Annotated in this window: 51 protein-coding genes, 1 tRNA gene and 4 pseudogenes; 32 read left to right on the top strand and 24 right to left on the bottom strand. The window is 70.4% G+C overall.

Features of this window, described 5'->3' with window-relative positions; all coding sequences use genetic code 11:
* Positions 1–230: 230 nt before the first annotated feature.
* Positions 231–1703 (top strand): AAA family ATPase, encoded by a 1473-nt coding sequence (locus ACLZN2_RS10415; RefSeq protein ID WP_416978072.1) that lies wholly within the window; start codon positions 231–233, stop codon positions 1701–1703.
* A 511-nt stretch (positions 1704–2214) separates the two neighbouring features.
* On the opposite strand, the gene ACLZN2_RS10410 is transcribed toward ACLZN2_RS10415, so the two are convergent.
* On the bottom strand, positions 2215–2826 hold the full coding sequence (locus tag ACLZN2_RS10410) for a hypothetical protein (RefSeq protein ID WP_416978071.1): 612 nt from the start codon (positions 2824–2826) through the stop codon (positions 2215–2217).
* A 343-nt stretch (positions 2827–3169) separates the two neighbouring features.
* Here ACLZN2_RS10410 and ACLZN2_RS10405 point away from each other — a divergent pair, with 343 nt between their 5' ends.
* Together ACLZN2_RS10405 and ACLZN2_RS10400 are read left to right on the top strand one after the other, a co-directional pair.
* Positions 3170–3448, top strand: coding sequence for a CopG family transcriptional regulator (locus tag ACLZN2_RS10405; protein ID WP_416978070.1), 279 nt, complete (start codon positions 3170–3172; stop codon positions 3446–3448).
* Positions 3445–3870 (top strand): PIN domain-containing protein, encoded by a 426-nt coding sequence (locus ACLZN2_RS10400; protein WP_416978069.1) that lies wholly within the window; start codon positions 3445–3447, stop codon positions 3868–3870. The genes ACLZN2_RS10405 and ACLZN2_RS10400 overlap by 4 nt, the downstream gene beginning before the upstream one ends.
* A 243-nt stretch (positions 3871–4113) precedes the next feature.
* On the opposite strand, the pseudogene ACLZN2_RS10395 reads toward ACLZN2_RS10400, so the two are convergent.
* Positions 4114–4477 (bottom strand): annotated as a pseudogene (locus ACLZN2_RS10395) (site-specific integrase); the annotation flags it as partial.
* On the opposite strand from ACLZN2_RS10395, the pseudogene ACLZN2_RS10390 reads away from it, so the two are divergent.
* A pseudogene (locus ACLZN2_RS10390) lies at positions 4458–4627 on the top strand (ATP-binding protein); the annotation flags it as partial. The pseudogenes ACLZN2_RS10395 and ACLZN2_RS10390 sit on opposite strands and share 20 nt — an antisense overlap.
* A 303-nt stretch (positions 4628–4930) precedes the next feature.
* Here ACLZN2_RS10390 and ACLZN2_RS10385 read toward each other — a convergent pair.
* From ACLZN2_RS10385 to ACLZN2_RS10355, 7 genes are all read right to left on the bottom strand, one after another.
* Positions 4931–5188, bottom strand: a complete 258-nt coding sequence (locus ACLZN2_RS10385; protein WP_416978095.1) for a WhiB family transcriptional regulator — start codon at positions 5186–5188, stop codon at positions 4931–4933.
* A gap of 66 nt (positions 5189–5254) precedes the next feature.
* Positions 5255–5662 carry an SsgA family sporulation/cell division regulator gene (locus ACLZN2_RS10380; RefSeq protein WP_416978068.1) on the bottom strand — a complete coding sequence of 136 codons (408 nt, stop codon included), beginning with the start codon at positions 5660–5662 and terminating at the stop codon, positions 5255–5257.
* A 224-nt stretch (positions 5663–5886) separates the two neighbouring features.
* Positions 5887–6111 carry a hypothetical protein gene (locus ACLZN2_RS10375; RefSeq protein ID WP_416978067.1) on the bottom strand — a complete coding sequence of 75 codons (225 nt, stop codon included), beginning with the start codon at positions 6109–6111 and terminating at the stop codon, positions 5887–5889.
* A 450-nt stretch (positions 6112–6561) separates the two neighbouring features.
* Complete coding sequence (locus ACLZN2_RS10370; RefSeq protein ID WP_416978066.1) at positions 6562–7392, bottom strand: helix-turn-helix transcriptional regulator; 831 nt, start codon at positions 7390–7392, stop codon at positions 6562–6564.
* Positions 7389–7673: a hypothetical protein gene (locus ACLZN2_RS10365; RefSeq protein ID WP_416978065.1), complete on the bottom strand. Its 285-nt coding sequence runs from the start codon at positions 7671–7673 to the stop codon at positions 7389–7391. Before ACLZN2_RS10365 ends, ACLZN2_RS10370 begins: the two co-directional genes overlap by 4 nt.
* Before the next feature lie 39 nt (positions 7674–7712).
* Complete coding sequence (locus ACLZN2_RS10360; protein WP_416978064.1) at positions 7713–9215, bottom strand: sodium:solute symporter family protein; 1503 nt, start codon at positions 9213–9215, stop codon at positions 7713–7715.
* Positions 9212–9457, bottom strand: a complete 246-nt coding sequence (locus ACLZN2_RS10355) for a hypothetical protein (RefSeq protein WP_416978063.1) — start codon at positions 9455–9457, stop codon at positions 9212–9214. The genes ACLZN2_RS10360 and ACLZN2_RS10355 overlap by 4 nt, the downstream gene beginning before the upstream one ends.
* 159 nt (positions 9458–9616) lie before the next feature.
* On the opposite strand from ACLZN2_RS10355, the gene ACLZN2_RS10350 reads away from it, so the two are divergent.
* A complete protein-coding gene (locus tag ACLZN2_RS10350) occupies positions 9617–10693 on the top strand; it encodes a LacI family DNA-binding transcriptional regulator (protein ID WP_416978062.1) in 1077 nt (358 codons plus the stop codon).
* Between the two features lie 660 nt (positions 10694–11353).
* Positions 11354–11659, top strand: coding sequence for an IS1096 element passenger TnpR family protein (locus ACLZN2_RS10345; RefSeq protein ID WP_416978061.1), 306 nt, complete (start codon positions 11354–11356; stop codon positions 11657–11659).
* Here ACLZN2_RS10345 and ACLZN2_RS10340 read toward each other — a convergent pair.
* Positions 11595–12008, bottom strand: coding sequence for a DNA-binding protein (locus ACLZN2_RS10340; protein ID WP_416978060.1), 414 nt, complete (start codon positions 12006–12008; stop codon positions 11595–11597). The genes ACLZN2_RS10345 and ACLZN2_RS10340 overlap by 65 nt on opposite strands.
* Positions 11990–12274: a hypothetical protein gene (locus ACLZN2_RS10335; protein ID WP_149827015.1), complete on the bottom strand. Its 285-nt coding sequence runs from the start codon at positions 12272–12274 to the stop codon at positions 11990–11992. The genes ACLZN2_RS10340 and ACLZN2_RS10335 overlap by 19 nt, the downstream gene beginning before the upstream one ends.
* A 531-nt stretch (positions 12275–12805) precedes the next feature.
* Between ACLZN2_RS10335 and ACLZN2_RS10330 the strand changes: the two are divergent.
* Positions 12806–14229: pseudogene (locus tag ACLZN2_RS10330) on the top strand (ATP-binding protein).
* 198 nt (positions 14230–14427) lie between these two features.
* Complete coding sequence (locus tag ACLZN2_RS10325; RefSeq protein WP_416978059.1) at positions 14428–15726, top strand: HEAT repeat domain-containing protein; 1299 nt, start codon at positions 14428–14430, stop codon at positions 15724–15726.
* A gap of 148 nt (positions 15727–15874) precedes the next feature.
* Here ACLZN2_RS10325 and ACLZN2_RS10320 read toward each other — a convergent pair whose 3' ends face one another.
* Positions 15875–16519, bottom strand: a complete 645-nt coding sequence (locus ACLZN2_RS10320; protein WP_416978094.1) for a DNA-binding response regulator — start codon at positions 16517–16519, stop codon at positions 15875–15877.
* Positions 16520–16602: 83 nt separating this feature from the next.
* On the opposite strand from ACLZN2_RS10320, the gene ACLZN2_RS10315 reads away from it, so the two are divergent.
* Positions 16603–17505 (top strand): oxidoreductase, encoded by a 903-nt coding sequence (locus tag ACLZN2_RS10315; protein ID WP_416978058.1) that lies wholly within the window; start codon positions 16603–16605, stop codon positions 17503–17505.
* 276 nt (positions 17506–17781) lie between these two features.
* Positions 17782–18501 carry a DUF6544 family protein gene (locus tag ACLZN2_RS10310; protein WP_416978057.1) on the top strand — a complete coding sequence of 240 codons (720 nt, stop codon included), beginning with the start codon at positions 17782–17784 and terminating at the stop codon, positions 18499–18501.
* A 19-nt stretch (positions 18502–18520) separates the two neighbouring features.
* Here the strand turns inward: ACLZN2_RS10310 and ACLZN2_RS10305 are convergent, their stop codons facing one another.
* A complete protein-coding gene (locus ACLZN2_RS10305; RefSeq protein WP_416978056.1) occupies positions 18521–18853 on the bottom strand; it encodes a hypothetical protein in 333 nt (110 codons plus the stop codon).
* A 426-nt stretch (positions 18854–19279) separates the two neighbouring features.
* Between ACLZN2_RS10305 and ACLZN2_RS10300 the strand changes: the two genes are divergently transcribed.
* Positions 19280–19693, top strand: a complete 414-nt coding sequence (locus tag ACLZN2_RS10300; RefSeq protein ID WP_416978093.1) for a cytidine deaminase — start codon at positions 19280–19282, stop codon at positions 19691–19693.
* Between the two features lie 93 nt (positions 19694–19786).
* Here ACLZN2_RS10300 and ACLZN2_RS10295 read toward each other — a convergent pair whose 3' ends face one another.
* A complete protein-coding gene (locus tag ACLZN2_RS10295; protein WP_416978055.1) occupies positions 19787–20743 on the bottom strand; it encodes a DMT family transporter in 957 nt (318 codons plus the stop codon).
* Positions 20744–20977: 234 nt separating this feature from the next.
* Positions 20978–22009, bottom strand: coding sequence for a LacI family DNA-binding transcriptional regulator (locus ACLZN2_RS10290; RefSeq protein WP_416978054.1), 1032 nt, complete (start codon positions 22007–22009; stop codon positions 20978–20980).
* A gap of 277 nt (positions 22010–22286) precedes the next feature.
* On the opposite strand from ACLZN2_RS10290, the gene ACLZN2_RS10285 reads away from it, so the two are divergent.
* From ACLZN2_RS10285 to ACLZN2_RS10270, 4 genes are all read left to right on the top strand, one after another.
* Entirely contained in the window at positions 22287–23069 is a 783-nt protein-coding gene (locus ACLZN2_RS10285; protein WP_416978053.1) for a TIM barrel protein, read from the top strand.
* A gap of 47 nt (positions 23070–23116) precedes the next feature.
* Positions 23117–24142 carry a Gfo/Idh/MocA family oxidoreductase gene (locus ACLZN2_RS10280; protein WP_416978052.1) on the top strand — a complete coding sequence of 342 codons (1026 nt, stop codon included), beginning with the start codon at positions 23117–23119 and terminating at the stop codon, positions 24140–24142.
* Positions 24143–24268: 126 nt separating this feature from the next.
* Positions 24269–24529: a hypothetical protein gene (locus ACLZN2_RS10275; RefSeq protein WP_416978051.1), complete on the top strand. Its 261-nt coding sequence runs from the start codon at positions 24269–24271 to the stop codon at positions 24527–24529.
* Positions 24530–24858: 329 nt separating this feature from the next.
* Positions 24859–29079 (top strand): pectinesterase family protein, encoded by a 4221-nt coding sequence (locus ACLZN2_RS10270; RefSeq protein WP_416978050.1) that lies wholly within the window; start codon positions 24859–24861, stop codon positions 29077–29079.
* 99 nt (positions 29080–29178) lie between these two features.
* Here ACLZN2_RS10270 and ACLZN2_RS10265 read toward each other — a convergent pair whose 3' ends face one another.
* From ACLZN2_RS10265 to ACLZN2_RS10245, 5 genes are all read right to left on the bottom strand, one after another.
* On the bottom strand, positions 29179–31098 hold the full coding sequence (locus ACLZN2_RS10265) for a copper resistance CopC/CopD family protein (RefSeq protein ID WP_416978092.1): 1920 nt from the start codon (positions 31096–31098) through the stop codon (positions 29179–29181).
* A 173-nt stretch (positions 31099–31271) separates the two neighbouring features.
* The gene (locus tag ACLZN2_RS10260; RefSeq protein WP_416978049.1) at positions 31272–32051 is read right to left on the bottom strand and encodes an SDR family NAD(P)-dependent oxidoreductase; all 780 of its coding nucleotides are present in this window, start codon (positions 32049–32051) and stop codon (positions 31272–31274) included.
* The gene (locus tag ACLZN2_RS10255) at positions 32048–32515 is read right to left on the bottom strand and encodes a cupin domain-containing protein (protein WP_416978091.1); all 468 of its coding nucleotides are present in this window, start codon (positions 32513–32515) and stop codon (positions 32048–32050) included. Before ACLZN2_RS10255 ends, ACLZN2_RS10260 begins: the two co-directional genes overlap by 4 nt.
* A 31-nt stretch (positions 32516–32546) precedes the next feature.
* Positions 32547–33140: a GNAT family N-acetyltransferase gene (locus ACLZN2_RS10250; protein ID WP_416978048.1), complete on the bottom strand. Its 594-nt coding sequence runs from the start codon at positions 33138–33140 to the stop codon at positions 32547–32549.
* Entirely contained in the window at positions 33133–35292 is a 2160-nt protein-coding gene (locus ACLZN2_RS10245; protein ID WP_416978047.1) for a penicillin acylase family protein, read from the bottom strand. The genes ACLZN2_RS10250 and ACLZN2_RS10245 overlap by 8 nt, the downstream gene beginning before the upstream one ends.
* Positions 35293–35381: 89 nt before the next feature.
* On the opposite strand from ACLZN2_RS10245, the gene ACLZN2_RS10240 reads away from it, so the two are divergent.
* The 6 genes from ACLZN2_RS10240 (at position 35382) to ACLZN2_RS10215 (ending at position 38755) form a co-directional block, all read left to right on the top strand.
* Positions 35382–36092 (top strand): siderophore-interacting protein, encoded by a 711-nt coding sequence (locus tag ACLZN2_RS10240; RefSeq protein WP_416978046.1) that lies wholly within the window; start codon positions 35382–35384, stop codon positions 36090–36092.
* Positions 36093–36116: 24 nt separating this feature from the next.
* The gene (locus ACLZN2_RS10235; RefSeq protein WP_416978045.1) at positions 36117–36731 is read left to right on the top strand and encodes an HhH-GPD-type base excision DNA repair protein; all 615 of its coding nucleotides are present in this window, start codon (positions 36117–36119) and stop codon (positions 36729–36731) included.
* Positions 36732–36848: 117 nt separating this feature from the next.
* Positions 36849–37160 carry a hypothetical protein gene (locus tag ACLZN2_RS10230; RefSeq protein WP_416978044.1) on the top strand — a complete coding sequence of 104 codons (312 nt, stop codon included), beginning with the start codon at positions 36849–36851 and terminating at the stop codon, positions 37158–37160.
* Positions 37161–37206: 46 nt separating this feature from the next.
* Positions 37207–37332: a hypothetical protein gene (locus ACLZN2_RS10225; RefSeq protein WP_416978043.1), complete on the top strand. Its 126-nt coding sequence runs from the start codon at positions 37207–37209 to the stop codon at positions 37330–37332.
* A gap of 351 nt (positions 37333–37683) precedes the next feature.
* Positions 37684–37980 (top strand): type II toxin-antitoxin system VapB family antitoxin, encoded by a 297-nt coding sequence (locus ACLZN2_RS10220; protein WP_004943146.1) that lies wholly within the window; start codon positions 37684–37686, stop codon positions 37978–37980.
* Between the two features lie 124 nt (positions 37981–38104).
* Positions 38105–38755: a LytR C-terminal domain-containing protein gene (locus tag ACLZN2_RS10215; protein WP_416978042.1), complete on the top strand. Its 651-nt coding sequence runs from the start codon at positions 38105–38107 to the stop codon at positions 38753–38755.
* A gap of 110 nt (positions 38756–38865) precedes the next feature.
* Here the strand turns inward: ACLZN2_RS10215 and upp are convergent, their stop codons facing one another.
* On the bottom strand, positions 38866–39501 hold the full coding sequence (gene upp / locus ACLZN2_RS10210; protein WP_416978041.1) for a uracil phosphoribosyltransferase: 636 nt from the start codon (positions 39499–39501) through the stop codon (positions 38866–38868).
* Between the two features lie 146 nt (positions 39502–39647).
* Here upp and ACLZN2_RS10205 point away from each other — a divergent pair, with 146 nt between their 5' ends.
* The 4 genes from ACLZN2_RS10205 (at position 39648) to ACLZN2_RS10190 (ending at position 41399) form a co-directional block, all read left to right on the top strand.
* On the top strand, positions 39648–39860 hold the full coding sequence (locus ACLZN2_RS10205) for a hypothetical protein (RefSeq protein ID WP_416978040.1): 213 nt from the start codon (positions 39648–39650) through the stop codon (positions 39858–39860).
* Between the two features lie 335 nt (positions 39861–40195).
* A complete protein-coding gene (locus ACLZN2_RS10200; RefSeq protein ID WP_416978090.1) occupies positions 40196–40720 on the top strand; it encodes a hypothetical protein in 525 nt (174 codons plus the stop codon).
* A gap of 50 nt (positions 40721–40770) precedes the next feature.
* Complete coding sequence (tadA, locus tag ACLZN2_RS10195; RefSeq protein WP_416978039.1) at positions 40771–41202, top strand: tRNA adenosine(34) deaminase TadA; 432 nt, start codon at positions 40771–40773, stop codon at positions 41200–41202.
* Between the two features lie 112 nt (positions 41203–41314).
* Positions 41315–41399 (top strand) — tRNA-Ser (locus ACLZN2_RS10190).
* 38 nt (positions 41400–41437) lie between these two features.
* On the opposite strand, the gene ACLZN2_RS10185 is transcribed toward ACLZN2_RS10190, so the two are convergent.
* Positions 41438–41647, bottom strand: coding sequence for a hypothetical protein (locus ACLZN2_RS10185; RefSeq protein ID WP_416978038.1), 210 nt, complete (start codon positions 41645–41647; stop codon positions 41438–41440).
* A 237-nt stretch (positions 41648–41884) separates the two neighbouring features.
* On the opposite strand from ACLZN2_RS10185, the gene ACLZN2_RS10180 reads away from it, so the two are divergent.
* The 5 genes from ACLZN2_RS10180 to ACLZN2_RS10160 all read left to right on the top strand — a co-directional run bounded on the left by ACLZN2_RS10180 (position 41885) and on the right by ACLZN2_RS10160 (position 45489).
* Positions 41885–42061 (top strand): hypothetical protein, encoded by a 177-nt coding sequence (locus tag ACLZN2_RS10180; RefSeq protein ID WP_166663733.1) that lies wholly within the window; start codon positions 41885–41887, stop codon positions 42059–42061.
* A 58-nt stretch (positions 42062–42119) separates the two neighbouring features.
* On the top strand, positions 42120–42413 hold the full coding sequence (locus ACLZN2_RS10175; protein WP_416978037.1) for a Dabb family protein: 294 nt from the start codon (positions 42120–42122) through the stop codon (positions 42411–42413).
* A gap of 179 nt (positions 42414–42592) precedes the next feature.
* The gene (locus ACLZN2_RS10170; RefSeq protein WP_416978036.1) at positions 42593–43426 is read left to right on the top strand and encodes an RNA polymerase sigma factor SigF; all 834 of its coding nucleotides are present in this window, start codon (positions 42593–42595) and stop codon (positions 43424–43426) included.
* Positions 43427–43795: 369 nt separating this feature from the next.
* Positions 43796–44698, top strand: a complete 903-nt coding sequence (locus tag ACLZN2_RS10165) for an RNA polymerase sigma factor SigF (RefSeq protein WP_416978035.1) — start codon at positions 43796–43798, stop codon at positions 44696–44698.
* Positions 44699–44751: 53 nt separating this feature from the next.
* Positions 44752–45489, top strand: coding sequence for a hypothetical protein (locus tag ACLZN2_RS10160; RefSeq protein WP_416978034.1), 738 nt, complete (start codon positions 44752–44754; stop codon positions 45487–45489).
* Positions 45490–45535: 46 nt separating this feature from the next.
* Here the strand turns inward: ACLZN2_RS10160 and ACLZN2_RS10155 are convergent, their stop codons facing one another.
* Entirely contained in the window at positions 45536–45736 is a 201-nt protein-coding gene (locus ACLZN2_RS10155; RefSeq protein WP_416978033.1) for a hypothetical protein, read from the bottom strand.
* Entirely contained in the window at positions 45729–46202 is a 474-nt protein-coding gene (locus ACLZN2_RS10150) for a DUF7003 family protein (protein WP_416978032.1), read from the bottom strand. Before ACLZN2_RS10150 ends, ACLZN2_RS10155 begins: the two co-directional genes overlap by 8 nt.
* Before the next feature lie 113 nt (positions 46203–46315).
* Here ACLZN2_RS10150 and ACLZN2_RS10145 point away from each other — a divergent pair, with 113 nt between their 5' ends.
* Positions 46316–46828 carry a MarR family winged helix-turn-helix transcriptional regulator gene (locus ACLZN2_RS10145; protein ID WP_416978031.1) on the top strand — a complete coding sequence of 171 codons (513 nt, stop codon included), beginning with the start codon at positions 46316–46318 and terminating at the stop codon, positions 46826–46828.
* Positions 46829–46913: 85 nt separating this feature from the next.
* A pseudogene (locus ACLZN2_RS10140) lies at positions 46914–48572 on the top strand (MDR family MFS transporter); the annotation flags it as partial.
* Positions 48573–48716: the final 144 nt, after the last annotated feature.

Below are 48716 nucleotides of genomic sequence, written 5' to 3'. Positions count from 1 at the left end.
GGCCCCACTCCTCGTTGTGCGTTGGTTTCAGTCTTGGTCTCATTTACATCCGACATTTCAGGCATTCCGCTCACATGTGCAGCTCGCCGCTCCCGCGAGCTTTGGCCCCATTCAGGGGGCACCCACGGATGCGGTGAGGCGATCACCAGGCGTCATCCGCGCATGTCCGCACCCTTCGCAGATATAGGGGTATGTTTTATGGAGGCGTACTTCTATATCTAGGACGTGGCATGGACAAGCCTGCCGAGATGTTCGACCGGGACTACGAGTGGTCGGCGCTGAGGCGATTCATCACCGACCCACAGCCGGGCGCGACTCTCGGCGTGGTCTCTGGACGTCGCCGCCAAGGCAAGACCTTCCTGCTGGATGCCGCGTGTCGCGCCGCCGGAGGTTTCTATTTCGGTGCGACCGAAGCTACGGACGCCGAGTCGCTGCGGAGGATCAGCACCGCGCTGACCGATCATGTCCGGCCCGCCAGCCCGTTCCACTTCGCCAGCTGGTCCGAGGCGGTCGACGCGCTTCTTGCTCTCGGCTCCGAACGCCCTGTCCCCGTGGTGATCGACGAGTTTCCGTACCTGGCCAAGGCCAACCCGGAACTGCCCTCGATCATCCAGGAGGCTCTGCGGCCCCTGCGTGATCAGCGCACTGGCTCACGCACCCGACTGCTGCTGTGCGGCTCGGCGCTGTCCTTCATGGGCCGACTGTTGTCGGGCAATGCCCCGCTGCGTGGACGGGCCGGGCTGGAGTTGGTCGTCCGCCCGCTCGACCACCGCCTCGCGGCCGAGTTCTGGGACATCACCGACCCCCACCTGGCCATGAAGGTGAACGCGATCGTCGGCGGTACGCCCGCCTACCGGCGGGAGTTCGCGCGCGGAGACACCCCGGCAGGACCGGACGACTTCGACGACTGGGTCGTCCGTACCGTCCTCAATCCCGAGACCCCCCTCTTCCGCGAGGCTCGCTACCTGCTCGCCGAAGAACCCGATCTCCGCGACACCGCCCTGTACTTGTCCGTCCTGGCCGCCGTCGCCGACGGCAACGCCACCCGCGGCGGCATGGCCGGCTATCTGGAACGCAAGGCCACCGATATCGCGCATCCCATCAACGTCCTCGAAGATGCGGGACTACTGCACCGTGACGCCGACGCGTTCCGCGACAACCGGCCCACGTACCGAATCGCCGAGCCACTGATCGGCTTCTACCACGCGATCATGCGCCCGGTCTGGGACCAGCTCGAACGCCCCGGCAGCGCGCCACGGGTTTGGCAGGCCAGCCGCCGACGCTTCGTCAGCAACGTCCTCGGACCTCATTTCGAACAGGTCTGCCGCGAATGGGCCCTCCATCACGCCGATCCCGAACTGCTGGGCGGTCTGCCCGCCCGCGTCGGGCACGGTGTGGTCCACGACCCCAAGGCCCGAATCGGCCATGAGATCGACGTGGCGGTCGTAGGTATCGCCGACGGCGCCAAACCGCCTCTCCTGGCCATCGGTGAGGCCAAGTGGAACGACACCATGGGCATGGCCCACATCGACCGCCTCCGGCACATCCGCGACCTCATCGCCCAGGCCGGACGCTACGACACGAGCCGCACCCGGCTCATCTGCTACAGCGGAGCAGACTTCAACGACAAAGCACGCGCCATTGCCGAGGCGGACCCTGGCGTCCAGCTGATCGACCTGGCAACTCTCTACGGCCAGGTCTGATTTATAGCCATCAACCATCCCTGGCTGGCATCTGCGCGCTCTCTCCCCAGCGAGCCGCACCTGGACCAGGGGATGGGTGCCGCAGTCGCCTGGAGCTGCGACACCCATCAACCGCCTACCTTGACTTCGCATCGCCTCCTGGGGTTCGCCCAAGAAGCGAATTCATCACGTTCAGGGCCGCCCTCTGACGCCCAGCCTTCCTCGACCACACCGCCGGGCGGACCACCCCGAAGAAGAACAACGACCCCAGGACAAGGCCCGGCGCCGCCGAGATGACGGCGATGGTCTCGTTTCCTTGAAAGGCAGCCGCCAAGGGGCCTGCACTGGTTGCCGCCACGCCCGCCGACGCAAGCCGGCGCAAGGCGCGCCCAGGAGGCGCGGCACCCACCGCCTGAGCGGTTCGCCCTCACCAGCCCGGATGCCTTCGATGGGTCGACCTCGAGGAGATCTGCCACCTTGCGCAGGGGCATTGGCTCGGCCAGCCACTGCGACAGTCGCCTTGCGCTTGGGCTCACTCGGCTTCCTTCTGCGGTCCGTCGAGTTCGTCGGACTCGCCCTCGGGCATCTGCTCCGAACCCAAGGCGAGGAACTCGCCCAAGAGCCCGAGGCGGTGCAAGGCAGCGCCCATGCGTTCGCCGCTGATGCGCCCCCACAACAAAGGGTCCATCTCGTCGACCACCTGGATGTCCGACTCGTTGCGGATGGGCGAGTATCCGTCATCACATCGGCTCGCGCGGTCGACAAGGCTGTGCGGATCCGTCGTGCGCTCGGCCGGATCAGCCCGTTCCACCGCCCAGCCGGCCGCGTTGGCGGACCGGACAACCTCGTCACGGACATCGTCGCCTTCGGTGGCCAGCGCCAGACCATACAACGCGCCGAACACCATGGCCGACCTCACCTCGGCGACGTCGACGCAGAGCCTCCTCGACACTCGCCCGGCCGGCTTCCGGAGGTAGGGGATGACGAAATACAGCGCGAGCAACTGGCTACGCTGAGCCAAGTTCGGCAGGTCACTACGGGCATCGCGGCCTACGCATCGCCACAGCGCGTCCCGAAGAGCAACGTCGGTGGCATCTCGCGCCGCCGCATCCTTCGCCTCCGAGAGCGTGAGGTGTTCACCCATCGAACACCTCTCCCCGGGCGCATGTGGACACACCAACTGCCCACCGAGCAACTGCGAAACCTTTGGCTCGATCGATCTAAAGACGTCTGCCGAAGGCAGCAGGGACACGGCCCCTCCTCTTGTGGTTCCGCCAACGGCAGGAGGCTCACCGCGTCGAAGGGCGACTATCCGCACCAGCCGATGCATGCGCTGGCGGGAGTGAACGACACGGGGTGACCGAGTGAAACGGTGTGTCCCAGCGATCAACATCGGGGAAGACTCCGGGATCATCCATCCGCATCCTGAGCCTGACTGGTTCAGCGAGCCTGGTAAGGGCGCTTACACCAGGAGTATGGTCTCTAGTATGGCGACGAAAAAAGTCACGGTGACGATCCCCGAAGATCTCCTCGACGAGATCCGCGCCGACGCGGCTGAGCGGGGACTTTCGGCGTATGTAGCCGAAGCACTGCGATTCAAGCGCGATCGGGACCGGCTGCTGGAGCTGGTCGACTGGCTGCAGGAGGAGCACGGGCCGGTCACGGCAGACGAGCGCGCGGCAGCCCTCGCGGAACTGGACGATCTCGACGCCGAGCACGAGCGCCGTCGCACCGCCGGAGGACACGATGCCGGAGAGGCCGCGTGAAAAAGCGCGCCGGTGAGCACAGGCAGCGGCCACTGCGCGTCTTCGTACTCGACTGCGAAGCCCTGTCCCTGGCCGTGCGCGGCGACCGCAGGATGATCGCCTGGCTCGCCCTCGCGGCCGGGGGTGAGGCCGAAGTGGTGACGTCTCCCATGACGCTGGTCGAGGCGTACGACGGCAGGACCACCGAGCAGCGCTGGGACTGGGTGCTCTCCCGCCTCAAGGTCGCCGATATCGGAAAGGACGAGGCCCGCCAGGCCCGGCGTCTCTTGGCCGACGCCGAGCTGCACGGTCACAAGTACGCGATCGATGCCGTGCTCGCTGTCATCGCACGCCAGCAGAAAGGGCAGGTCACAGTCTTCACCTCGGACGTAGACGACCTGGAGAAGCTCCTCCCGGACACCATCGTCGTCAAGAAGGTATGACCCGGCGCTCTGGTCTCAGTTCTGGTCTCATTCATCCCCGTCCAGCACCGTCCGCCGCCCTCCCGATGCCCTCTCCGCCGCAGGTCAGGACGCCCCCGTACGTCCCCGAACCCCCAGACGAACATTTGGAAAGCGTGTTGGGGGCAACCCCTCCCGAGTTCGAATCTCGTATCCTCCGCACTTGCCTGATCAGGCAAAACGAAGGGCCCCGCTGGAGACCAGCGGGACCCTTCGTCGTTGTCCTCAGTCGCCGTTGTCCTGGTTTTTGTCCACAGTGGGCGTTTCCAGGGCTCCCCAGATGGCATCGGCGATCTGCCGGGCGACGTCCTTGAGCATGGCGTCCGACACATGCAGGTACCGGGTCCGCATGCTGCAGCCGGGCGTTCCGAACCCCCGCGTCTTCCAGCAGTCTCTTCCAGTCGTGGTAGTCCGTGTTTGGGCTAAGTGGGCCGCCCAGCGGCTTGGTGAACACGTAGTCGGACTTAGCCCACAGGTCGCCGGCCGCCCTGCGCTCGCGTTCTTGCGTCTCGGCGTGGGCCCGGAGCATGGCGACCAGCAGGCCAGGCAGCGGCACGGCACGCCGGCCCGCGCGCAAGCCGGTACTTCTCCTCCTGGCCGGGTCCGATCTGTCGATGATGGAGGCGCTGAACAGCTACGACCGTCCCTTTCACGGGGCCGGGAAATGATCGTGGGACCGCTGAACCTGGCCGACATCGGCGAGATGCTCGGCCTGTCACCGGCAGCCGCGTTCGACGCCACTGACCAGTCGTAAGGTCCGGAGGCCCGGAGACGCCGGGTATGGCTTGTTGATCTGCGTCCGCAGATCCCACTCGTAGCTGATGGTCACGGTGGCAACCCTGAGGCAAGTCTCGACGCGGGCCCTGGGTGACCCCCTCGGCGGGGTGGGTCGGCCGCCACGCCGAGGGGGTCTGCTTGTTCTCCGCCGCTTCGCTGTTTCCGGTCGCCTGGCCAGCGCGAACAGGACAGGGCTCAGGCGGGGATGCTGGTCGGGCCGGTGGGTCGTCTGCGCGCAGCCAGGGCCATGAAGGGTGTTGCGGAGTCAGGCGTGGGCCTGTCGGGGTCGGTTGCGCCTGGCGCGGCGCTTCATCGCACGGCGCTCGTCCTCGCTCAAGCCGCCCCACACGCCGGCGTCCTGGTCGGAGTCGAGCGCCCACTGCCGGCACTGCTCCATCACAGGGCAGTGATGGCAGAGGGCCTTGGCTTCCTCCAGCTGCAGCAGCGCCGGACCGGAGTTGCCGATGGGAAAGAACAGCTCAGGGTCCTCCTCACGGCATGCCGCCTTGAAACGCCAGTCCATGGCGATCCTCTCTGTCATGAGTCACGGAACGGGATGAGGAATGGGATGAGGCGGCGAAGCCGGCCGTCAGTCGATGTCCTGGACGAGCTGACGGGTGAGATGGTCGAGGTCGAGGTGACGGTGCTCCGTACCGAGGGGCACGGCTTGGCACGTCCGTTTGAGGAAGGCGGCGATCATCCGGGCCGGGGCCTCCAGCACGGCGTACGCGTGGCGAGCCTTCAACGTGATCTGCACGGTGTTCACGCCATCGCGGCGGGAGGGGCTGATCTCGACATCGCCGGCGCCGACCGGCTCGAGCAGGCCGCCGATGAGCAGAGTGCGGGCGAAGACCCAGTCCATCGTGTCGTCGTCCACGCGGAGGCTGATGCGCACGGCGTAGGGGTCGGTGCTCTTGTAGCAGAGGTCTCCCGGGAACAGCACCGCCCTCTCGTCCGGGACGACGAGTCTCCACAGCACCGGTTCGGAGCTGACCATTATCGGACCGGGCGGTCGGCCTTCCCCTTGTGGCGAATCCGGAAGCAGCTTGCTCCGATCCGCTGCCTCATGGCCCACCGACTGATCGCGCGGTCCGGTTCCGGTTGAATTCTGGCTCATCGAGTGTCCTCCCCTGCTTCCGAGACGGCTCCCGGCTGTGCGGATCTTGCTTTACTTGTGAGGGATGCGAGGTATCTGCGAAGGGACGCGGCCGAATCTCGATCTCATACGCTGCTGAGAAGCTCCTCGAGCATTCGCCCGAAACTCTCCTCACACGTTTCCGAACCTGCGGGAAACCGCGAGGGTTCGCTGGAGTAGGTCTCTTGGTGCATCGACAAGGCGCACAGCGAAGGATCTGCCACGTCGTGGCGGAGGCTCACGGTCACCGCACTGTCCTGCATGTTCGTGGTCAGGAGTTCGGCACTCACATCATGCTCGATGATGTTCATTCTGAATTCCCGTGAATCCGATGACAATTGATTGCTGCTCGGATCAGGCCGAGTTCTGCTGCGCCCTGCTGGAATCAATGGTCACAGGCCGTGGGGGCCGGGGTGAAGAGTGCTTATTACCCTGGGGTCGGCGACCCCAGGATCACCCGTGCACAGGGTCGGGCACTCCCGTTTCCCGCAGGGCAGGAACAGCGAGCTCGCTCATCTCCGGACGCGTCACCAGCAAATTGATGCATCGCCGGCAAAGGGCCTGCCGAGAAACAGCCCGTGGCTTCCCGCTGGGTGGCTCACCGTACGGCACGGCGCAATTGAGCGTCCAGCATCACGACGGACGAAGGCAACGGCGTCTGTTGACAGGAAGGCAGGCGCGATCGATCGGCCATGGCGGTACCACGCCGGTCGCCCGTGCCGTCGGCGTCCGCGAAGCCACCGTGTCCGCCGAGCCGGCGGTCATGCTGACGCGGCCAGCGGAGCCGAATCGTCGCAGTGGAGCAGCTGCTGGAATGCCTGCTGGTCGGCTGGGGTCATCCAGACGAGTCGCTGGTCGGCCTCGGCGACGAGGAAGCTGTGGCAGTCGACGCCGACGGAGCCGACCTGCGGATGGATGATCCGCTGCGGGCGCGGGGGCACGGAGACCTCGTGGTCGTCCCACAGTGCGGCGAAACGCGGGCTGCGGGCTCGCAGGGTCTCGATGAGCTGGGCGCTCGCGGCGTCCCGGCCGCGGCGGGCGACGGCGGCGCGCAGCTCGGAGACGTAGACGCGGGCGCGGTGGTCGTGGTCCTCCTGGGGGTAGAAGGCACGTGCTTCCGGGTCCGTGAACCACCGGTAGGACAGGCTGGCGTCCGGTCCCGTGCCGACGGGCAGCTGCGGGAGGAGCCGGGCACAGGCGATGTTGCGGGCCAGGACCTCATGGAGGTCGCTGAGGATCATGGCGGGGGTGTCCTGGAGCCGGTCCAGCAGGTCGAGCAGCGCCGGGCTGAGGTGCGGTGCGTCGACGGACGGCGGGACCTGGTGGCCGGCGAGGTGGTAGAGGTAGGCGCGCTCGCGGGCGTCGAGGACCAGGGCGCGGGAAAGGGCGGCCAGGATGGACTCCGACGGGGTACGGCCGCGCCCCTGCTCTATCTCGATGTAGTAGTCGACCGACATGCCCGCCAGCCGCGCGACCTCGTCGCGACGCAGGCCGGGCACCCGGCGGCGTGGGCCGGCGGGCAGGCCGATCTGGCCCGGCTGCAGCCGGGCGCGGCGTGCCTTGAGGAACATCCCCAGCTCCGTGCTGTTCATGGATGGGCTCCGGTAGTCGTCGGGCGCCGGAGCACGGCGCGTTGTTCGACCGCCCGCAGGACGTCGTCCTTCCAGGACTTCACAGGGTGGTGTGGGGGGTGGGTCCGGGACGGCGCCGCTGGGGCGACGAGCCGGGTGTCGTGGCCGGTGGTACGGAACCTCACATCGGTGATGTCGTAACGGGTGAGGGGGCGGAGTGAGCCGCCGGCCGACAGAGGACCTGTGAGGACGCCGATGTCGTGCTGGGCGCGCTGTTCGTGCCGGACGTACGCGGTGCTCATGCGTCTCCTGAGGTCGCTGATGGGGCGAAGGACGTGAGGTCAGGCGTTGGTGGGCTCGGGTGCCTGGGAGCCCAGGGAACGGGGGCGGGCGAACAGGTTGCCGACACGCGCCTGTTCCTCGGCGGACCGGGGCAGAAGAAGCGCCGCGAGCACATACACGGCGGTATTGACGGCCAGGCCCGCGACACCCGAGGTGAGGCCGGCGAGCCAGGGCACGGAGACGGGATGGGCGAGTTGCAACAGGGCGGCGGTCACCGAGCCGGCGACCATGCCGGCCACGGCTCCGGTGGCGTTGCCGCGCCGCCACGCCATCCCCAGGTAGAGGGCCGGCGCGAGCTGGCAGATGGCCTGGTACGAGAGGATCGCCAGGCTGACCAGACCCGCGCCGGTGTGGAGGGTGGCGGCGGCGGTGAGCGCGGCCAGCACGGTCAGTACGCCGACAGAGCGCTTGGCCGCCCGGGTCTGGGCATCGGAATCGCCGTCGCGCACGGGCAACAGGTTCTGGCTGACCTGGACGCCCAGGGCCTGGAAGTTGGCGTCCACATTGCCCATCGTCGCGGCCAGCACGACCACACCCGCCAGCGCCAGGACGAAGGGGCCACCCCGCTCGGCCAGGAGGAAGAACACCTCGCTCGGCGCCTCGGCGACACCGGGCACGGAGCCCGCCAGCAGGGCGAGCAGCGTCAGCGCGACGGAGAACAGGAACAGCCAGGGCGCGGCCTGCACCGCCGACCGCCTGACGGTCTCGGCGTCGCGGGCGGTGAAGAAGCGGACGAACATGTCGGGCCAGCACCAACTGCCCAGCGCGCCGGTCAGGATGAGGGACATCAGATAGAGCGCGCCCTCGGGGCTGCCGGGCCCCGGCAGAGTGAAGTACGCGGCGGGGAGCGCGGCCAGGTCATGGCCGCCGACGAGCAGGTCGGCGATGAGGCCGAGGATCAGCAGTCCGCCCAAGCCGTAGGCGACCAGCCCCTGGAAGACGTCACTGACTACGATGCCGCGCATGCCCAGGCGTACGGTCCATATCTGGCGCAGCAGCAGGAAGCCGATGCCGATGACGATCGCCGCCTGAGGGCTGACCCTGCCGAAGGACAGGTAGGAGAACACCAGGCCCAGCGACTGCATGCCCAGGACGATCCACGGGAAGGACGCCACGACGCCGATGAGGGCCGCGACCACGCGGACCGGGCGCGACCCGTAGCGCATGCCGAGCAGGTCCGCCTGCGTGCGCAGGTTCCAGCGCCGACCCCAGTCGTGGACGGTGCGGGCCATGAGGTGCATCAGCACCAGCGTGAGGAGGCTGTACGGAACCCAGTAGAAACCGATGATGCCCGCAGAGGCGGCCAGCCCGGCGAAGGTGATGAAGACGGTGCCGGGCAACCAGGTGTTGAGGAACGACATGGTCTGGTACCAGCTGCCGAAGGACCGTCCGGCGACCGCGTACTCGGTGATGTCCTGCCCGGCGCGGCGGCTGCGCTCCAGGAACGCGATCAGAGCGACGAAGAAGGCCGCGACGGCTCCGTAACCGATGACGAGGTTCACGCCCGGCCCTCCCCACCACGACGTCTCGCCCCGATGCCCTGCAGGACGGGGAGGGCGGCCATGACGACGGCGCTGCCACCGATGACGTAGGTGAGCGCGAGGGCGGCACTGCCCCTGCCGAAGGCCCGGTGGAGCGGCGGGAAGAACGTCGCCGGACAGTCGAGCGCGAGCAGTCCGAGGAGCAGCGACCGGTGCGGACAGTGGGCCGTGTGTTGTCGGTGGTGAGAGGTGGTGTGGGTCACGAGCAAGCCTCCTCATGGGAGAAGGACGGCGGGATGGGCCCCTGGCCGGAAGGTTCCGGCAGACGGTATGGTGCATATGCCGGAACGTTCCGGCCGGGCAAATGTACCGGCTGCCGGAACGTTCCGGCAAGACCCGGATTCAAGGGGGAGACAGACAACGTGAGCGACCCGATCCCCGGCTCGGACGGCGGGCGTCCGGCCGGCCGCCCAGTCACGATCATCGACGTCGCCCGGGTTGCGGGCGTCTCCAAGACCACCGCGTCCGACGCCCTCTCCGGCTCAGGACGCGTCTCGGAGTCGACTCGATCACGGGTCGCGACAGCGGCTGCCGAACTGGGCTACTCGCCCAATACCGCCGCGCGTCATCTGCGGCAGAGCAGAGTCGGCACCATCGGGCTGCACATCCCGCAGCGCGTCATGGGCCTGCCGTTCTACATGGAGTTCGCCTTCGCAGCCGCCCGCCGGGCTCAGGACCACGGGCTCGATCTCACCCTGCTGGCCCCCGGGCAGCGAACCTCGGGCGTGCCACGGGTCCGCGCCGACGGCCTGATTGTCATCGACCCCATGCCGAGTGACCCGGTGGCGACCACCCTGATGAAGGCGGAGGTCCCCGTGGTGTGTGTCGGGCAGTTCGAGGAGATCACACCGGCACCGGCGGGCCTGCTGCACGCCGACCACGGCAGGGCGATGACCCAACTGATGGAGCATCTCGCCGCGGCCGGGGCGCGCAACCCCGCCTTCATCGGTACGGATGCCGACTTCCAGTCCGACTGGGCCGTCCTCATCCGCACCTCCTACCAGCGGTGGTGCCAGGAACACGGAGTCCCCCCGCACATCGGTGAGATCGCCACCGACGCACCCCCGCAGGCCGTGGATGCCCTGATCCGGCAGATGCTTGCCGACCGTCCCGAGGTCGATGCCCTGGTGTGCGGCCCCGACGGCACCGCTCAGGTGGCCGTGCGCACGCTGCGGTCCCTGGGCCGGAAGGTGGGCGACGACCTGCTGCTGGCCGCTTGCGTGGACGGGGCCGGACTGCCGCTGAGCGCTCCCCCCGTGACCGCGATCAATCTCCGCCCCCAGCCCTACGGGCAAGCCGCCACGGATCTCCTCGTCGGCATCCTCTCCGGCGCCGTCCGGACACCCGCCGAGCGCCACCACGAGGTCGAACTCGCGGTACGGGCCTCCAGCGGTGACATCGGGGCTGAGTATGCGTTCTTACAGCGGCCGGCACCATGAGGTGGCTCGGTGCAGATGGCCGTATACCGGTGGCGAGTCGGGTGTTTGAGATCGTAGAGCTCGCGTCCTCCGCAGCCGCCTGAACAGGCGAAACGAAGACCCCGGACCGCTCAGCGGCCGGGGTCTTCGGTGTGCCATGGTCCCAGTTTTGGTCTCATCTGTTTCTGACATTCAAGGCACTCTTCTCATGCGATGCAGCCCGCCGCCCTGGGGAACCGCGGACGCAATGCTGCTCGAGGATCACGCCCGCGGATGCAGGAGACGCGGTACAGCGATCTCGAGCGTCGGCTTACACATGCGCGGTCCAACGTGGATGGTGTCCCGCCGCGTGACACCTGGCGGTGCGCGCCGCCAGGGCCCCTGCTCCGCGGCCGCACGTCAACTGCGAGCGGCTTCACCCGGTCTGCATCGCGCGCCGCCGTTCTGCACTCATGACGTTCCTGCTGGACGAACTGCCGTGCCGCCGGAGGGTTCTCATTCGGTGCGACCGAGGCCGCCGACACTGAGTCGCCAAGGGGTCCCAGGGATGCGGTCACCGGGTGTGGATGCCGCTGTCGCCAGGAGGTCGGCCGGGGTTCCCAGCCGACCGCTCCTCTGCGGGCGGTCCTTCTCGGCGGCCCGGCGCCCCGGCCTGCGGCGGAGCGTGATCCGGCCCGAGCCGTGCTCCTCGGACGAGGTGCACCCGCCACTCGGGCGACCGCCCGGCCGGTCCGCGACGAGCGCACCGCCACACTGACGTCCCTGCCCAAACCGGGTGCCCACTTGGTGTACACGTACGACTTCGGGGACTCCTGGGAGCACCTCATCACCGTGGAGCAGTTCCAGACAGCCTCAGCCGGGCGCCGGGTCGGCGAGGACCACGCCGACCTCACATCCCCGACGTTCGGGGCTTGGGCGTCGGCTACACGGCGACGAGGCGCACTCTGTCGCCGCAGAGCTTCGTCATGTCGTCGATGTCCGAGGTGAGCATGGCGACCGGGCGGCGCTGACGCAGCGCCATCTCGGCCACGGCGGCGTCGATGGCGTATTTGTGACCATGCAGCCCGGCGTTGATCAGCATGGCTGAGGCGGCCTTGGCCTCCTCGTCGCCGATGTGCACGATCCGCACGCCGGACAGGACCCACGCGAGCCGCGCCTTGTCGGTCCGGCGATGCACCGCTTCGATGATGGTGAGTGCGCTGATGACCACCTCCATGCCCCGCTTGCGGGCTTCGGCGATGAGGGCGACGACCGGCTCGTGATCACTGACGAACTTCGACAGACCCTCGCAGTCGAGAACGAGGGTGCCTTCGTGGCTCAGCTTGCGGCGGGCCACTGCCCCTCCTCGGCGAACACCTCGTCGAAGACCCGGCGTGCCCGCTCCTGCTCGTGCTCGGAGATCGGCCCCTGGCGGCGTTCGTAGTCGGCCAGGTACTCATCCAAGATCTGACCCCGCAGCTCGCGCTCCACCGCTTCGGTGATGAACGCGGAGAACTCACGCTTGCCGACCCGTCGGCGGATCGCCTCCGCTGTCCCCTCGGGGAGGGAGAGGCTGACCCTGGTGGCCGGCCCTTCGCCGACGTTGTAAGGAATCTCGCTCATGGGGCCGACATTATCAAACAAGTAGGAATTTGACCGGGATGCAGCACCCGTCGAACGACGCGGGCCGCCCACCCGTCACCTCGTGGTCTCAGTTGTGGTCTCATTCACCTACGTTCAGCTGCGTCCGAACGCCGCTGGACAGTCCGCTCCACGGCCGGTCAGGACACCCACGACCACCTCCGAACCCTCAGGCGAACAGTTGGAAAGCGTGTTGGGGGCACCCCCTCACGAGTTCGAATCTCGTATCCTGTGCCGAGGCTGACCCCGGCGTCCGGCTGATCGACCTGGCAACCCTCTACGGCCAAGTCCGACGCGTACCATCAGCCATCCCGCTGGCATCTGCACGATCTCTCCCCAGCCAGCCACTGAAATCCGACGAATGCTTTCGCCGATCTTCTGACTCGGCGCCGAAGCCACTTCGGTTTGCCGGCGCGCTCCGTTGGAACCTCTGCCGCCCGGCACACGGTTGGTGCGCCGTCATCAACCCGCACTCCCGGCCGAACCGGCCGCCCGCCCTGTCGGGAGGTTTGTGTGCGTCGTTTCATCGGGCGGGATCGCGAACTGAGCGTGCTCGGCAACGCCTTGCAGGCGGTTCGCTCTGCCATCGGGTCGGCGCAACCGGGGCAGTGCGTCCTCATGCGGGGAAGGCGGCGGGTCGGCAAGTCCAGCCTCGTCGAGGAGTTCCTCCGGCGTACCGAGACGCCGTACCTCTTCTTCACCGCGGCAGGCGGCACCGCGCAGGACGAGCTGTCGGAGCTGCTCGACGCCGTCGCCAGATCCACCCTTCCGGAGCGGGAACTGTTCTCGGAGGAGACCCCCGGGCAGTGGACCTCGGCATTCAGGCTGCTCGCCGAGATCCTTCCCGACGACAGCCCGAGCGTGGTCGTCATCGACGAGGTCCCGTATCTCATGGACCGCATCGACGCCTTCGAGGGCATGCTCCAGCGGGCATGGGACCGGCTGCTCAGTCGTAAGCCGGTACTCCTCCTCCTGGTCGGATCCGATCTGTCGATGATGGAGGCGCTGAACAGCTACGACCGCCCTTTTCACCAACGAGGCCGGGAAATGATGGCGGGGCCCCTGAACCCGGCCGACATCGGTGAGATGCTCGGCCTGTCACCGGCAGCCGCGTTCGACGCCACTCTGATCACGGGAGGCTCCCCCTGATCTGCGCCGAGTGGCCGGCCGGAGCAGACGTCTGGGAGTTCCTCCGCGACTCGCTGGACAACCCGATCTCGGCCCTGCTGGTCTCCGCCGAGCGCTCACTGGCCGCGGAGTTTCCACCCCAGGCGATCAGCAGGGAGGTACTGCGGGCCATCGGATCCGGGGAGCGAACCTTCACCAACATCGCTCGCGCGGCCGGCGGCATCGCCCACACCACTCTCACCCGAGCCACCGACGTCCTCACCGAGAAGAGAGTCGTGGCCGCCGAGCTGCCGCTCTCACCGAGGCCGTCGAAAGAACGCCGCTACCGAGTGGCCGACCCTTACCTCCGGTTCTGGCTCGCGTTTCTGGACCCTCACATGGCGGAGATCGAACGAATGCGGGGAGACCTCACCCTGAGCCGCATCAAGGAGCGGTGGACGAGCTGGCGGGGCCGCGCGATCGAACCCCTCGTCCGGGAATCCCTCGCCCGTCTCCTGCCGGACGGGCTCCTGCCCGCCCCCCCCCCGGCGATCGGCGGGTACTGGACCCGCAGCAACGGCGTGGAAATCGACCTGGTGGGCGCCGACCGGCAGCCGGTGGCCAAGGAACTGCTCTTCCTCGGTTCGGTCAAATGGCTGGAGAACTCCGCGTTCGACAGCCACGACCTGGCCGCACTGCAGAAGCACCGCGCGGCAGTCACCGACGAGCCCGTACCGCTCGTGGCGGTCTCCCGTAACGGGACCAGCTGTTCCGGGCTCCAGGCGGCGTACGAACCCGAGCAACTGCTCAGCGCTTGGCGCAGGGTGTGAGCAGCGGGCCGGATCTCCCAGCGGTTGCAGAGGCGAACACGTCCCCCTTGCCCTCCCAGTCGGCGCCGGCAGCGGTCCGCTCTTGCTCTTGGGCGTCGTGGTGCTGGGAGTGCGCGTACTCCGGAGAGAGGCGCAGGCAGTGTCAGACCCGTGCAGGATCATGACGCCGGGACCGGTCGACCTTCCTGGAGGAACGTGGTGGACACCGACTTGGTCCGGGACCTCGGGGTGCCGGACAGACGCAAGGCTGCGGCAGACGAATTGGTCGCGCTGGGGGCCGGGGCCGTGGAACGACTGGTGCGTGAGCTGACGGACGAGGAATCATCCGTACCCTGGCGATCGATCACCGACGTACTCCAGCGAATCGGTGACTCGGGCTTCGACGGAATGCTCCAGGGTCTCGTCTCCGCACCCAACGCGAGTGCACGCAAGCACACAGGCTTTGCCTTCTCCCGTCTCGGCCCTGCCGCATTGGACCGCTACACCGCGACCCTCTCCCATCTCGTGCCGTTTGTACGCCTGGAAGCGGTCCGTGGAATCCAGCACTGCGGCGATGCCGGCAGGACAGTCGTTACAGCCCTGCTGCCGCTACTCGGAGACCCGGACCAGCGAGTCGCCCGCCAGGCACAGGACGCTCTGATCTCGCAGGGATCGCATGTGGTTCCCCTGGTCCAGCGCATCCGAGAACTGGGTCCCGGCCGACAGCGGGCGCGGGCCTTGACCGTGCTCGCCGAGCTGGGCGGCGAGCCGGCGCTGTCCCGCGCCGACGTCGGTGCGATCGAGCGACTCATCCGCGTCAAGCTCCCGGACGACCGACCCGAAGGAATATGGGGGTGCTGGAATCACTGGATCGCCGTCCCCAGCGGTGACCAGGCCGGAATCATGCGGATCCTCGGCGTGGTCGATCCAAGACCTGTGACGTTCGCTCTGGGCAATGACATCGTCGATGCTGACAGCCATGGGCCGGACGCCCCCTACACCGGCTACGAACGGGTTTTCGTGACGCCCGAGTTGGATGGCTGGACCCTCGTCCTCGGCCCCTGGTGCGACCCGTGCGGCGAGGAACGGCGTGAGGAGGTCCTGCGTCTGTGCAACGACCTCAGTGCGCGCTACGGGCGGGCCCAGGCGTACTACTACGGCGGCCAGGGCGACGGCTCCGCCTGGCTCGTCGCCGAGCAAGGCACCGTGATCCGGCGGTACTGCGAAACGGGCGAGGAAGGGGACGAGTTGCTGACTCTCGGCGAGCCGTTGCCGTACGAGCGCGCACGCCGTAGGGAACTGGGCCTGCAACCCGACTGGGACGCAGCACAGGAAAGCCAGGAGGACGAGGACGAGTGGCGATGGGCTACGCACGACATGGCCGCCGACCTCGCACACTCCTACGGCATCAGCCCCCTCCACATCGGCCCCGACACACCGTCACGGGGAACCGGTGTCATCGGCCTGACTCCGTACGGCGTCACCCATGGCGTACCAGCGGGGGCTTACCGCATCTGAGCAAGGGCGAGAGCAGGGACAACGCCGGTTACTCCGCCACCGACTCCAGCGGCACCGGTGAGCCGATGAACGCAGGTGAACGGCCCCGTACGAGCGCCACCACTCCAACCGCCACAGCTGGAAAGCACGTTGGGGGCAGGCCAGAACCTCAGCCGCTCAGGCCCAGTTCACCCGCGCGCATCCCGGCCTGGAAGCGTGAACCTGCTTCGAGTGCGTCGAGTAGTTCGGCGACACGGCGGCGGTAGGTTCGCAGGGACATTCCAAGCTCCCGTGCGGCTGTCTCGTCGGTGGCGCCAGAGCCCAGCGCGCGCAGGACGCTCCGGCTCTCGGCATCGAGCCGGGGCTGCTCGCCGCGCAGGAAGCCCTTGAGGTCGGTGGCCGTCTCCCAGGCGGCTTCGAACAGCGTGTACACCCCGCCGACCAGGCTGGGTGCGGTGGTCAAGGTGTACTCACGGCCTCCGGGGGCGTTCAAGCCGGCGAGGATCGCGAAGCGGCGATCGATGATGATCGTCTCGTGCGGGAGAGTGGTGGCCGCGATGCGCACCTGAGCGCCGTTGTCGACGAGCTCGCTCAGGTGCTCGCGACCGCGCTCGTCAGCCAGCGCAGCCGGACTGAACAGCTTGCGGATCCGACGTGTGCCGCCCGCCCGCATCCGGTCGCGGGCGGCCTGCCGGGCACCGGGGCGAGACCAGGTGTCGAGGTCCCGGGCAGCACAGACGAACTCCTCACGGACCGAGGAGAACAGATGCTCGGTACGGGCGACAAGCTCCAGGTCACCGCGGATCGTCACCATCTCCACCACGCGGCCATTGTGCCCGATGGCAGCAAGCTGCCACGGGTGCACAGCCCGAACGCCCCGACAGCCAGGCTGAGTTCATGAGCAATGACTTCCGCGACTTCCGCGACTTCCACGACTTCCGCGACTTCCGTGACTTCCGTCTTGGTGGCGACCTTCTGATCAACCGGATCGGCTTCGGGGCCATGCGCCTGCCCACGAACAGCTTCCACGGCCCGGCCCGCGATCCCGAAACCGGTCGCGCCGTCCTGCGCCGTGCCATCGAACTCGGCGTCACCCACATCGACACCGCCGCCTTCTACGCCAGCGGCGACGGCACCGTTCGAGCCAACGCCCTGATCCGCGAGGCACTGCACCCCTACCCGGCCGGCCTGGTCATCGCCACCAAGGTCGGCCCCGTCCGCACCCCCGACGGCGGCCTCGCCGCGACCACCTGCCCCGCAGACCTGCGACCGCTGGTCGAAGAGAATCTCGAAACCCTCGGTGTGGACCGCCTCGATCTGGTGTACCTGCGCATCGGAGGCATGGCGCCGCCGCCGCACGGCGAATCCGTCGCCGCACGCTTCGAGGCACTGGCGGCGATGCGCGACGAGGGCCTGATCCGCCATCTCGGCCTGAGCAACGTCGACACCGACCACCTCGCCGAGGCCCGAGCGATCGCACCCGTCGCAGCCGTCCAGAACCACTTCCACGCCGCCAAACGCGACGACACAGAACTCCTGACCGCCTGCGAGCGGGCCGGCATCGCCTACGTGCCGTTCTTCCCACTGGGCGGCGGCCTGAGCGACCTCACCGGTGACCGCCTGGCCAAGGTCGCGGAACGGCATGGGGCCACGGTCCCGCAGATCGCCCTGGCCTGGCTGCTCGCCTCCTCACCCGTCACCCTGGCCATCCCCGGCACCGGCTCCCTCGCCCATCTGAAGGAGAACACCGCGGCCGGGTCGATCACTCTCACCCCAGAAGATCTCTCCGATCTCACCTGACCAAGGGCCACTCGGCACGGCAGGGCCTTGTGGCCCCTGGCTGTCGCGGCCCGCTGAGGCGTCGAATGGAGGCGGAGCCGCGAGCCTCGGCTCAGGTCGGTCTCGGATCGGTCTCAGGCAGAAGGGCGGTGTCCGATGGATGGCACAGGCGGTGCGGGAGGGGGCCGTGACGGCTTGGCGGAGGCCCCGGCTCGGCCGGGCGGCCGTCTGTACGGTGTTCTGACGAAGGACGTGGCGGCTGCGGGCCTACGCTCCGGTTGTCGCTCCGGAGCGCCGGTGACCGACGCCGAACTGGCCGGGCTGCCGGACGCCGTACAGCGCTATCTGCGGTTCATGGGGGTGGTCGGCAGGCCCCGCGACTGGTCGTTCCGGGTACGGTTCACCGGCCGTTTCCGGATGCGTCCCGGCTCGGGGTGGGCGGCGGCGGAGTCATGGCAGTACAACTGCGCCGTCGGCATCACCCGCGTCTTCGCCCTGCGGATCCGCTTCGCGCACCTGGTGCCGGTGTACGGCCACGACACCTACGCCCACGGTCGGGGGCGGCTGCGCGTCAAGGTGATGAACCGGCTCCCCGTCGCCGACGGCAGCGGGGAGGAGTACGACATCAGCGAACTGATCACCTGTCTCAACGACGCCGTCCTGCTGGCCCCGTCGATGCTCCTGGGCCCCGCCACGGCGTGGGCGCAGGTCGATGACCGGTCGTTCGACGTGACCCTGACCGACGTCGGTCACACGGTGACCGCACGGGTGTTCCTCGACGAGCGCGGCGCGCCCGTGGACTTCCATGCCGACCGGTACGCCACGCTGCCGGACGGCCTGATCCTGGCGCGCTGGCGGACACCGGTGACGCGGTGGGTCACCGCTCCGGGACGGCGGCCGCTGCCCGGCCCGGCCACGGCCGTCTACGATCTGCCCGACGGGCCGTTCCCGTACATCGAGGGCCACTTCGTGCCGGACAGCCTGGTCCACAACATCTCACCCGCCCACCTGACCTGAGGCCCCGTGCCCCTGTCCGTCAGTCCCCCGTTCGTTCACGTTGACGTCGTCGGCCCGTGACCGCGGTGAGCAGCACCGCGAGGAGTACCACGACATCCACGGCGAGCCCCACTCGCGTCGCGGATGCCATGAACGCGAGCACCGGCACCGACAACGCCGTGGCCAGAACCGCGACGGCCGCCCAGCGTCGGTGATCGACGGCCACCAGTACGGCCGCCGCCACGAAGAGCACCGCGGCCGAAAGCCACACCGCGCCTGTCACGACCGCGGCCGGCGAACCGGGCCGAGGGACAGCGTCCGTGTACCTCAGGTCACCGGGCTGGGCGATCCGCCACAGGAGCACCACACCCATGAGGTGGACGAGACCGTGCCCGGCCGGCGCTGCGGCTGCCGCCCACCGTTGCCCTGCGGCCACCCGCCGGGACCGCCCGGGCCGCCCGGGCCGGGTGACGCCGGACCCCGTCACGTGTCACGCGCAGCCCCCGCGTCGTTCGCCATGGCTTCCACTCCAGGGTCGGGACTCACCGTTTCACCGCACGAACGTGCCCGCCGCCGCACCACAGTCATAGGGCCGCCCGGCCCGGATCGTGCCGACCGTCGGCCCCGCTCCCGTCCGGGCTGACGCACGGCGCCCGCCATCCGGGACAGCTGTACGGCTTGGCGGCTGGTCATGGGACACCGCTGCGTCATCCGGCGGAACGAGCACAGCGCCGATATTCGCTTGCGCACCATCGTCACGCGGGCCAACGTCGCCCGACACCTGACGAAGGCGGAGAAGATGACCACGCAGCCCCACCCGGTCGACCACGAACTCATCGAGGCCGCGGCGCACGTCGCCCGCACTCGCTGCCGGGGCGACAACCACACCATGGCAGCCGCGGCCCGCGCCCGGGACGGCCGGATCATCACCGCGGTGAACGCCTACCACTTCACCGGAGGACCCTGCGCCGAGCTGGTCCTCATCGGCGCGGCAGCCGCCCAGGGCGCCTACGAGCTGGACACGATCGTCGCCGTGGGCGACCGCGACCGAGGGGTCGTTCCCCCGTGCGGTCGGTGCCGGCAGGTCCTTCTCGACTACTTCCCCGCCCTCAAGGTCGTCGTCGGCAAGGACGACCGCATCCGAACCGTGCATATCACCGACCTGCTGCCCGAAAGCTACGTCTGGGCCGACCACCAACTCGAGGCCGAGTGAACCGCGCCCCTCGGCGAGCGCCAGGGCTGGGCCGTCCGCGGTCCAGCCCGTGAAGGACGTCCTGCCTGTCGGCGGACCGGGAGGTGTGGGGCTCTAACGGCGGCGGGGTGTCGGGAAGGTCAGGAGGGTCAGGGACAGGGCGAGAATGGCCAGGCCGGTCCAGGAGGTGGCCGGGAGGCGTTCGGCGAGGACGGTGACGCCGAGGACGGCGGCCACCGCGGGTTCGGCCAGCGTCAGGGACGTGGCCGCCGACGCGGACGTACGGCGCAGTCCGTGGCCGAAGAGACGGTAGGCCAGATAGGCGGTGAACAGGGCGAGGTACGCGGCCACCGCCGCACCTCGCGGCGTGGCGATCCAGCGCATGTCCACGGACCACAGCAGCGGCAGGACCAGCAGCCCGGCCGCGCCGAACAGCACGCCCATCACCGCGTCCGAGGAGTGCCCGCGGGTGATCAGCCTGCCGCCGATCAGGGAGTAGACGGCGTAGGACAGCCCGCCGCAGGCGGCGAGCGCCACGCCGGTCGGGTCGATCGGTGTGGCGGCGCCGGTGAGTTCGGGGCCGAGGACCAGGAGCGCGCAGCCGAGTACGGCGGCCGCGGTGGCGGCGGTCCAGCGTGCGGTCGGTCGCCACTGTCCGGTGCGCCAGGCCAGCAGGCCGGTGAAGACCGGCGCGCTGCCCAGTGCGATCACGGTGGCGACCGCCACCCCGGTCCGGGCCACGGCCGGGTAGAAGGCGACCGGGTATCCGGCCACCGCCAGCGCGCCCAGGGCGAGCAGTCGGCGCTCGCGGCGCGTGCAGGCGGCGGGCAGGGAACGGGCGCCTCGGGAGGTGAGGAACATCAGGATGCCGCCGAGGGCCAGCCCGGCGGAGCCGATGGCCACGGCGGGCGCGCCGGCGGGGGCCAGGGAGCCGGCGGTTCCGGTCGTGCCCCACATCACGGCTGCGATCAGGATGGGGGCGGGTCCGCCAAGGAGTGCGGTGCGAGAGGGGCGCGGGCGACCGGCGTGGGACGGGCGCGCGGGGGTCAGGGGGGTGGTGCGGTTCGGCACAGTCGTGAACTTCCGTCGTCGAATACGTCAGGGACTGGATCCGCAACGGGCGCACGACAACAGCCCCTGACCGAGTTCGCTCGGTGGGGCCGGGGAATCAAAACCGCCGGTGTCCGCGCCCGTCAGGCGCAGGGGGGCGGCGTGACGGCGTGCCAGTAGGTGTTCACCCGACCGATGCTACCCGGGAGGCAGGGCGCGGGAGGGTGCCGGTCGGCCCCCCGACCCGACCCTGCCTCAGCCCACCGGCGCCACGGTCGTCGTCCCCCGAACCACCAGGCGAGGCTCCACGACATCCTCCCCGGCAGGGGCGTCGCTCGTTTCCAGGCGGGCCGTGACATGGGTGACCGCGAGTTCGGCCATGCGGCGAATGTCCTGGGCGACGGTGGTGAGGTCGACGTGCGGGAGGCGGGCCAGGCGGCTGTCGTCGAAGCCCACGACCGAGAGCTCGCCGGGGACCGTGACGCCGGCGCGGAAGAAGGTGTTGAGCGCGCCGGTGGCGCACGCGTCGTTGAAGGCCAGGACGGCGCTGGGCCGGGGAGTGCCGGCGAGGAGGGCGGCGGCCGCGGCGGCGCCGTCCTCGGCGGCGAGTCCGCCGGGCAGCACGCGGACGCGGTCGGCGAGGCCGTGGCGGTTCATGGCGGTGCGGTAGCCGCGGCGGCGTTCGGCCGCGCCCGGTGCCCGGCCGCCGTCGATGTGGGCGATGTCGCGGTGGCCGAGGGCCACCAGGTGGTCGACGGCCAGCCGGGCGCCCTCGTCGTCGGCCGTGCGGACGACCTGGACACCCGGGACCGCCGGACGCAGCCGCCGGGCCACGGAGACCAGTGGCAGGAGGGCGGCGAGTTCGGCGAGCCGTGCGGCGGGGGCCCGGGAGCCGAGCAGGATCAGCGCCTCGCAGCGGTCGCCGAGCAGCGACTCGACCGCCTGGCGCTCGCTGCGGCCGGCGGCGACGGGGCTGAGGGCGAGCTGGTAGCCGACGGACTCGGCGGCGGGGTAGAGGTGTTCGACCAGGTCGGTGTGGAACGGCTCATGGATCTCGAACTGCACCCCGATCAGGTGGGTGCGGTTGCTGCGCAGCAGCCGGGCCCGGGAGTCGGGGCGGTAGCCGATCTGGCGGGCGGCTTCGAGGACGCGCTCACGGGTGGCCTGGCTCGCGCCCTTGGCGCCGCGCATCACGATGGAGACCAGCGCCGTGGACACGCCGGCGCGGGCGGCGACGTCGGCTAGTGTCGGCCGGCGGCCGTCGGGGACCCCGGGGGTCGGTGGCACGGCGGCCCTCCCTGGTCGAGTGCGTGGTGACAGCTCACACATGGGCTCGGCTCGCGTACGCCCTCGGCTCGCGTACGCCCTCGGCTCGCGTACGCCCTCGGCTCGCGTACGCGCTCAGCTCGCATGTGCTGTCAGCCGACGATCGTAGACGAGGACGAACGCTCAGGTCAGATGTACTGCAACGTTCTAGAACGGATGTCTTGACATGGCCGTCCCGGCCTGGCGTACTGACCGCAGACTTCTAGAACGTTCTAGTCTCTGAGAGGGGCGAACGACGATGTTCACGCTGGCGGTCTGCGCCGAGATGGTCTTCCGGGACCTGCCCGTCGACGAGCGGGCACGGCGTATCCACGACGAGGGGTTCCAGGTCGAGATCTGGGACTGGACCCGGCACGACCTCGACGCCCTGGCCCGCACCCCGGCCGAGTTCTCCTCCATGACCGGCTACATACGAGGGAACCTCACCGACCCGGACGGCGCGGCCGAACTGCTGCGCACCGTCGGGGAGTCGATCGACGCGGCCGAGCAGCTCGGCTGCCCCCGCCTCAACCTGCACGGCACCGGTCTGGACGGCGAGGGCCTGCCGGTGGTGCCGGTGAAGGGCGAGCCCACCGAGGAGATGTGGGCCGCAGCCCGTGAAACGCTGAGCCGTATCGCCGAGTTGGGTGAGCGCGCCGGTGTGGTCTTCACCCTGGAGAACCTCAATACGGCCGTCGACCACCCCGGGGTCCCCTTCGCGAAGGCGGCCGACACGCTGGCCCTGGTCGCCGCCGTGGACCGGCCGGGCCTGCGCATGAACCTCGACCTTTACCACGCGCAGATCGGCGAGGGGAACCTGATCGAGCTGGTCCGCCGGGCCCACGGCCAGGGGCTGATCGGCGAGATCCAGGTGGCCGACGTGCCGGGCCGCTGCGAACCGGGCACCGGTGAGATCAACTACCCGGCCGTCGCCCGCGCCCTCACCGACCTCGGCTACGACGGCACGGTCGCCATGGAGGCCTGGGCCTCCCAGGACAGCGAGGGCGCCCTGCGCCGCTTCCGCACCGCGTTCACCGTCTGACCGGACCCCGTCTCCCTCCCCGGCGGCACAACGCCCACGGAGAACTCATGACCAGCTCCCAGCCCCTGGCCGTGGGCCTGATCGGCACCGGCCGCATGAGCTCCTTCCACGCCGAGACGCTCGCCCGCCGGCTGCCCGGCGTCCGGCTCGCCGCCCTCGCCGACCCCGCCCCGGGCGCCGCGCGGCGCCTCGGCGACCGGCTCGGCTGCTCCACCGCCCACACGGACGTCGCCGAGCTGCTCGCGGACCCGCGGATCGACGCGGTCGTGATCGCCACGCCGGCCCGCACCCACGCCGACCTGGTCGAGGCCGCGGCCCGGGCGGGCAAGGCGGTCTACTGCGAGAAGCCCATGGCGACCACCCTCGCCGACGCCGACCGGGCCATCGCCGCCGCCGGGAAGGCGGGCGTACCGCTCCAGGTCGGCTTCAACCGCCGCTACGACACCGCCTTCCGCGCCGCCCACGACAAGATCACGGCCGGCGGCATCGGCACCCCGCAGCTGCTGCGGTCGCTCCCCCGCGATCCCGGGTTGGCCGACCCGTCGCGGATCCCGCCGTGGACGATCTTCCTGGAGACCCTCATCCACGACTTCGACACCCTGCGCCATCTCAACCCCGGCGCCGAACCCGTCGAGGTCTTCGCGATGGCCGACGCCCTGGTACGCCCCGACTTCAAGGACCGGGGGCTGCTCGACACCGCGGTGGTCACCATCCGCTTCGGCAACGGCGCCCTGGCGACCGCCGAGGCCGGCTTCCAGGCGGTCTACGGCTACGACGTCCGCGGCGAGGTCTTCGGCTCGAACGGCATGCTCACCATGGGCGACATCCGCCGCACCCACCTCACCGCCTACGGCCCCGACGGCATCACCGCCGACTGCACCTCGTACGACCAGGACCTCTTCCAGGAGGCCTACGTCGCCGAACTCGCCGACTTCACCGACAGCGTCCGCACCGGGCGCACCCCCTACGTCACCGGTCAGGGCGCCCGCGCCGCCCTGACCATCGCGCTCGCCGCGGTGCGGTCGGTGACCAGCGGGGGGCCGGTGCGGATCGCCGACCTCGACGATCACTAGGGCCCACCAGGACCTGTCCGGCCGCATGGTGGCCCTCTTGTGCCCGAAGTGCGGCGCGCGCATGGTGGCTTTCCGCCATGGGACCGAGTCGGCCGAACCGAGTCGGCCGAACCGAGGAGCGTACGCATGCCGCAGAACCCCGAGCTGCACATCTGGTTCCAGCCGGTCAACGGGGAGGCGTTGGCCGTCAGGAGCCGTGACCACGAGACCCTGGAAGCGGCCGTCGCCGCGCTGGACGAAGCGCTGCGGCAGGGCCGCACCTTACGGTTCGCCCTCACCGGCCCCGACGACGCCGAGAACGGCTTCGCCCTGGTCGACTTCACCAAGGTCGTGGCGGTCAGGGTCTGGCCGGAGCCGATGAAGGGCGCCGACGGCCAGTACCTGTGACGACGACTGCCCTCAGCCCGCCCGAACTCCCTTTCCAGAGCTCGATAAAGACGCCATCGCCCCCACATCAACTCCCATCACGCCCACAGGGCCCCCTATCACCAGAAGCCCCGAAGTATCGCTTCCATAACGAGTGATGGTTGAGATGTGAACGAGTGGGCGGAAAGGTGTGAAGATCGTCGCAGCGGTCGAACGTGCCCTCCCCCCATGCGCGCTCCCGCCCACTCACGTTCTTCACCCACGTTCTTCTCGGTCGCGGCACGGGGCTCCCGCAGGCCACGCGGCGGCGGCTGAACCAACTGAATCAGAAAGGGTCGAGGGCCCTCCCCATGCAGCTGCCAGACCGCGCCGCACCCGTGTCCCGCAAGCTCCTCCAGGCCATGGCCGCCTCGCTGGCCGCGGCCGTCACCGTCGGCGGTCTCGTCGTTCTCCCCGCCGCGACCGCCCAGGCGGCCACCTCCTGCGCCACCGGTACCTGGAAAGAGCAGTTCTTCGCGAACGCCAAGCTCTCGGGCACCCCGAAGAAGACCGTCTGCGACACCGCGATCAGCGAGAACTGGGGCACGGGCAAGCCCGCCGTCTCCGGTCTCGCCAAGGACAACTTCTCCATCCGCTGGACCCAGGTCCGCGACTTCGGCGGCGGCGGGCCGTTCACACTGACCGCCGCGAGCCAGGACGGCGTACGGATCTACGTCGACGGCAAGAAGGTGCTCGACAACTGGAGGGACGTCACCCGGACGTCGACGAAGAGCGTCGCCCACACCTTCTCCAAGGGCAAGCACACCCTGCGCGTCGACTACTTCGCGGGCCGGGGCTCGGCCAACGTCTCGGTCAAGCTGACCCCCGCCGCCAGGGACAGGGTCAAGCCGAACGCCCCGACCGGCGTCAAGGCCTCGTACACCTACCCGACGGCCAAGCTGACCTGGACCAGGAGCCCCGAGGCCGACCTCGCCGGGTACAAGGTCTACCGGTCCACCTCCGCGTCCGTGCCGATCACCTCCGGCAACCTGATCAGCGGCAGCAGGCCCGTCACCACCACGTCCTACAGCGACAAGCCCGGGGCGACCGGCGCGCGCTACTACTTCCGGGTCGTCGCCGTCGACAAGTCCGGAAACGTTTCTGCAGGGTCGTCCGTCGTGAGCGTCCTCTCCAAGGACGTCACCGCCCCCTCCGCTCCCACGAACGTCACCGTGGCCTCCGACGGCACCGGCAACAAGGTCGCCTGGGGCAAGCCCACCTCCGACACCGTCAAGTACCGTGTCTACCGCGCCACTTCCGCCACCGGCACCGACTCCGCGCAACTCACGGAGACCGCCGACAGCAGCTCCACCGACGCCTCCGCAGCCGAGAAGACGACGTACTACTACGCCGTCGCCGCCCTGGACGCGGCCGGCAACGTGGGCACCCGCAGCGCCTGGGTCTCGGGCACCCGCCCGGACACCACCGCGCCCGACGCCCCCACGAACCTGGCCGCGACCAGCGGGAGCGGCTCCGTCGAGCTGACCTGGTCGGGCGCCTCCGGCGACACGGTGGCCTTCCAGGTGTGGTCGGCGAGCTCGGCCGACGGGACGTACCAGAAGCTCGTGACGACCGACGAGGGCTGGTACCTGGACATCTCGGCGCCCGTGGGCTCCGACACCTACTACAAGGTGTACGCCGTGGACGCCGCCGGGAACGTCTCGGCCCCCGCCACCGTCTCAGGCCGCCCGCTCACCCCGCCCGACACCACCGCCCCGGACGCGCCGACCGGCCTCGCGGCCACCGGTGGCGACCGGGAGGTGAAGCTGAGCTGGACCGCGTCCACGGCAGACGACACCACCGCCTACCGCGTGTACCGCTCCACCAGCCCCGACGTCGCGTTCACCGACGACAACCGCGTCACCGGCAACATCGCCGCCACCTCGTACACCGACACGTTCGAGGTCGCCGACGGGACGACGTACTACTACGCGGTCACGGCCGTCGACGGCTCCGGCAACGAGTCCGCGCTCAGCGGCACGGCCGACGCGAAGACGCTGTACTTCGCGGCCGACCTCACCGTCTCCCCGACCGCCGGCAAGGGTGACCACACCACCCTCCAGGCGGCGGTGAACGCCGCTCCCTCCGGGGCGACCGGCGACTTCACCATCCTCGTCAAGCCGGGGACGTACACGGGGACCGTCACCGTGCCCGACGGCAAGACGCACCTCGTCCTCGTCGGCGGCACGGACGACCCGTCCGACACCGTCGTCACCGAGTCGCACGGCGTGACCGACTCCGACAGCGCGTACACGATGGAGAACTCGGCGACCTTCTTCGCCAACGCCGACGACCTGACGGTGAAGAACCTCACCATCGCCAACGGGTACACCGAGGTCGCGGCGAACAGCAACAACCAGGCCGTCGCCCTGCGCACCACCGGTGACCGGCAGGTCTACGACAACGTACGGCTGCTGGGCAACCAGGACACGGTCTACATCCGCGAGCCCGAGAGCCGGGTCCTGATCAGGAACAGCTACCTGGAGGGCGACACCGACTGGCTCTACGGCGGTGGCACGGCCGTCTTCCAGAACGACGAGATCCACTACACCGACAGCCGCGGCAAGAACGGCGGTTCCATCACCGCGGCCAGCACCAAGGCCAGTTCGGTGTACGGCTTCCTGATCACCGACAGCCGGATCACCCTCGCGGACGGGGTCACCTCCTACTACCTGGGCCGCCCCTGGCCGCAGTACGCCCCCGACACCTCGCCGTCGGTGCTCGTCCGCGACACCTCCATCCCGAAGGCGCCCACCTCCGCGTGGCGGAACTGGAACGACACCTACACCTGGAAGAACGCCCGGTACGCGGAGTACGGCAACACGGGCGCCGGTGCCGACACCAGCGGCACGAACGCCGACCGCCCGCAGCTGAGCGACCTCAGGGCCAAGCAGTACACCGCCGCCCGCTACCTCCAGGGCAACGACGACTGGGACCCGACCGGCACCCTGGCCCAGGAGGACTTCACGCCCACGGCCGCGCCGACCGGCCTCGCCGCCGCGGTCGACGGCACGGACGTCGACCTGTCCTGGACCGCTCCGGCGGACGGCGACGTCGTCGGATACCAGGTGTACCGCTCCACGGACGGCTCCCTGGGCACCCTCCTCAGCGGGGACGACCTGCTCACCGGCCCGGCGTTCACCGACACGACGGCCGTCCCGGGCACCGCCTACACCTACCGGGTGACCGCCGTCGACACCTCGAACAACTTCTCCAACTACTCCGAGACCGCCACCGCGACGGTTCCCGTCCCCGTGACGGACGAAGCCCCGGCCGCGCCCACCGCCCTCACCGCGACCGGCGCCGCCGGGAAGGTCGACCTGGCGTGGACGGCCCCGGCCGACGCCGACGTCACCGGCTACAAGGTCTACCGGTCCACCTCCGCGGGGGTCACCGCGGCCGACGGCGAGCTCATCGCCTCCGACATCACCTCGACGTCGTACAGCGACACCTCCGCCGCGTTCGGCAAGACGTACCACTACGCGGTCGTCGCCGTGGACGCGGCCGGTCAGGCCTCCCCTCTCTCGAACGAGGCGAGCGCCTCCGAACTGCCCGCCGGCACCGACGTGGTGGTCGCGGCGGACGGCAGCGGCGACTACACCACCGTCTCGGCGGCCGTCGCGGCGACCTCCTCGGGCGGCACCGCCGCCGACCCGTTCGTCATCGCGGTCCGCCCCGGCACCTACCGCGAGACGGTCGTCCTGAAGAACAAGCCGTACGTGCGGCTCATCGGTACGAGCAACGACGCGTCCGACACGACGATCGTCTACGACAACGCGGCCGGCACCATCAACCCGTCCACCGGCTCCGCCTACGGCACCACCAACAGCGCGACCTTCACCAACCAGAGCAACAACACGCGCTTCGAGAACCTGACCATCTCCAACGACTTCGACGAGGCCGCCCACCCCGACCTCATGGCCGCCTTCACGGGCCAGGGCGTGGCTCTGATGGCGCAGGGCGACCGGCAGGTGTACGACAACGTCCGGCTGCTCGGCAACCAGGACACGCTCCTCACCAAGCAGGTCAACTACGGCGGGGCGCTGAGCCGTCAGTACTTCACGAACTCGTACATCGAGGGTGACGTCGACTTCCTCTGCGGCCACGGCGACACCGTGATCGACAACTCCACCATCAAGGTGCTGACCTCCCGCACCAGCACCCCGATCCTGTCGGCGCCGCAGACCCACGCCTCCGTGGCGTACGGCTTCCTGATCGCCGACAGCAAGATCGTGACGGACGGCGTCAACAACAACGCGAAGATCACCCTCGGCCGGCCCTGGAGCGCCGCCGGCCAGCAGGTCATCCGCAACACCTCGCTGCCCGCGCAGGTGCTGAGCGCGCCGTACCAGAACTGGAACGCCTCCCAGACCTGGCAGGCCGCCCGCTTCGCCGAGTACCTCAACACCGGTGACGGCGCCGACAACACCGGCACCAACACCGACCGCCCGCAGCTGACCGCCGAGACCGAGGGCACCTACACGGTGGCCGCGTACCTGACCGGCACGGACGGGTGGGCGCCGCAGAGCTGATCACCCCGTAGCACCCGTAGACCCCGTAGCACCCGTAGACCCCGAAGGGCCGCGCACAACGACGTGCGCGGCCCTTCGGTATGCCGGGTCGGTGCCGGGTCAGCGGACGATCCGCACGTCCTTCGCCACGCTCACCTGGTCGATGTCCGTCGCCCGGATCGTCGTCTTCATCTCCCAGGTGCCCTCGATGGGCAGGCTGACCTTGTCGGAGGCCCAGTAGCCGCCCTTGTCGACCAGCCCGGCGTCCAGCGGGCCGATGTCCTGGCTGGGGAGGGTGAAGGAGATCCGCAGCTCGGGGACGGTGACGAAGCCGCCGTCGGGGCCGAAGACCACGGCCTGGAGGGTGTTGTCGCCGACCGTGCCGGGGTCGAGGGTGACCTGCACCTTGCCGCGCAGTCCGGGCTTGCCGAAGTCGAAGGGGACGACCGTCACGGAGGCGACCGGCAGCCCACCGGACTGCTGGGCCGACGTCGCCGCCTCGGCCGCCGCCCGGCCCGGCAGGGTGCCCGTCAGGATCGTCGTCAGGACGAGGACGACGACGGAGACGGCGACCTCCAGGAGGACCGACCGCCGCAGCGCACGGCTGTGCGCGGACTCGGCCGGGGTGAGGGGCGGTTCGGCGGACGACGGACGGGGCGGGGGCGGGGGCGGGGTGCCTTCGGCGGCGGCCGGGGACTCCTCCCGCGCCGGTGTCCCGCCCACGGTCGCCTTCTCGAGAACCTTCTCGTGAACGTTCACGTGAACCCTCCCGTGAACCTTCTCGAGAGCCTTGGTCTCCGCCGTCACCACTGTTTCCGTCCCCTCCGTCCCCTCCGTCCCCTCCGTCCCCTCTGTCTCCTCCGTCTGCTCCTTCGTCCTCGCCCTCGGCACCTTCGCCTGTCTGGTCACCGTCGCCCTCGACCAGGCCCCCGCCGCCAGCAGCACCGCCACCGCGGCCAGCTTGGCGAGAAGGACCCTGCCGTACGTCGTGTCCGTCAGCGCCGAGACGGAGCCGAGGCCCCGCCAGGACTGGTAGACCCCCGTCACCACGAGGACGGTCACCGAGATCCCGGCCAGCCGGGAGAAACGGGTGACCACGCGCGAGGGGACGGAGGCGCGCGGCAGGAGGGTGAGGAGGGCGACCAGGCCGCCCAGCCAGAACGCCATGGCGAGCAGGTGCAGCACCGAGGAGGTCATCGCCAGCGGGACCTGGATGCCGGCCGAGGCGTGTTCCGCGCCCGCCCAGGTCAGGGCGAGACCCCCCGCGAGGACCGCGCCGACCACGAGGGCCGCCCTCGACGGCTCGGGGCGGCGGCGCTGCCGTAGGAGCAGGGCCACCGCCGCCGCGAGCAGCAGCAGGCGCGCCACCAGGGCCAGGCCGGGGCGGCCCTCCAGGGTGCGGAGCAGGCCGGAGGGGTCGAGCGCGCCGGACGGGCCGGTGCCGGCCTCGTAGGGGGCGCGCAGGAAGAACAGGAACACCGTCGAACCGGCCAGCGTCCAGCCGCCGACGAGCAGCGGCCGGCGCAGCGGACGGGTGTCCGGCGGGCGGCACACGGCGACGAAGGCCGCCGTGCCGACGAGGAGGGCCGCCGCGACGTACGCGAGGTAGCGGCCGATGTTGTAGAGGCCGTCGGTCGCCGGGTCCTCGGTGGCGTCGGACGGCAGGACGGCCAGGGTCGGGGAGGCCTTGCCCACGGAGAACGTGAACGCGCCCGACACCGGGTGGCTGTCGGCCGAGACCACCCGCCAGGCCACCGTGAAGGTGCCGGTGCCGAGCGTCTTCGGCAGCTTCACCCGCACGGTGTCCGAACGGCCGTCCACGTGCCCCGCCCCGCCCAGCTTCACCCGCTGGTTGTCGGGGTCGAGGAGCCGGAAGGAGTCGTCGATCAGACCGACGGACTCGGTGAAGGTGAGGGTGATGCTTCGGGGGCTCTTCTTGACGACGCTTCCGTCGGCGGGGTCGGTGGAGCGGAGGGCCGCGTGCGCCGAGGCCGGTCCGCCGCCGAGGAGGAGCAGGACCAGCACGGTGCCCAGCAGCACCAGCCCTTGAAGTCGCCTTCGTCCACTGCCGTGTCGTTCGCCATCGCGCCCTTCGCTCACGTCACGCTCCGTACTGCCCGGACTGTCCCAGACTCGAGACTCGTGTGCTCGGGGATACGTACGGATGGACACGGCATCCTTCTCACCCACTCGGCCCTCACCCATTCGGCCCCCTACCAGGTCGGTCTCGCCGACACCCCGCCGTCCACCACCAGGTCGTGGCCGGTCACCCAGGACGCCAGCGGCGAGGCCAGGAACACGCAGGCGTCGCCCACGTCCTCGGGGCGGCCCAGCCGGCCGACCGCGACCGCCTCCCGCCACCGGCGTACCCCGTCCGGCCACGCCTCGGCCAGCCCCTCACTGTCGATCAGGCCGGGCGAGACCGTGTTGACGCGGATGCCGTGGGGGCCGTACTCGAGCGCCGCCGCGCGGGCGTGCATCACCACGGCGGCCTTGGCGGCGGCGTAGTGGGCGTGGCCTTCCGCGGGCATCCGGGCCTCCACCGAGGCGATGTGCGTGACGGTTCCGCCGCCCCGCTCCCGCATGACCTCGGCCGCCGCCTGGGTGACGGCGAACACGCTGGTCAGATTGGTGTCCACGACCTCCCGCCACTCCTGCGCGGTCATCCCGGGCAACGCCCGCACCGGCTGGACGCCCGCGTTGTTGACCAGCGCGTCGAGCCGTCCCCCGCCCCATTCGGCGGCACGTGCCACCAGCCCGCGGCACGCGTCCTCGTCGGTGAGATCGGCGCCGGGCAGCACGACGGCCCGCTCACCGGTCTCCTCGCCGGTCTCTGCGGCGAGGAGATCGGCGAGCGCGCGGGCCGCCGCGGTGCTCGTACGGCAGTGGAGGGCCACCTTCGCGCCTTCCTGCGCGAACCTGAGCGCGATGCCCCGGCCGATCCCGCCGCCCGCACCCGTGATCAGGGCCACCCGGCCCGTCAGCAACGTCATGGACGGCACAGTCCCGCGATCAGCGCGGCCCGGTCCGGATGACGCGCCGTCAGCGCGGCCGCGTCCCCGTGCTCGTAGTCCGCGTACGTGAAACCGGGGGCCATGGTGCAGCCGAAGAACGTCCAGGCGCCCCGGGTCCGCGCGCCCATCCAGGTGCGGGCGGGGACCGTGAGCTGCGGCTGCTGCCCGCCGAGGACGTCCGGGCCGAGCACGGCCGTGCGGGAGGTGCCGTCGGGGGCGAGGAGCAGCAGGTCCAGGGGGTCGCCGAGGTAGTAGTGCCAGACCTCGTCGGTGGGCAGGCGGTGCAGGGCCGAGAAGTCGCCCGCGGCGAGCAGCACGACGATCGCGGAACCGGCCGGGCGGCCGTCGGACGCCTCGGGCCCCGCCCAGGTACGGCGGAACAGACCGCCCTCGCGGGGTATCGGCTCCAGTGAGTAGTGCGCGACGAGGTCTTCCGGGGTCAGCGGGGAACTCGGGGAGGTCACCCGGGGAAGACTACGGGTAGGCCACCTCGCGCCGCAGGAACGCCAGTCGGGCCTTCTTCTCCGGCAGATACACGTCGGGCAGGTCGATCTCCGGCAGCGTGACCAGCGGTCCGGCCTCGAAGCCCTGGCGCAGGAAGCGGGCGATCGCCTTCTCGTTGCGCACGTCCGGGTCGACCACGATCCGCTTCCGGTCCAGGCCGAGCAGCACGTACGCGGCGAAGGCCCGCATCAGCGCCGCCGACCGGCCGGGACGCACGCCGTGCGCGCCGGCGGGCGCGAGGAGCACATGCACGCCGATGTCGCCGGGCTCCACCTCGTAGCACTCGCTGACCCGGTCCTCGACGGGCTCGTACGTCTGGAGCAGGCCGACCGGGGTGCCGTCCAGTTCGACGAGGAAGGCGTGGTGGGTGTCGAGGCCGGCCATATGGGCGTAGATCTCGGCGACCTGGTCCCGGGTCAGACCGTTCATGCCCCAGAACACGGCCCGTTCCTCGCGCACCCACCCGTGCACGACGTCCGCGTCGCCCTCGGCGTCGAGGGGGCGGATGCCGACGGTGCCGAAGCCGTCGGCGTGCTCCGTGTGGACGTACTTCTCCTCAGACATCGCTCTCCTTCGTCAGCTGTGCCCAGTCGGTGACGACCGGGGCCAGCTCGCCCTTGAGCCACAGGGGCAGCTGGTCGTGGTGGTGGGGGCTGTCGGGGTGACCCGAGGCGCCGAGCGGGACCACCCACAGGCTGTCCTCGCGGCGGGCCAGGTCCCAGACGTAACGGGCCGCCGGGCCGCGCGCGGCGAGGTCGGTCCAGCCGGGCACGGCCGTCGTGCACAGCACACAGTCGTGGTCGCCCGAGAGTGCGGGGGCCTCGTACGACGGGTCGGGCAGCGCCCGCCAGGGGGCGAGGCGGTGGGTGTCGCCCCAGCGGGTGGGCGGCTGTCCGGCGACCTCCTCGACGGCCTCCCGGACCAGCCGGGGCCGGTCGATGCCATAGAGCTCCTCGGCGCGCAGGAGGTGTTCGAGGGCGAAGCCGACGCGGGGCAGCAGGGCCAGCCAGGGGAGGAGCACCTCGGGGTAGGCGGGCGGCGTGGCGAGGGCGGCGAAGGCCGGGTGCGCGGCGAGCCTGCGGACCAGGGCACCGCGCAGGGCCGCGTACCGGGCGGCCTCCTCGCTGTCGGCGTCCATACGGCGGTTCCAGCGCAGGAGGCGTGCGCGCAGCTCGGCGGCGGGGCCGGTGAGGTCGTCGAGGGCGGCGAGGTGGTCGAGGAGCGGACCGGCGGAGGCGAGGTGGGTGTCGGTGTGGATGGCGGGCATGTCGGAGGCGGACCAGGTGTCCTTCTCGTCCAGCAGGGCGCGGATGCGGTCGGCGCGGTGCGGCGGCGCGAACTCGACGCCGAGGGGGGCGGCCGGGCCGCGCTGGTTGGCCATGACGGCGACGCCGTCGGTGAGGCCGGCGCGGGGCATCTCGTGCCAGCCGGTCCACTCGTGGCCGGGCTCCCAGGCGGGGACCAGCCGGACACCGTTGACCTCGGCGCGCACGGGCACCCGGCCCGCGACCCGGTGCAGCAGTCCGCCCTCGGTGTCGGCGGCCTGCACGACGTTGACCGGCTCGACCCAGACGTCGAAGGCGGCGTCCACGTCGGCGACGCGGCGGGCGCGGAGGAGGGGGAGGAGGGCGCCGAAGCCCAGGTCCTCGGTGACGCGGGGCGGGTGGCGGAGGGTCAGGGCGAGGGGGAAGTCGAGGGGGAGGTCAAGGGGGAGGCCGAGGTCGGAAGGGTTCTGCGGAAACGTTCCTGCCGAACCGTCCGCCGACCCGCTCCCCAGGTCCTCCGGGGCCACCCCGCTCTCCACCCCCTCCGGCCCCCCGGCGATCACCGGCCCCCGGTCCGTCTCGATCACCTCCACCTCGACCGGCTCCTCCCCGGCCACCTCGACGGTCTCGGTGTGCCGGGCGGCGCGGTGCCAGACGCCGTCCGGACCGAGGGCCTCGACGCCGGCGCCGGTGCGGCGCAGGCGTTCGCGGTAGAGGTCCTGGTAGTCGGCCATGGCGTTGGTGATGGCCCAGGCGACCCTGCCGGTGTGGCCGAAGTGGGCGATGCCGGGGACGCCGGGCACGGCGAGCCCGACGACGTCGAACTCGTCGCAGGCCAGACGGATCTGCTGGTAGACGCCGGGGTCCTCGATGAACCGGTGCGGATCACCGGCGATGACCGCCTGCCCGGTGACGGTCCGGGCACCGCCGACCAGCCAGCCGTTGCTGCCGGAGGTGGCAGGGCCGTCGGTGGCGAACAGGCCGACCGCGTCAGGGCCGAGGTGCCGTACGGCCTCCTCCCGCCACAGCTTGGCCGGGAAGCCGGCGAACAGGATGTGGACGGAGAGCCAGACCGCGAGCGGGGTCCAGGGCTCCCAGCGGCCGGGGACGAGCCCGACCCGGGTGAACTCGGGGGTGACATGGAGCCCTTCGTTGACGCCGTCGACGTACGCCCGTACCCACGCGGCGGTCTCCGCGTCCTGCCGCTCCAGCCGGTCGAAGCAGCGGCGGGCGGTGTCGGCGAGGCGGACGCGGCGGGCGAAGACGTCCCAGGCCACGGCCTCGGGGCCGAGGAAAGAGGCGGAGGTGCCCTGGGCGCGGTGCCGTTCGACCTCCAGCTGCCAGGCCCGGTCGCGGGCCGTGACCAGGCCCTGGGCATGGGCGAGTTCCCGGGCGTCGGCCGCACGCAGATGCGGGACGCCCCACACGTCTCTGTGGATCTCGGTCGTCACCCTGTGGCCCTTCTATGACCGGCATGCTCTTTAGGTTAGCCTCACCTAATCAATCGGTGCAGGAATCGTACGCGAGGGGTGAAGGGGCCATGGCGCAGGGGCGGGGCTGGGAGGGCGCGGTCCTCAGGCTGATGCGGGCGAAGGACTTCACGCTGACCGTGACCGGAGCGCAGGACGTCACCCCGCGCTTCCGCCGGGTGCACCTCACCGACGGCGGGCTGCTCGCCGCGACCGGCGTCCACCCCACGATGTGGGTGCGGCTGTGGTTCGACAACGCGGGCAGGCCGCACCAGCGGGCGTACACCCTGGTCGACCCCGACCCGGCGGCCGGCGCCTTCTCCCTGGAGTTCGCCCTGCACGAGGGCGCGGCCAGCGACTGGGCGCGGGCGGCACGGCCCGGCGACACCATCGAGGCGACCGTCCAGGGCACCGCCTTCGAACAGCCCGCGCCCGCCCCGGGCCGTGTCCTCGCGATCGGCGACCCGGCCTCCCTGCCCGCGATCAACTCCCTGCTGGAGGCGCTGGGTCCGGCTCCGGCGACCGTCTGGTTCGAGGGCGCGGCGGACGGCCTGCCCTTCCGCACCGACCCGGCCCGCCACGAGCTGCGGCACGTCCCGCGCGCGGAGCTGGTCGAACGGGTCCGCACCGAGCTGCCCGCGCTCCTCGCGGCCACCGAACACCCGTACGTCTGGATCGCCTGCGACACCCGCACCACCCGCACGCTCTCGTCGTACGTCCGCAAGGAGCTGGCCGTCCCCAAGGAGCGGCTGCACGCGCTGGGGTACTGGCGCGCGGGCTGAGTACCCACGGGGGATCATCGACGCATGGACGTCACCCTTCACCTCGCCCAGGACCCCGAGGCCGACGAGCTGCTCGGCCGTTCCCCGCTGGCCGCGCTGGTCGGGATGCTGCTGGACCAGCAGGTCCCGATGGAGTGGGCGTTCAAGGGCCCCCGCACGATCGCCGACCGTCTCGGCGCCGACGACCTCGACGCGCACGACATCGCCGCCCAGGACCCGGAGGCCTTCGCCGCGCTGCTCTCCGAGAAGCCGGCCGTGCACCGCTACCCGGGCTCCATGGCCAAGCGCATCCAGCAGCTGTGCCAGTACCTCGTCGAGCACCACGACGGTGATCCCGAGGCCCTCTGGAAGGACGTCGGCACCGGCAAGGAGCTGCTGAAGCGGCTGGAGGAGCTGCCCGGCTTCGGCAAGCAGAAGGCCCAGATCTTCCTGGCCCTGCTCGGCAAGCAGCTCGGCGTCCGGCCCGAGGGCTGGCGGGAGGCGGCGGGCTCCTACGGCGAGCCGGAGTCCTTCCGCTCCGTCGCCGACATCACCGGCCCGGAGTCACTGACGAAGGTGCGGGCGCACAAGCAGGAGATGAAGGCGGCGGCCAAGGCGGCGAAGGCCCGCCAGGAAGTAAAGGCCGCCAGCAGGAAGTAGGGGCGCCCGGGAGGCAGGTCAGGGGCGCGCCGAGCCGGAAAGGCGCCGTCCGCCGAACGGGTGCATCCGGGGTCCGCCGTGCTGAACCGTGGGCGTGTCGTGGGCAGATGACCCTCCATGAGCACCGCAGCACGCCTCCCTCGCAGCCGCACCTGGCTGCGGGTGCTCGTGCTGCTGCTCGCCCTGTCCGTCCCGGGCGCACCCGCGGAGTTCTCCGCCGCACCCGTCGTCGCCGGCGAGACCATCGAGTACGACGCCGTCGACACCGCGCTGCGCCCCTCCCCCTGCGCACATCGCCCGGCCGCACCGCTGCGCCCCGCGCCCAGGCCGGCCCCCGCGCCGGGCGAACCGGCCCCGCGACCGCTGCCCGCCCCGCCCGGGACGCCGTACGCCCCCCACACCCTGCGCACCGTGGTCCTGCGCTGCTGACCGACGCCCGCACCAGGTCAGTCAGCACGACGCGAGGAGCACAGCCATGCCCACCGACCCGTACGCGGTCCTGCGCGCCCTGCTGCGCGCGGAGGCCGCCCGCAGCACCGCACGGAAGCCGCAGACGAAGAAGGCCGAGCAGGAGCGGCCCGTCGTGAGACGGGACAGCTGACCGGCAGGCGGAGGCGGGACCGGCGGACGACCGGCAGACAAACCCGTGGGCCATCGCCTCCGCCGCAGCTTTCGAATGCCGACTCTCTGTCCACAGCCTGTGCATACGGCCACACGGCCTTACGGCCACACGGCCATGCGGCCCGTGCGGCCCGTGCGGCGGCGCCCTCCGTGACGAAGAACACGCCACCCCCTTCAGGTCTGGCCGACTTCACGCACCCGCCCTCGCACCCGGTCCCCGCATCAACAGGACCTCTCCCTCCCGTTTTGCCCCTGTTCATCATGGCTTTTCCGGCGCCGCACTCGGCCGCCATGGCTGCGCCCGGAAGGTCTGGGCCGGTAGGCTTTCCGTGTGATCTTCAAGCGCATCGGAAACGGCCGGCCGTACCCCGACCACGGCCGGGAAAGCACCCGCCAGTGGGCGGACGTCGCGCCGCGCCCGGTCCGCCTCGATCAGCTGGTGACCACCAAGCAGCAGCTCGACCTGGAAACCCTGCTCGCCGAGGACTCGACCTTCTACGGCGACCTCTTCGCGCACGTGGTGAAGTGGCAGGGCGACCTGTACCTGGAGGACGGGCTGCACCGCGCGGTGCGGGCGGCGCTCCAGCAGCGCCAGGTGCTGCACGCGCGCGTTCTCGAGCTGGACTGAGGCCCCGTCCCGCCGCCCTCCGCCGAGAGCGGCATTGACCCTTTCGGGTTCTTTCCCACACCCCCGGGCGATGTCGGATGATCGTTTATTAGTCATGGCCGCCCGGGCGCACTACGCTGCGCCCATGAGCATGCTGACTCCCCCCGGCATGGGCGGCAAATACCGGATCACGGGGGACAAGTACCCCCGTATGCGCCGTCGCCGGCGGCGCGGCAGGCTGGTCGTCGTGGTCGTCGCCTGTGGTGCCGCGCTCGGCGTGGCCGGCTGGGGCACCCTGCAGCTCATCGACGTCTTCACCGGGGGCGGAGGGACGGCCTCCGCGGCCGGTTCCAAGGCCTCCTGCGCGGTGAAGTCGGCCAAGGCGAGCCCGTCCCCCTCCGCCTCCCCTGCCGCGCTCCCCAAGCCCGCGCAGATCACGGTGAACGTCCTCAACGCCACCACCCGCGGCGGGCTCGCCAAGACCACCGCCGACGAGCTGGCGAAGCGTGGCTTCAAGATCGGCGAGGTGGGCAACGCGCCCAAGGAGTACGACAAGAAGGTCACCGGCACGGCGGTCCTGCTCGGGCCCACGGCCTCGCTGAACACCTCGCTGTCGGTGCTGTCGACGCAGGTCGGCGGGGCCGAGCGACGGGCCGAGGCGGGGCGCAAGGGGGCCGAGGTGGATCTGATCATCGGCAACGGGTTCAACACGCTCAGCAGCGAGGCGCAGGCGGCCAAGGCGCTGACCGCGCTGGTCTCACCGAAGCCGACGGCCACCACCAAGAAGGGCTGCTAGGCGCAGCAGGCCGACATGGCAAAGTGTGCGCGCAGTCTCAGCGACACGCCGTGCCGACGGCGTGTCGCTGAGACTCTCGCGACACTTCCAGGCCGCTGACCGAACTCGCCCTACTCCGCCGCGCCGTACAGGCGGTCGCCCGCGTCTCCCAGGCCCGGGACGATGTAGCCCTGCGCGTTGAGGTGGTCGTCCACAGCCGCCGTCACGACCGTCACCGGGGTGCCGGCGAGTTCGCGTTCCATGAGTTCGACACCCTCGGGGGCGGCCAGCAGGACCACCGCCGTCACGTCGTCGGCGCCGCGCTTGATCAGCTCGCGGATCGCGGCGACCAGGGTGCCGCCGGTGGCCAGCATGGGGTCGAGGACGTACACCTGGCGGCCGGAGAGGTCCTCCGGCATACGCGTGGCGTACGTGGACGCCTCCAGCGTCTCCTCGTTGCGGATCATGCCGAGGAAGCCCACCTCGGCGGTCGGCAGGAGGCGGACCATGCCGTCCAGCATGCCGAGGCCCGCGCGCAGGATCGGCACGACCAGCGGGCGCGGGTGGGAGAGCTTCACACCGGTGGTCCCGGCGACCGGCGTGATGATGTCGACCTGCTCGGTGCGCACGTCACGCGTGGCCTCGTAGGCGAGCAGGGTGACCAGTTCGTCGGCCAGGCGGCGGAAGGTCGCGGAGTCCGTGCGCTGGTCGCGCAGCGTGGTGAGCTTGTGGGCGACCAGGGGGTGGTCGACGACGTGGAGGCGCATGTCCACAACAGTAACCGTGCGCGACCCGCCCGACGCCCCCGGCCGGCCGCCTTGGGGCCCGCGCGTCAGCCGGGCCGGCTTGGGCCGTTCGCTGGCATCGAACCGCCCGGTGGAGGGAAAGTGGTGAAGACGGACCCGGGGTGGTGATGCCTGTGCCTGACCTGCCGGAGCGCGACGCGCCGGAGCCGACCGAGCGTTCGGACGTGTCACGGGAGACCGCGGCCGAGCGTCGCCGGCGCCGCGACCGCTTCCTGCGCGAGCTCGCCGAGGCCCGGGAACTTCGTGACCGGGTCCAGCCCCGCCGCGCCAGGAGCGCCCGTCTGCGCCACGCGATGCGCATGCGCACTTTCCGCTGGTAGCCGAACGATCCCCTCGCGCACGTACGGCACTTGGGACGTTCGGGGAAGATCGCCACCGCCACGGGTGGCGGCAGGGGGTGGGTGTGCGTGGGCGCACGGGAAAGCCGCGTACGATCCGCAGTGGCCGCAACGAGTGTGCTGGTGAGTTGCCTACGGACGTAGTCATGGACGTGCGATCAAAACCACCGGACACAGGGAGCCGAAGACGTCCCCTGAACGCCTTGTTTCTGCCACGATTCCGAGTGGGTGGGGCTCGGAGCACAGCTCTCTCCGCCCGCTAACCTCCGCCGGGGGGACCCCCAACCGGCACGCCTATGACCAGTGGGAGAGTCACGGTGTACTTCGCCGCACTGCTCGCGCGCACCGAAGACGGGTGGGAAGCGAGCGACACAGAGCTCGACGATGTGGAAACCCTGTCGGATCTGGCCGACCTGGCCCGGGAAGCCTCTCCCGACGAGGACACGGTGCTCGTGCTCATCGAGCAGGAGGACTCGTGGTTCGGTGTCGTCCGCATCGATGGTGAGGAAGACCCTCGCATCTACGTCTCCGACGCCGCTGCCGCCGCCCGCAGTTCCTACGGCGAGCTCCTGCTCACCGACGAACTGCTCGGAAGGGATCCGGGTGACGACGACGACCTGGACTCCCTCGACCTTGACGGCACCGAGGACGGTGAGGACGAGGACGACGAGGGTGGCGCCTCCGGTTCGGCCGAGGCCGTGCCGCACGGCCCGGTCGGCGACGCCGGCATCCTCGACGACCTCGGCGTCAGCGAGAAGGAGCTGAAGGCGCTGTCCGAGGACGCCCTCAGCGAGATCGCCGACGCCCTCGGCGCCTCGGAGGTCCTGGAGACCGTCCGCTGACCGCGGCCGGGACCCCGCCGGACCCCGTACGCGACCCGTGGCGGGCCGCCATGCGGCTCGCCCTGGACGAGGCCCGGCTGGCCGTCCGGGGCGGGGACGTCCCGGTCGGCGCCGTGGTGCTGGCTCCGGACGGCACCACGCTCCTAGCGGCCGGCCACAACGAACGCGAGGCCGGCGGCGATCCCACGGCCCACGCGGAGGTGCTCGCCATCCGGCGGGCGGCCGCGCGGCTCGGGGAGTGGCGGCTGACCGGCTGCACGCTCGTCGTCACTCTGGAGCCCTGCACGATGTGCGCGGGCGCGATCGTGCAGTCCCGGCTGGACCGGGTCGTCTACGGCGCCCGCGACGACAAGGCGGGCGCGGCCGGCTCCCTGTGGGACGTCGTCCGCGACCGGCGGCTCAACCACCGGCCCGAGGTCGTCGAGGGCGTCCTCGCCGAGGAGTGCGCGGGTCTCCTCACGGAGTTCTTCCGCACACGCTGACGCCATCCCGTCGTCAGCGACCTCGCCGTCGTCATCGCCCTCGGCCTGGGGCCCTCTGCCTCCTCGAATACCGATTTCAAACCACGCCCCCGCGTGCTGTAAGGTCTCCCTCGGTAGCGTGTCCGAGCGGCCGAAGGAGCTCGCCTCGAAAGCGAGTGTGGCGCAAGTCACCGAGGGTTCAAATCCCTCCGCTACCGCGCTTGAGTGAAGGGCTCGGTCCGCTGGACCGGGCCCTTCACCGTGTCTCTATCGGCTTCTTGCCGAAGTAGGTCCAGACGAGGGCGGCGCAGACCGAGCCGCTGAACAGGACGAACAGCCACAGCAGCTTCGGTACGAAGCGGACGCGGTCGGCGGGGGTGCGGATGCAGTCGATCAGCGCCCACAGCGTGAAGGCGATCACCAGGGCCATCAGGACGAGGACCGGCAGGTCCATCAGGTGCAGCATTCGTCTTCTCCCTTGCTGGGACTCGGTCTCCGTCTCGGAGCGGCGTTCACTCCCTCATCGGACGAGGCCCCTCGATCGGTTCACGGATCGGCCGACGAATTTTTCGCGACCGGTTCCGGGGCGGGCGGATTCGTTCGTGGGCGCGCCGCAGACACTCAAAAGCGGTGCGTAAATCGCACTTACGGTTACACTCGCCGCCGTCAACAAGGGCCCGAGGGCCACGACAGGGGAGGCCAGGTGGCGGTGAACGCCAAGAAGATCGCCGTCTACGTACTCGTGGTCTTCGCGCTCTACGTGATCATCACGGACCCGTCCAGAGCGGCGGACTACGTCCAGATAGGCTTCGAGGGCATATCGGACGCCGCCAAGGCCATCGGCGACTTCTTCACCTGGCTCGCCAACGGGGCCCACTAGCCGCCAGGCAGGCCACCGGTCAGGCCACCGGGCCCAGCAGCACGCATCGGGAGTGCCCATGATCCGCCATCTGGTCCTGTTCAAGCTGAACGAGGGCGTCGAGCGCGACGACCCCCGGGTCGTCCAGGGCGAGGCGGCCTTCCGGGCGCTCGGCGGGCAGATCGAGGAGCTGGCCTTCTGGGAGCTGGGCTGGAACATCAGCGAGCGGCCCATCGCCTACGACTTCGCGATCAACTCGGCGGTCGCGGACGCGGACGCCCTGAAGCGGTACATCGAGCACCCGGCGCACCAGGCGGGCGTCGCGCTGTGGCGTGAGTTCGCCACCTGGGTGGTCGCCGACTACGAGTTCTGAGCCGCGTCGGCCGAGCCGAGGAGCCCCCCGCCGGACGGCGGGGGGCTCCCGCGCGTCATATGCCCCAACTTCTCCCTCAACACGGTGTTATGGGGTGCTTGCACACAGTGCACATGTCTTGTGATGCTATGACCGCTTTTGACGGATGAGTTGACCGATGTTGTTGACCTGACGAAGAGGTGGCGTTGACCGTGTCGGCCAGTACTGCGCCGCCTCAGGAAGAGGCACCGGCCCCGGGCCCCGAGCGGCGCCGGGGCGCCGACACCCGGGCGCTCACCCAGGTGCTCTTCGCCGAGCTCAAGGACCTCCAGCCGGGCACCCCGGAGCACAACCGCGTCCGCGGGGCGCTCATCGAGGCCAACCTCCCGCTCGTGCGCTACGCCGCCGCCCGCTTCCGCTCCCGCAACGAGCCGATGGAGGATGTCGTCCAGGTCGGCACCATCGGACTGATCAACGCCATCGACCGCTTCGACCCGGACCGGGGCGTGCAGTTCCCGACCTTCGCCATGCCGACCGTCGTCGGCGAGATCAAGCGCTACTTCCGGGACAACGTCCGCACGGTCCACGTGCCGCGCCGACTGCACGAGCTGTGGGTCCAGGTGAACAGCGCGACCGAGGACCTCACGACCTCCTTCGGCCGCACACCGACCACCGCCGAGATCGCCGAGCGGCTGCGCATCGGCGAGGACGAGGTCCTGTCCTGCATCGAGGCGGGACGGTCGTACCACGCGACCTCCCTGGAGGCCGCCCAGGAGGGCGACGGGCTGCCGGGCCTGCTGGACCGCCTCGGCTACGAGGACCCGGCCCTGGACGGCGTCGAACACCGCGACCTCGTCCGCCATCTCCTCGTCCAGCTCCCCGAGCGCGAACAGAGAATCCTTCTGCTGCGCTATTACAGCAACCTCACGCAGTCTCAGATCAGCGCGGAACTCGGCGTCTCACAGATGCACGTTTCCCGGCTACTCGCGCGTAGCTTCCAGCGACTGCGTTCCGCGAACCGCATCGAGGCCTAGCGAAACGTGGGGACGCGGGAGCACGGCCGTATGCACAGGCGCACAGAGGGGGCGCACGCATAGGGCGCACGTCTCTGGTTACGTAATCCAATGGGGGATCGCAAGCCAGAACGAGAAGTCACCGGTGAGAGCGAATCACCCACCATGACACTTCCCGACACAACTCCCCTGAAAGCCCGTCACACCCCCTGTTTCCAGGGCTGATTCGTCACCGGGGTGTCGACATGTCACTACAGCGTGTTGCCGACATGTGACATTCTCCTGGAAGCGCGTTTGCCAGGGCTTCGGCTCCGGTATTCAGGTGGAGGCTGACGTTCTCCACGGCGGAGAGCGAACGCCGCGACCGTCCCGCGACCCAAAGGGGGTGGCATGTCCGCAGACCAGGGCAGCTCGAAGGTGCTCACGCTCACGAAGAGCGAGTCCGAGCCCGTCGCGCCTGTCGAGCCCGACGTGCTCGACGACGTCACGGCCCTCGAGGCCGCGCCGGCTCCGGCCCTCCCGTCCTCCGGTGCCATCGACACCCGCACCCTGTCCCGCTCCCTGTTCCTGCGACTGGCCGCACTCGACGAGAACAGCCCCGAACGGGTCTACGTCCGGGACACCCTCATCGAGCTCAACCTCCCGCTCGTCCGCTACGCCGCCGCCCGCTTCCGCTCCCGCAACGAGCCGATGGAGGACATCGTCCAGGTCGGCACGATCGGCCTCATCAAGGCCATCGACCGCTTCGACTGCGAACGGGGCGTGGAGTTCCCGACGTTCGCGATGCCGACGGTCGTGGGCGAGATCAAGCGGTTCTTCCGCGACACCTCGTGGTCCGTCCGCGTCCCGCGCCGGCTGCAGGAGCTGCGCCTGGCCCTCACCAAGGCCAGCGACGAGCTCTCCCAGAAGCTGGACCGCTCGCCCACCGTCGCCGAACTCGCCGCGGTCCTCGGCGTCTCGGAGGAGGACGTGGTCGACGGCCTGGCCGTCGGCAACGCGTACACGGCCTCCTCGCTGGACTCCCCGGCCCCCGAGGACGACGGCGGCGAGGGTTCTCTGGCCGACCGCCTCGGCTACGAGGACACGGCCCTGGAGGGCGTGGAGTACCGGGAGTCGCTGAAGCCCCTGCTCGCCAAGCTTCCGCCGCGCGAACGCCGGATCATCATGCTGCGGTTCTTCGCCAACATGACGCAGTCCCAGATCGGCGAGGAGGTCGGCATCTCCCAGATGCACGTCTCCCGCCTCCTGACCCGGACCCTGGCCCAACTTCGCGAGGGCCTGATCTCGGACTGAGGTTTCCGGCCCCAAGGGTTCCTTACTGACGCACCGTCAGCCAAACTTGCGCGATGCGTGCGACACCGGAAGGGACACCGGAAGGGACAGCAGAACGGTCACGCGGCCGTCGGCGCGCCCTGTGGGGCATGTCGGCGGCCGTCGCCGTCGCGGCGGGGGCGGCGGGCATCCTCGGGGCGTACGGCGGTGCCGGGCACGGGCGGGATTACGTCGCGGTCGGCGCCCCGGGCGGGAGACCGCCGTCGGCGGGGCCCACGGGAGGCGTACGACTGGTGCCGCTGGACGAGCCGACGAACATCGGCGCGTCCCCGTCGGAAGCGGCGAGAACTCCGGGCGCCCCCGGGACATCGGCGGCCGAACCGCCCGCGACGGGGGCGAACCCACCGGTACAGAGCACAGGCGCGGGCGCCGACAGGCCGCCGCCGGCCCCGACCCCGGGCACAGCCATCGCGTCCCCCACGCCCACACCCACCGGCACGACCGGCCCGGCCGCCCTCCTCACGAGCGACCCCGTGCGCACCCCCACCGAGCACCGCTGGTGCGAGGACGTGACGCTGGCCTTCCGCAACCCGGGTGGCGCGGCCGTGCGTTCGGGCGCGGTCACCTTCGGGACGCACGTCATCGACGCCCTCGGTATCGACTGGTCCACCGTCGAGTCGACGGTGGAGCTCCCCGCGCCCCTCGCCCCCGGCGAGCGGAAGGAGCGGACCTGGACGGTGTGCGTCGAGGCCTGGAGGGTGCCGCTGGGGATGCGGATCGAGACGCGGGACGTGTCCGTGCGCTGGGAGTAGCGGACGAAGTAGCGGAGGGAGTAGCGGAGGGAGTAGGAGGCGTCGGTTACTTCAGCGCCAGCCAGGCGACCGCCGCCACGATCGCCACCGCGGCAACGATGCCGACGATCAGGCCGATTCGGGGGCCGGCCGGCGCGGGGGCCTGACGGGAGGTGGCCTGGGGGCCGCCCTCGTCGACGAACGCGCGGAACATCTGGGTGCTGCCGGCGGGGTCGTAGTTGCCCTGCGGGCCCTGGGTGTTAGCCATGGGCCGAGACACTAGCGAAAACGGCGGCGACGGCCCAAGCGGGGGTACCCGGTGGCGTTCCCGCAAGCCGCCTCCCAGGGGCCTGCAAGGTGCCCGCCTCCGGCCGGTTCGACCAGTGGGTGTTGGGCGGCAGGGTCGGCCGGTAGCGGGCCGGGTCCCCCGAGTCCAGCACCTCCGCCGGCATGCGGAACGTCTCGTGATCGCTGGGGGCGCTGTCCCAGAAGTTCTCCGGCTGGTTCCACTCCTCCAGCCTCAGCAGCAGCGGCAGCGGCAGGTCGGCGGGTATCTCGCCGCTCAGCTCCGCCTCGTCGGCCGGCAGCAGCTCCCGGTGGGTGGGGACCAGTTCCCGGAACACCTCCTCCAGCGGCGTTCCGGCACCGGCGGTCACCGTCAGCCGCGTTCCGCGCACGACCAGCGGGACTCCGCCCGCGCGTGGCGTCGCCGTACAGCAGACCCACCTGCACATTTACCACCGCAATACTTGCCTTTGCCAAGTTTTTACGGAATCCACCCCAATTTATTTGCCTGTAGCAACCAACAAAGCCTATGGTTGCTCTAAGCAACAAACAGGGAGGTGCAATGGCCGCGCAGACGCAGTACGAGGAACTCGCGCGTCAGCTCAGTGCCTTCGGCGTCGTGAAGCGGGACCTCGGGCGGATCACGCCGGCCGATTGCTCCCCCGGCTCGGCCGCCGTGCTCACCCTCCTCGGCCGCCACGGAGACATGCGCATGAGCAATCTCTCCGAGCTGCTCGCGGTCGACATGTCGGTGACCAGCCGCCATGTCGCGCACCTCGCCGAGCGCGGCTGGATCGACCGTTCCCCGGACCCGGCGGACAAGCGCTCACGCATCGTGCGCCTCACCGCCGAGGGCCGCGCGGTGCTCGCCGAGCTGTCCCGGCGCAGTGTCGCCCTGCTGGCGGAGCGCCTGGGCGACTGGACCGACGACGAGATCGGCCAGCTCATCCGGCTGATGACCCGGCTGCGCGCCAGCTTCGGCGACTGCCGGGGCGCCCCGCACCGAACACCGCCGCCCGCACCGCCTCCCCCACCGCCTCCCCTGTTGCACCAGACCACCCGTACACCCGCTTAAGAGAAGGAAGTCCATGGCAACGACCACACCGGCCGGTGTGCGGGCCCACGCCGAGCACGGGGGTGGGTCGGGCGACCACGCCCCGATGACGCACCGGCAGATCATGGAGGCCCTCTCCGGCCTTCTGCTCGGCATGTTCGTGGCGATCCTGTCGTCCACGATCGTCTCCAACGCCCTCCCGGAGATCATCGGCGACCTGGGCGGCGGCCAGTCGGCCTACACCTGGGTCGTGACCGCCACCCTGCTGGCGATGACGGCGACGACCCCGCTGTGGGGCAAGCTCGCCGACCTCTACGACAAGAAGGCGCTCGTCCAAATAGCGCTCGTCATCTACGTCCTCGGGTCGGCGGCGGCCGGGCTCTCGCAGAACCCCGGCATGCTGATCGCCTGCCGTGTCGTCCAGGGCGTCGGCGTCGGCGGTCTGTCCGCCCTCGCGCAGATCGTGATGGCCGCGATGATCTCGCCGCGCGAGCGCGGCCGTTACTCCGGCTACCTGGGCGCCACCTTCGCCGTCGCCACGGTCGGCGGTCCGCTGCTCGGCGGTGTCATCACCGACACCTCCTGGCTGGGCTGGCGCTGGTGCTTCTACGTCGGCGTCCCCTTCGCCGTCATCGCGCTGATCGTGCTGCAGAAGACCCTGCACCTGCCGGTCGTGAAGCGGGACGTGAAGGTCGACTGGGCCGGCGCGTTCTTCATCTCCGCCGCCGTCTCCCTGCTGCTCGTCTGGGTCACCTTCGCGGGTGACAAGTACGACTGGCTGTCCTGGCAGACGTACACGATGGTCGCCGGGTCGGTTCTGCTCGGGCTCGTCTTCGTGTTCGTCGAGTCCAGGGCGAGCGAGCCGATCATCCCGCTGCGGCTGTTCCGCAACCGGACCATCACGCTCTCCTCCGTCGCCTCGATGTTCGTGGGCGTGGCGATGTTCTCCGGCACGGTGTTCTTCGCGCAGTACTTCCAGCTGGCCCGCGACGAGTCGCCGACCATGTCAGGGGTGCTGACCATCCCGATGATCGGCGGTCTGTTCGTCTCCTCCACCGTCTCCGGGCAGCTCATCACCCGCACCGGCAAGTGGAAGGCCTGGCTGGTCGGCGGCGGTGTGCTCATCACGGCGGGCCTCGGTCTGCTGAGCACCATCCGCTACGACACGGACTACTGGAAGACCGCGGTCTTCATGGCGCTGCTGGGTCTCGGCGTCGGCATGATGATGCAGAACCTGGTGCTGTCGACGCAGAACCAGGTGGAGCCGAAGGACCTCGGTTCGGCCAGTTCGACCGTCACCTTCTTCCGCTCCCTCGGCGGTGCGATGGGCGTCTCGGCGCTCGGTGCCGTCATGGCCAACCGCATCACGGACTACGCCCAGGACGGCATCGCCGGCCTCGGCCCGAAGTACGCCGCGCTCGCGTCCGGTTCCAGCTCCTCCGGCACGATCCCGGACATGGACAAGCTGCCCGCGCCGCTGCGCACGGTCATGGAGGACGCGTACGGCCACGGCATCGCGGACGTCTTCCTGATCGCCGCGGCTCTGGCGCTGCTGGCCTTCCTGATCACGCTGTTCATCAAGGAGGTCCCACTGAGGACCCGCGGCGCCCTGACCCAGACGGCCGAGGCGGAGCCCCCGGCCGAGACTCCGGCACCGGCCGAGCAGCGGACGCCCTGAGCCGCCGCCGACACCGGTGTCCCGGTCCGCAGCTTCGTCCGGGACACCGAGAGCGCGCCGGTCCCGCAGGCCGCCGTCACGCTGATCACGTCCTGGTCGCCTCGGCGGACGGGTTCCAGCCGCAGGCGTCCACGATCGTCGTGACCGTGTCGTACGGGCGCCGCACGGGCCGCCGGCCGACGCGCGGGTGACGGACGGTGAAGCGGGGCCGGCGTCGACGGCCATGACATC

The organism is Streptomyces sp. T028, assembly GCF_048159505.1.
Lineage (GTDB): Bacteria > Actinomycetota > Actinomycetes > Streptomycetales > Streptomycetaceae > Streptomyces.
This window is presented reverse-complemented; position numbering and strand designations above follow the sequence as displayed.

Excerpts from the sequence above, each read along its gene's own strand:
- ACLZN2_RS10305 (WP_416978056.1), bottom strand. The coding sequence starts at position 18,853 with ATGGGTGTGGTGCTCCTGTGGCGGATCGCCCAGCCCGGTGACCTGAGG.
- ACLZN2_RS10285 (WP_416978053.1), top strand. The coding sequence starts at position 22,287 with ATGTTCACGCTGGCGGTCTGCGCCGAGATGGTCTTCCGGGACCTGCCC.
- ACLZN2_RS10175 (WP_416978037.1), top strand. The coding sequence starts at position 42,120 with ATGATCCGCCATCTGGTCCTGTTCAAGCTGAACGAGGGCGTCGAGCGC.
- ACLZN2_RS10250 (WP_416978048.1), bottom strand. The coding sequence starts at position 33,140 with ATGTCTGAGGAGAAGTACGTCCACACGGAGCACGCCGACGGCTTCGGC.
- ACLZN2_RS10260 (WP_416978049.1), bottom strand. The coding sequence starts at position 32,051 with ATGACGTTGCTGACGGGCCGGGTGGCCCTGATCACGGGTGCGGGCGGC.
- ACLZN2_RS10405 (WP_416978070.1), top strand. The coding sequence starts at position 3,170 with ATGGCGACGAAAAAAGTCACGGTGACGATCCCCGAAGATCTCCTCGAC.
- ACLZN2_RS10415 (WP_416978072.1), top strand. The coding sequence starts at position 231 with ATGGACAAGCCTGCCGAGATGTTCGACCGGGACTACGAGTGGTCGGCG.
- ACLZN2_RS10225 (WP_416978043.1), top strand. The coding sequence starts at position 37,207 with ATGCCCACCGACCCGTACGCGGTCCTGCGCGCCCTGCTGCGCGCGGAG.
- ACLZN2_RS10235 (WP_416978045.1), top strand. The coding sequence starts at position 36,117 with ATGGACGTCACCCTTCACCTCGCCCAGGACCCCGAGGCCGACGAGCTG.
- ACLZN2_RS10240 (WP_416978046.1), top strand. The coding sequence starts at position 35,382 with ATGGCGCAGGGGCGGGGCTGGGAGGGCGCGGTCCTCAGGCTGATGCGG.
- ACLZN2_RS10165 (WP_416978035.1), top strand. The coding sequence starts at position 43,796 with ATGTCCGCAGACCAGGGCAGCTCGAAGGTGCTCACGCTCACGAAGAGC.
- ACLZN2_RS10375 (WP_416978067.1), bottom strand. The coding sequence starts at position 6,111 with ATGAACATCATCGAGCATGATGTGAGTGCCGAACTCCTGACCACGAAC.
- ACLZN2_RS10380 (WP_416978068.1), bottom strand. The coding sequence starts at position 5,662 with ATGGTCAGCTCCGAACCGGTGCTGTGGAGACTCGTCGTCCCGGACGAG.
- ACLZN2_RS10185 (WP_416978038.1), bottom strand. The coding sequence starts at position 41,647 with ATGCTGCACCTGATGGACCTGCCGGTCCTCGTCCTGATGGCCCTGGTG.
- ACLZN2_RS10385 (WP_416978095.1), bottom strand. The coding sequence starts at position 5,188 with ATGGACTGGCGTTTCAAGGCGGCATGCCGTGAGGAGGACCCTGAGCTG.
- ACLZN2_RS10150 (WP_416978032.1), bottom strand. The coding sequence starts at position 46,202 with ATGTGCAGGTGGGTCTGCTGTACGGCGACGCCACGCGCGGGCGGAGTC.
- ACLZN2_RS10160 (WP_416978034.1), top strand. The coding sequence starts at position 44,752 with ATGCGTGCGACACCGGAAGGGACACCGGAAGGGACAGCAGAACGGTCA.
- ACLZN2_RS10145 (WP_416978031.1), top strand. The coding sequence starts at position 46,316 with ATGGCCGCGCAGACGCAGTACGAGGAACTCGCGCGTCAGCTCAGTGCC.
- upp (WP_416978041.1), bottom strand. The coding sequence starts at position 39,501 with ATGCGCCTCCACGTCGTCGACCACCCCCTGGTCGCCCACAAGCTCACC.
- ACLZN2_RS10280 (WP_416978052.1), top strand. The coding sequence starts at position 23,117 with ATGACCAGCTCCCAGCCCCTGGCCGTGGGCCTGATCGGCACCGGCCGC.
- ACLZN2_RS10205 (WP_416978040.1), top strand. The coding sequence starts at position 39,648 with ATGCCTGTGCCTGACCTGCCGGAGCGCGACGCGCCGGAGCCGACCGAG.
- ACLZN2_RS10215 (WP_416978042.1), top strand. The coding sequence starts at position 38,105 with ATGAGCATGCTGACTCCCCCCGGCATGGGCGGCAAATACCGGATCACG.
- ACLZN2_RS10315 (WP_416978058.1), top strand. The coding sequence starts at position 16,603 with ATGAGCAATGACTTCCGCGACTTCCGCGACTTCCACGACTTCCGCGAC.
- ACLZN2_RS10335 (WP_149827015.1), bottom strand. The coding sequence starts at position 12,274 with ATGAGCGAGATTCCTTACAACGTCGGCGAAGGGCCGGCCACCAGGGTC.
- ACLZN2_RS10270 (WP_416978050.1), top strand. The coding sequence starts at position 24,859 with ATGCAGCTGCCAGACCGCGCCGCACCCGTGTCCCGCAAGCTCCTCCAG.
- tadA (WP_416978039.1), top strand. The coding sequence starts at position 40,771 with ATGCGGCTCGCCCTGGACGAGGCCCGGCTGGCCGTCCGGGGCGGGGAC.
- ACLZN2_RS10300 (WP_416978093.1), top strand. The coding sequence starts at position 19,280 with ATGACCACGCAGCCCCACCCGGTCGACCACGAACTCATCGAGGCCGCG.
- ACLZN2_RS10230 (WP_416978044.1), top strand. The coding sequence starts at position 36,849 with ATGAGCACCGCAGCACGCCTCCCTCGCAGCCGCACCTGGCTGCGGGTG.
- ACLZN2_RS10365 (WP_416978065.1), bottom strand. The coding sequence starts at position 7,673 with ATGAGCACCGCGTACGTCCGGCACGAACAGCGCGCCCAGCACGACATC.
- ACLZN2_RS10275 (WP_416978051.1), top strand. The coding sequence starts at position 24,269 with ATGCCGCAGAACCCCGAGCTGCACATCTGGTTCCAGCCGGTCAACGGG.
- ACLZN2_RS10370 (WP_416978066.1), bottom strand. The coding sequence starts at position 7,392 with ATGAACAGCACGGAGCTGGGGATGTTCCTCAAGGCACGCCGCGCCCGG.
- ACLZN2_RS10155 (WP_416978033.1), bottom strand. The coding sequence starts at position 45,736 with ATGGCTAACACCCAGGGCCCGCAGGGCAACTACGACCCCGCCGGCAGC.
- ACLZN2_RS10320 (WP_416978094.1), bottom strand. The coding sequence starts at position 16,519 with ATGGTGACGATCCGCGGTGACCTGGAGCTTGTCGCCCGTACCGAGCAT.
- ACLZN2_RS10410 (WP_416978071.1), bottom strand. The coding sequence starts at position 2,826 with ATGGGTGAACACCTCACGCTCTCGGAGGCGAAGGATGCGGCGGCGCGA.